At 56.3% G+C, this 57,158-nt stretch carries 53 protein-coding genes (1 of these 53 running past the window's edge); 29 read left to right on the forward strand and 24 right to left on the reverse strand.

The window, feature by feature from the left end:
- Positions 1–213 precede the first annotated feature (213 nt).
- The gene (gene rdgC, locus NR201_RS03065) at positions 214–1,125 is read right to left on the reverse strand and encodes a recombination-associated protein RdgC (RefSeq protein ID WP_022625153.1); all 912 of its coding nucleotides are present in this window, start codon (positions 1,123–1,125) and stop codon (positions 214–216) included.
- Positions 1,126–1,271: 146 nt separating this feature from the next.
- Here rdgC and mak point away from each other — a divergent pair, with 146 nt between their 5' ends.
- Complete coding sequence (mak, locus tag NR201_RS03070) at positions 1,272–2,183, forward strand: fructokinase (RefSeq protein ID WP_010255298.1); 912 nt, start codon at positions 1,272–1,274, stop codon at positions 2,181–2,183.
- 83 nt (positions 2,184–2,266) lie between these two features.
- Here mak and eat read toward each other — a convergent pair whose 3' ends face one another.
- Positions 2,267–3,631, reverse strand: a complete 1,365-nt coding sequence (gene eat / locus NR201_RS03075) for an ethanolamine permease (protein ID WP_010671181.1) — start codon at positions 3,629–3,631, stop codon at positions 2,267–2,269.
- Positions 3,632–3,880: 249 nt separating this feature from the next.
- Here eat and NR201_RS03080 point away from each other — a divergent pair, with 249 nt between their 5' ends.
- On the forward strand, positions 3,881–4,885 hold the full coding sequence (locus tag NR201_RS03080) for a phosphotransferase enzyme family protein (protein WP_187491558.1): 1,005 nt from the start codon (positions 3,881–3,883) through the stop codon (positions 4,883–4,885).
- A 162-nt stretch (positions 4,886–5,047) separates the two neighbouring features.
- The gene (locus NR201_RS03085; RefSeq protein ID WP_033766619.1) at positions 5,048–6,115 is read left to right on the forward strand and encodes an AraC family transcriptional regulator; all 1,068 of its coding nucleotides are present in this window, start codon (positions 5,048–5,050) and stop codon (positions 6,113–6,115) included.
- On the opposite strand, the gene NR201_RS03090 is transcribed toward NR201_RS03085, so the two are convergent.
- Positions 6,112–6,342, reverse strand: a complete 231-nt coding sequence (locus NR201_RS03090) for a cell envelope integrity TolA C-terminal domain-containing protein (protein ID WP_010255303.1) — start codon at positions 6,340–6,342, stop codon at positions 6,112–6,114. The two genes, NR201_RS03085 and NR201_RS03090, sit on opposite strands and share 4 nt — an antisense overlap.
- 315 nt (positions 6,343–6,657) lie before the next feature.
- Between NR201_RS03090 and NR201_RS03095 the strand changes: the two genes are divergently transcribed.
- From NR201_RS03095 to NR201_RS03105, 3 genes are read left to right on the forward strand one after another with little or no spacing between them, the layout of a single operon-like run.
- Positions 6,658–7,335 carry a CsgG/HfaB family protein gene (locus tag NR201_RS03095; RefSeq protein ID WP_033756751.1) on the forward strand — a complete coding sequence of 226 codons (678 nt, stop codon included), beginning with the start codon at positions 6,658–6,660 and terminating at the stop codon, positions 7,333–7,335.
- A gap of 11 nt (positions 7,336–7,346) precedes the next feature.
- On the forward strand, positions 7,347–7,706 hold the full coding sequence (locus tag NR201_RS03100) for a DUF4810 domain-containing protein (protein WP_033766621.1): 360 nt from the start codon (positions 7,347–7,349) through the stop codon (positions 7,704–7,706).
- Positions 7,703–8,356, forward strand: a complete 654-nt coding sequence (locus tag NR201_RS03105; protein ID WP_080701256.1) for a DUF799 domain-containing protein — start codon at positions 7,703–7,705, stop codon at positions 8,354–8,356. The genes NR201_RS03100 and NR201_RS03105 overlap by 4 nt, the downstream gene beginning before the upstream one ends.
- A 29-nt stretch (positions 8,357–8,385) precedes the next feature.
- Here the strand turns inward: NR201_RS03105 and NR201_RS03110 are convergent, their stop codons facing one another.
- Together NR201_RS03110 and sbcD are read right to left on the reverse strand one after the other, a co-directional pair.
- Complete coding sequence (locus tag NR201_RS03110; protein ID WP_256849372.1) at positions 8,386–12,060, reverse strand: AAA family ATPase; 3,675 nt, start codon at positions 12,058–12,060, stop codon at positions 8,386–8,388.
- Positions 12,057–13,256: an exonuclease subunit SbcD gene (sbcD, locus tag NR201_RS03115; protein ID WP_010255305.1), complete on the reverse strand. Its 1,200-nt coding sequence runs from the start codon at positions 13,254–13,256 to the stop codon at positions 12,057–12,059. Before sbcD ends, NR201_RS03110 begins: the two co-directional genes overlap by 4 nt.
- 197 nt (positions 13,257–13,453) lie before the next feature.
- Between sbcD and phoB the strand changes: the two genes are divergently transcribed.
- The 6 genes from phoB (at position 13,454) to proY (ending at position 20,817) form a co-directional block, all read left to right on the forward strand.
- Complete coding sequence (gene phoB / locus NR201_RS03120; RefSeq protein ID WP_003852491.1) at positions 13,454–14,143, forward strand: phosphate response regulator transcription factor PhoB; 690 nt, start codon at positions 13,454–13,456, stop codon at positions 14,141–14,143.
- Positions 14,144–14,157: 14 nt separating this feature from the next.
- A complete protein-coding gene (gene phoR, locus NR201_RS03125; protein ID WP_010255313.1) occupies positions 14,158–15,471 on the forward strand; it encodes a phosphate regulon sensor histidine kinase PhoR in 1,314 nt (437 codons plus the stop codon).
- 19 nt (positions 15,472–15,490) lie between these two features.
- A complete protein-coding gene (locus tag NR201_RS03130; RefSeq protein ID WP_256849373.1) occupies positions 15,491–16,411 on the forward strand; it encodes a PstS family phosphate ABC transporter substrate-binding protein in 921 nt (306 codons plus the stop codon).
- A gap of 165 nt (positions 16,412–16,576) precedes the next feature.
- Complete coding sequence (locus tag NR201_RS03135) at positions 16,577–17,683, forward strand: cobalamin-independent methionine synthase II family protein (RefSeq protein WP_033766623.1); 1,107 nt, start codon at positions 16,577–16,579, stop codon at positions 17,681–17,683.
- A 391-nt stretch (positions 17,684–18,074) separates the two neighbouring features.
- Positions 18,075–19,394, forward strand: coding sequence for a branched-chain amino acid transporter carrier protein BrnQ (brnQ, locus tag NR201_RS03140; protein ID WP_154209617.1), 1,320 nt, complete (start codon positions 18,075–18,077; stop codon positions 19,392–19,394).
- 70 nt (positions 19,395–19,464) lie between these two features.
- Positions 19,465–20,817, forward strand: coding sequence for a proline-specific permease ProY (proY, locus tag NR201_RS03145; protein ID WP_031593969.1), 1,353 nt, complete (start codon positions 19,465–19,467; stop codon positions 20,815–20,817).
- A gap of 513 nt (positions 20,818–21,330) precedes the next feature.
- Here the strand turns inward: proY and NR201_RS03150 are convergent.
- The 3 genes from NR201_RS03150 to NR201_RS03160 form a co-directional block, all read right to left on the reverse strand.
- Positions 21,331–22,587, reverse strand: coding sequence for a histidine-type phosphatase (locus tag NR201_RS03150; RefSeq protein WP_256849374.1), 1,257 nt, complete (start codon positions 22,585–22,587; stop codon positions 21,331–21,333).
- Positions 22,588–23,400 (reverse strand): inositol monophosphatase, encoded by an 813-nt coding sequence (locus tag NR201_RS03155; RefSeq protein ID WP_022626128.1) that lies wholly within the window; start codon positions 23,398–23,400, stop codon positions 22,588–22,590.
- Positions 23,401–23,606: 206 nt separating this feature from the next.
- Entirely contained in the window at positions 23,607–24,188 is a 582-nt protein-coding gene (locus NR201_RS03160) for an ACP phosphodiesterase (protein WP_022626127.1), read from the reverse strand.
- A gap of 103 nt (positions 24,189–24,291) precedes the next feature.
- Between NR201_RS03160 and queA the strand changes: the two genes are divergently transcribed.
- The 5 genes from queA (at position 24,292) to secF (ending at position 29,773) form a co-directional block, all read left to right on the forward strand.
- Complete coding sequence (gene queA / locus NR201_RS03165) at positions 24,292–25,362, forward strand: tRNA preQ1(34) S-adenosylmethionine ribosyltransferase-isomerase QueA (RefSeq protein WP_010671194.1); 1,071 nt, start codon at positions 24,292–24,294, stop codon at positions 25,360–25,362.
- A 78-nt stretch (positions 25,363–25,440) separates the two neighbouring features.
- On the forward strand, positions 25,441–26,589 hold the full coding sequence (gene tgt / locus NR201_RS03170) for a tRNA guanosine(34) transglycosylase Tgt (protein WP_010255351.1): 1,149 nt from the start codon (positions 25,441–25,443) through the stop codon (positions 26,587–26,589).
- Positions 26,589–26,921: a preprotein translocase subunit YajC gene (gene yajC, locus NR201_RS03175; protein WP_010255353.1), complete on the forward strand. Its 333-nt coding sequence runs from the start codon at positions 26,589–26,591 to the stop codon at positions 26,919–26,921. The genes tgt and yajC overlap by 1 nt, the downstream gene beginning before the upstream one ends.
- 25 nt (positions 26,922–26,946) lie before the next feature.
- A complete protein-coding gene (gene secD, locus NR201_RS03180) occupies positions 26,947–28,794 on the forward strand; it encodes a protein translocase subunit SecD (RefSeq protein WP_071997994.1) in 1,848 nt (615 codons plus the stop codon).
- Positions 28,795–28,804: 10 nt separating this feature from the next.
- The gene (secF, locus tag NR201_RS03185) at positions 28,805–29,773 is read left to right on the forward strand and encodes a protein translocase subunit SecF (protein WP_010255357.1); all 969 of its coding nucleotides are present in this window, start codon (positions 28,805–28,807) and stop codon (positions 29,771–29,773) included.
- Positions 29,774–29,835: 62 nt separating this feature from the next.
- On the opposite strand, the gene NR201_RS03190 is transcribed toward secF, so the two are convergent.
- On the reverse strand, positions 29,836–30,405 hold the full coding sequence (locus tag NR201_RS03190; protein WP_022626125.1) for a DUF3251 domain-containing protein: 570 nt from the start codon (positions 30,403–30,405) through the stop codon (positions 29,836–29,838).
- A gap of 16 nt (positions 30,406–30,421) precedes the next feature.
- Positions 30,422–30,859: a peptidoglycan-binding protein LysM gene (gene lysM / locus NR201_RS03195; protein ID WP_010255362.1), complete on the reverse strand. Its 438-nt coding sequence runs from the start codon at positions 30,857–30,859 to the stop codon at positions 30,422–30,424.
- Between the two features lie 188 nt (positions 30,860–31,047).
- On the opposite strand from lysM, the gene nrdR reads away from it, so the two are divergent.
- The 6 genes from nrdR to pgpA all read left to right on the forward strand — a co-directional run bounded on the left by nrdR (position 31,048) and on the right by pgpA (position 35,118).
- The gene (gene nrdR / locus NR201_RS03200) at positions 31,048–31,497 is read left to right on the forward strand and encodes a transcriptional regulator NrdR (protein ID WP_009091750.1); all 450 of its coding nucleotides are present in this window, start codon (positions 31,048–31,050) and stop codon (positions 31,495–31,497) included.
- 3 nt (positions 31,498–31,500) lie between these two features.
- Complete coding sequence (ribD, locus tag NR201_RS03205; protein WP_157351639.1) at positions 31,501–32,601, forward strand: bifunctional diaminohydroxyphosphoribosylaminopyrimidine deaminase/5-amino-6-(5-phosphoribosylamino)uracil reductase RibD; 1,101 nt, start codon at positions 31,501–31,503, stop codon at positions 32,599–32,601.
- Positions 32,602–32,691: 90 nt separating this feature from the next.
- Entirely contained in the window at positions 32,692–33,162 is a 471-nt protein-coding gene (ribE, locus tag NR201_RS03210; RefSeq protein ID WP_010255369.1) for a 6,7-dimethyl-8-ribityllumazine synthase, read from the forward strand.
- 19 nt (positions 33,163–33,181) lie between these two features.
- Positions 33,182–33,601: a transcription antitermination factor NusB gene (gene nusB, locus NR201_RS03215; protein WP_010255372.1), complete on the forward strand. Its 420-nt coding sequence runs from the start codon at positions 33,182–33,184 to the stop codon at positions 33,599–33,601.
- 55 nt (positions 33,602–33,656) lie between these two features.
- Positions 33,657–34,634 carry a thiamine-phosphate kinase gene (gene thiL, locus NR201_RS03220; RefSeq protein WP_010255374.1) on the forward strand — a complete coding sequence of 326 codons (978 nt, stop codon included), beginning with the start codon at positions 33,657–33,659 and terminating at the stop codon, positions 34,632–34,634.
- Positions 34,624–35,118, forward strand: coding sequence for a phosphatidylglycerophosphatase A (pgpA, locus tag NR201_RS03225; RefSeq protein ID WP_031293112.1), 495 nt, complete (start codon positions 34,624–34,626; stop codon positions 35,116–35,118). Before thiL ends, pgpA begins: the two co-directional genes overlap by 11 nt.
- 66 nt (positions 35,119–35,184) lie before the next feature.
- On the opposite strand, the gene NR201_RS03230 is transcribed toward pgpA, so the two are convergent.
- From NR201_RS03230 to xseB, 4 genes are all read right to left on the reverse strand, one after another.
- Complete coding sequence (locus tag NR201_RS03230) at positions 35,185–36,159, reverse strand: aldo/keto reductase (RefSeq protein WP_033766634.1); 975 nt, start codon at positions 36,157–36,159, stop codon at positions 35,185–35,187.
- An 82-nt stretch (positions 36,160–36,241) separates the two neighbouring features.
- A complete protein-coding gene (gene dxs, locus NR201_RS03235) occupies positions 36,242–38,107 on the reverse strand; it encodes a 1-deoxy-D-xylulose-5-phosphate synthase (RefSeq protein ID WP_010671199.1) in 1,866 nt (621 codons plus the stop codon).
- A 19-nt stretch (positions 38,108–38,126) separates the two neighbouring features.
- A complete protein-coding gene (ispA, locus tag NR201_RS03240; protein ID WP_010255381.1) occupies positions 38,127–39,026 on the reverse strand; it encodes a (2E,6E)-farnesyl diphosphate synthase in 900 nt (299 codons plus the stop codon).
- Positions 39,026–39,268, reverse strand: coding sequence for an exodeoxyribonuclease VII small subunit (xseB, locus tag NR201_RS03245; protein ID WP_010255382.1), 243 nt, complete (start codon positions 39,266–39,268; stop codon positions 39,026–39,028). The genes ispA and xseB overlap by 1 nt, the downstream gene beginning before the upstream one ends.
- Before the next feature lie 235 nt (positions 39,269–39,503).
- Here xseB and thiI point away from each other — a divergent pair, with 235 nt between their 5' ends.
- Positions 39,504–40,952, forward strand: a complete 1,449-nt coding sequence (gene thiI, locus NR201_RS03250) for a tRNA uracil 4-sulfurtransferase ThiI (RefSeq protein ID WP_256844793.1) — start codon at positions 39,504–39,506, stop codon at positions 40,950–40,952.
- Positions 40,953–41,032: 80 nt separating this feature from the next.
- Here thiI and yajL read toward each other — a convergent pair whose 3' ends face one another.
- Positions 41,033–41,629 carry a protein deglycase YajL gene (gene yajL, locus NR201_RS03255; protein WP_010671202.1) on the reverse strand — a complete coding sequence of 199 codons (597 nt, stop codon included), beginning with the start codon at positions 41,627–41,629 and terminating at the stop codon, positions 41,033–41,035.
- On the reverse strand, positions 41,583–42,503 hold the full coding sequence (panE, locus tag NR201_RS03260) for a 2-dehydropantoate 2-reductase (protein ID WP_033756769.1): 921 nt from the start codon (positions 42,501–42,503) through the stop codon (positions 41,583–41,585). The genes yajL and panE overlap by 47 nt, the downstream gene beginning before the upstream one ends.
- Positions 42,504–42,638: 135 nt before the next feature.
- Here panE and NR201_RS03265 point away from each other — a divergent pair, with 135 nt between their 5' ends.
- Positions 42,639–43,130 (forward strand): YajQ family cyclic di-GMP-binding protein, encoded by a 492-nt coding sequence (locus NR201_RS03265; protein ID WP_003852530.1) that lies wholly within the window; start codon positions 42,639–42,641, stop codon positions 43,128–43,130.
- A gap of 684 nt (positions 43,131–43,814) precedes the next feature.
- Here NR201_RS03265 and NR201_RS03270 read toward each other — a convergent pair.
- The 8 genes from NR201_RS03270 to NR201_RS03305 form a co-directional block, all read right to left on the reverse strand.
- Complete coding sequence (locus NR201_RS03270) at positions 43,815–45,179, reverse strand: MFS transporter (RefSeq protein ID WP_010255391.1); 1,365 nt, start codon at positions 45,177–45,179, stop codon at positions 43,815–43,817.
- A gap of 132 nt (positions 45,180–45,311) precedes the next feature.
- Positions 45,312–46,199 carry a heme o synthase gene (cyoE, locus tag NR201_RS03275; RefSeq protein ID WP_010255394.1) on the reverse strand — a complete coding sequence of 296 codons (888 nt, stop codon included), beginning with the start codon at positions 46,197–46,199 and terminating at the stop codon, positions 45,312–45,314.
- Positions 46,200–46,212: 13 nt separating this feature from the next.
- Positions 46,213–46,542 carry a cytochrome o ubiquinol oxidase subunit IV gene (locus NR201_RS03280; RefSeq protein ID WP_008924889.1) on the reverse strand — a complete coding sequence of 110 codons (330 nt, stop codon included), beginning with the start codon at positions 46,540–46,542 and terminating at the stop codon, positions 46,213–46,215.
- Complete coding sequence (locus NR201_RS03285; protein ID WP_009091720.1) at positions 46,542–47,159, reverse strand: cytochrome o ubiquinol oxidase subunit III; 618 nt, start codon at positions 47,157–47,159, stop codon at positions 46,542–46,544. Before NR201_RS03285 ends, NR201_RS03280 begins: the two co-directional genes overlap by 1 nt.
- The gene (gene cyoB / locus NR201_RS03290; protein ID WP_010255400.1) at positions 47,159–49,141 is read right to left on the reverse strand and encodes a cytochrome o ubiquinol oxidase subunit I; all 1,983 of its coding nucleotides are present in this window, start codon (positions 49,139–49,141) and stop codon (positions 47,159–47,161) included. The genes NR201_RS03285 and cyoB overlap by 1 nt, the downstream gene beginning before the upstream one ends.
- A gap of 4 nt (positions 49,142–49,145) precedes the next feature.
- Positions 49,146–50,072 carry a cytochrome o ubiquinol oxidase subunit II gene (gene cyoA, locus NR201_RS03295; protein WP_010255402.1) on the reverse strand — a complete coding sequence of 309 codons (927 nt, stop codon included), beginning with the start codon at positions 50,070–50,072 and terminating at the stop codon, positions 49,146–49,148.
- A 444-nt stretch (positions 50,073–50,516) separates the two neighbouring features.
- Positions 50,517–52,007, reverse strand: a complete 1,491-nt coding sequence (gene ampG / locus NR201_RS03300) for a muropeptide MFS transporter AmpG (RefSeq protein WP_010255404.1) — start codon at positions 52,005–52,007, stop codon at positions 50,517–50,519.
- Between the two features lie 57 nt (positions 52,008–52,064).
- Entirely contained in the window at positions 52,065–52,643 is a 579-nt protein-coding gene (locus tag NR201_RS03305; RefSeq protein ID WP_256849375.1) for a lipoprotein, read from the reverse strand.
- Between the two features lie 286 nt (positions 52,644–52,929).
- Between NR201_RS03305 and bolA the strand changes: the two genes are divergently transcribed.
- The 4 genes from bolA to clpX all read left to right on the forward strand — a co-directional run.
- Positions 52,930–53,244 carry a transcriptional regulator BolA gene (gene bolA, locus NR201_RS03310; protein ID WP_256849376.1) on the forward strand — a complete coding sequence of 105 codons (315 nt, stop codon included), beginning with the start codon at positions 52,930–52,932 and terminating at the stop codon, positions 53,242–53,244.
- Positions 53,245–53,537: 293 nt separating this feature from the next.
- Complete coding sequence (tig, locus tag NR201_RS03315; protein WP_010255408.1) at positions 53,538–54,842, forward strand: trigger factor; 1,305 nt, start codon at positions 53,538–53,540, stop codon at positions 54,840–54,842.
- A 336-nt stretch (positions 54,843–55,178) separates the two neighbouring features.
- Positions 55,179–55,802, forward strand: coding sequence for an ATP-dependent Clp endopeptidase proteolytic subunit ClpP (gene clpP / locus NR201_RS03320; RefSeq protein WP_010255410.1), 624 nt, complete (start codon positions 55,179–55,181; stop codon positions 55,800–55,802).
- 134 nt (positions 55,803–55,936) lie between these two features.
- Positions 55,937–57,158 carry the 5' portion of an ATP-dependent protease ATP-binding subunit ClpX gene (gene clpX / locus NR201_RS03325; RefSeq protein WP_010671205.1) on the forward strand. It continues 50 nt past the right edge of the window, so the window shows 1,222 of its 1,272 coding nt (coding positions 1–1,222); it begins with the start codon at positions 55,937–55,939; its stop codon lies beyond the right edge, outside the window.

Raw genomic sequence — 57,158 nt, forward strand, 5'->3', positions numbered from 1 at the left:
GGGCGAAAGGCGGGGCGGCACAGGATGTGCCATCCCCGGCGGTCCGTCAGGCAGGCGAATGAAGTGAAGGAACCGCGAAGCGGCGCGAGGACCGCCAGCCCCTGCCCGGCACCAGACTGCGGTATCACCTGTCGCTTAACTGACTGACATTACCGCTTAGCGGCCATTTTTTTGGCGAATATCGTCTGTCAGGATGATTCTGCCGGTGACTGATTAACGCTGGGCTTCGCCGCCCAACGCTTCAACCAGATTGCTGGTCAGTGCGGCCAGTTCGCTGGTCATCAGAATAAAGTCCGCATCAAAGCGCTGTGCAAAATCTTCGCGGTCAATATCGTCGTTCTGGTCGCGCAGGGTGTCGCTGAACTTCAGACGCTTCACTGAACCATCATCGGCCAGCACGAACTGAATGCGCTCCTGCCAGTCGAGCGCCAGTTTGGTTACCAGCTTACCCGCTTCGATGTGGTTGGCGATCTCATCGCACACCAGATCCTGTTTCTTGCAGCGGATAACGCCGCCATCTTCCAGCAGCGCTTTCAGCTCCGCTTCATCCATCAGGGCGAATCCGGCAGGCAGCTCGCCTGAACGTACCCATTCTGTCAGGGTCAGTTCAATCGGGCTTTCCAGCGTCAGCGGCACCACCGGCAGTGAGCCCAGGCTTTTGCGCAGTAGCGCCAGGGTATCTTCCGCTTTTTTTGCGCTGGCACAGTCAACCATAATCAGGTTGTTGACCGTGTCGATCCACAGGTAGGTCTGGCTGAAACGGCTGAAGGCGCGCGGCAGCAGGCTGTGCAGCACTTCATCTTTCAGCGAATCTTTTTCGGTCTTTTTGAGCTTGCGGCTCTGCTCAGATTCCAGCTTGTCGATTTTCGCTTCCAGCGCCTGTTTCACCACCGGCGAAGGCAGGATTTTCTCTTCTTTGCGGGCGCAAATCACAATCTGGCCTTTGTTTTCATGGGTCAGCGCATCGCTGCGGTTGCCCATCGGCGAGACCCAGCCGGTCTTGCTCATATCCTGACTGCCACACGGTGAAAACGTGAAGGCGTCGAGCTGCTTTTCCATCTCATCTGCGGACAGCGGAATGTCACGATTCAGACGATAAACCATCATATTTTTAAACCACAACATCGGGATTCCTTACCGTGGCGCGATCGGGCGCACAAGTCTGCGAGAGTCAGCGCGCATGATAGCGAAACATCGGAGTGGTTTCATTGCCTTTCCGGCAGACGCCTTTTACTGTATCTCTCACCTGAACGAATAACGAGGACGTAATCTTGCGCATAGGCATAGATCTGGGTGGCACCAAGACAGAAGTGATCGCATTGTCGGATAAGGGAGAGGAGCTGTTCCGCCACCGGGTGAATACCCCGCGTGATGACTATCAGGCAACGGTACAGGCGATTGTCGATCTGGTCACGCTGGCGGAGCAGAAAACCGGCGAAACCGGCACGGTCGGCCTCGGTATTCCCGGCACGCTTTCGCCTTACAGTAAGCGGGTAAAAAATGCCAACTCCACCTGGCTCAACGGTCAGCCGCTGGATAAAGATCTGGCGCAGGCGCTGAACCGGGAAGTGCGTATCGCCAACGACGCCAACTGCCTGGCGGTGTCGGAAGCGATCGACGGTGCCGGTGCCGGACAGTCGCTGGTGTTTGCCGTGATCATCGGCACCGGATCGGGCGCCGGTGTGGCGATCAACGGTGAGTCGCGTATCGGGGGCAACGGCAATGCCGGTGAGTGGGGCCACAATCCGCTGCCGTGGATGGATGAGGATGAGCTGCGCTACCGTCAGGAAGTGCCCTGTTATTGCGGGCAGCAGGGCTGCATTGAGACCTTTGTTTCAGGCACCGGTTTTGGTATCGACTATCAGCGGCTGAGCGGCGTGCATCGCAAAGGTGCGGAGATCGTCTCGCTGCTGGCGCAGCAGGATCCGATCGCCGAACTGGCGATGAGCCGCTATGAGCTGCGGCTGGCAAAATCGCTGGCGCAGGTGGTGAACCTGATCGATCCCGATGTGATTGTGCTGGGCGGTGGGATGAGCAATGTGGATCGTCTCTATCAGACCGTGCCGGTGCTGATGAAGAAGTGGGTATTTGGCGGGGAGTGTGAAACGCCGGTGCTGAAGGCGCAGCATGGCGACTCCAGCGGCGTACGCGGTGCGGCGTGGCTCTGGCCGCTTAACGGCTGAGTCACCTGAGCATCCGCTGACGATTCAGCGCCAGCGATACCCGGCGCTGAATCGTTAATCCACGGCACTCACAAGTGCCGGTTTTATTCGCCGACCAGCATACTGTCCTGCGGCGCCCGATCGCGCTGTGCTTTGGTGGCGAGGAAGTAAAGATAGCCTGCCAGCATGATGGCGAAAAACAGCGCGCCAATCACCGGATTAAACCACAGCATCGCCAGCAGACAGACCACCGACAGCAGCAGGGCGATGCCCGGAACAATCGGATAGCCCGGCGCGCGGAAACTGCGGACCATCTCCGGCGCGCTGCGGCGCAATTTAAACAGACTTAGCATACTCATGATGTACATCACAATCGCGCCAAATACCGCCATGGTGATCATCGCCGCCGTCAGCGTCATCCCCTGCAGATTAATCACGCCATCGCTGTAAATTGCCGCGATACCCAGCACGCCGCCGAGAATAATCGCCCGATGCGGGGTCTGGAAACGCGACAGTTTGGCCAGAGAAGGCGGCAGATAGCCCGCGCGTGCCAGGGCAAAAAACTGCCGTGAATAACCGAGGATGATGCCGTGGAAGCTGGCAATCAGGCCAAACAGTCCAATCCACACCAGCATATGCATCCAGTTAGAGTGTTCGCCGACAATCATTTTCATCGCCTGCGGCAGCGGATCGTTAATATCGGCAAGTTTGCGCCAGTCGCCCGCGCCGCCCGCCATCAGCATCACACCTATCGCCAGCACCACCAGCGTCAGAATTCCGCTGATGTAGGCGCGGGGAATGGTCCGGGTCGGATCTTTCGCCTCTTCGGCCGCCATCGCCGCGCCTTCAATGGCCAGGAAAAACCAGATGGCAAAAGGAATGGCGGCGAAAATGCCGGAGAAGGCGGGCAGTCCGAAGCTGTCACTGCCTGCCCAGCCGTGTGCGGCGAAGTTCGCCAGGCTGAAGCCGGGTGAAACCACACCCATAAACACCAGCAGTTCAATCACCGCCAGCACCGTCACAACCAGTTCAAACATCGCCGCCAGTTTTACGCCGAGAATATTCAGCGTCATAAACAGCAGATAGGCGCCGACCGCCGCAGTCTTCGGGTTCAGTTCGGGATACTGCACGTTGAGATAAGCCCCAATCGCCATGGCAATCGCCGGTGGCGCAAAGACAAACTCAATCAGCGTCGCCAGACCGGCAATCAGTCCGCCGGTTTCGCCAAAGGCGCGGCGACTATAGGCAAATGGCCCGCCTGCATGGGGGATCGCGGTGGTCAGTTCGGTGAAGCTAAAAATAAAGCAGGTATAGAGCGTGGCGATTAACGCGGTGGTGACCAGAAATCCCAGCGTGCCCGCCACGGCCCAGCCGTAACTCCAGCCAAAATATTCGCCTGAAATGACCAGGCCAACCGCAATCCCCCACAGATGCAGGGTGCCCAGAGTGGGCTTGAGTCTGTTTGTCATACTGTTATCCCCGTCGTTGTTGGTCTCACGCGGCGTTACACCGCCATTACGCTACAGTAAGGGGATAATGCCGTTGCATTACTCGCCACGACTTGACGCGGGCGCAGTGACTTCTGTCCTCCACGGTCAACTCACAGGCAACAACCGGGCCAGCTGCACGCTGCGGTCAACTTTGTCTCTTCCGGAGTCAAGCAGCTCACCTTCTGGCAACGCATGCTGAGATAAAGCAAGTGACAAGGAGCCGGACTGATGAGCGCTAAACAATATGACAACCTGACTGATTCCCAACTCACCCTGATGGCGCAGCAGGCGCTGGCCTGTTATCCCGCCGCGCTGCAGGGCCAGCTCAGCCTGCTGTGCCGCTCAGAGAACGCCACGTTTCTGCTGCAGGCGGCAGGCCGGCGTTATGCGCTGCGGCTGCATCGCGGCGATTACCATCAAAAAGCCGACATCGTCAGCGAACTGCTGTGGCTCGATGCACTGCGCGAAACCGGCATTATGGTGCCGGAAGCGGTGCCGGACAGAGAGGGCGAAACCGTGCTGACGCTGCGGCTGCCGGAGGGCGGTGAACGCTACGTGGTGCTGTTTCACTGGATCGACGGAGAGATGCCGACCACCGACGTCGATCCCCGCGCCTTTCAGCAGCTCGGCCAGATCACCGCGCGGCTGCATCAGCACAGTAAACAGTGGCAGCCGCCTGCGGGTTTCCAGCGCATCATCTGGGATCACCACACCATGACCAGCGCAGAGAGTCACTGGGGACGCTGGCAGGATGCGCCGAATCTGCATCCTGCCGATCACGGCGTGGTAGAGCAGGCGATAAGCCAGGTCGGCGCGGCGATGACGCAGTTCGGTAAAGGATCGGATCGCTATGGCCTGATCCACGCCGATCTGCGGCTGACCAATCTGCTGCTGCACAAGGGCGAAACGCGGGTGATCGATTTCGATGACTGCGGGCTCGGCTGGTATCTGCACGATCTGGCGGCGGCGATCAGTTTTGTTGAGCATCATCCGCGCGCGCCAGAGTGGATCGATCACTGGATCCGCGGCTATGAGCAGGTGGCGCATATCAGCGATGCGGAGATGGCCATGCTGCCCGCGCTGTTAATCCAGCGTCGTATCCAGCTCACCGCGTGGGTGGGATCACATGCCGAAACCGAAATGGCGCGCAGCCTGGGATCGGCGTGGGCCAGCCACTCGGTCCGCCTCTGCCGCCGTTATCTGGAAGGTGAGCAGCTGCCGGTCGGCGTCTGATGCACCAGCGGCGGGCGTCGCTGCGCCGCCGCAGTGCCCTGCGCGTAGCCCGCACGCCGCCCGGAATGCCCGCAGGCGGCGCGTCGGGCATCAGGGACCTGGTATGGAAATTGCTCGGATAGAAGTGACGGGTGATCCACCTGAATTCTGACTGAGGCGACCATGAATCCGACACTGATAAAGCCCGATGCGTTTGCGGCCTGCTCGGCAGCGGCGGGGGCAGGCAATCACGGCGTGCTGGCAGCCGCGGCGACTGGCTTAGGCGACTTTATTCATACCCAGGGCGGCGATGTTGATCGTATCTTCGGCATCAGCGGCATCGATCCGGAGCGCCTGGCCAGTCCGACGCTCAGCCTGGGGCTGGTTAACTACTGTCGGGTGCTGGAAGAGGCGGCGCGTCACTCCGGTTTTGATAACTTCGGTTTGCACTACGGCAGGCAGTTTAAACCGCAGTCATTAGGCCTGATCGGCTACATCGGTTTGTGCTCCGCCACGCTGGAACAGGCGCTGCATAATGTGGTCAACGCGTTTCCCTGGCATCAGCACGACACCTTAACCCGGCTGGTGGATAAGGGAGAGTGCTGGCGGCTGGATTATCAGGTGCGACATGGCGCGATCCTGTCGCGCCGACAGGATGCAGAGCTGACGCTGGGGATGTTTATGAATCTGATCCGCCACGTGGCAGGCAGACACTGGGCACCGCGCGAAGTCCACTTTGAACATCCGCGTCCCGGCCAGTGGCACGATCACTGCAAAGTGTTTGATGCGCCGGTCTGGTTCGATCAGCCGTTTAACTCACTGGTGATCCCCAAGCGCGATCTGCTGCGCGCCATGCCGGAGAGCGATCCGATCCTGTTGATGGTGATGCAGGATGCGATCCGGCGGCTTAACCGTGGGACGTCGCAGCAGAGCATGATTGAGCAGGCGCGTTCGCAGGTTAATTTATCGCTGATGCAGGGTGAGCCGGTGCTGGAAGAGGTGGCGGATAAGCTCGGACTGTCGAGCTGGTCACTGCAGCGGCGGCTGCGCGAAGAGGGCAGCAGCTTTACCGCGCTGGTCGATCAGGTGCGCTGCGAAATGGCGACACACTATCTGCAGCAGAAGCAGCTGCCCATCTCTGAGATGGCGCTGCTGCTGGGCTACTCGGAAGTCAGCGCGTTTTCACGCGCGTTTCGTCGCTGGTTTGGCATCAGTCCGCGCCAGTGGCGTCAGGAAGGTCTGGCCAGCTAACCGCGCGGCGCAAAGCCGAACCACGCCGGTTGTCCAGGCTCCGGCGGCGGCGGCAGATCGCGGGTCTGCGCGACCAGTTGCCAGGCGCGCAGGCAGAGCGCTTCATCACCCTGCGTCTGGGTCACCGCATAATGTCTGCTGTGTGGTTGCCACTCCATCCGTACCAGGCATTGCTGACCGGCGTAACGCGCCGCATCGCTGAACTGCCGGTTCAGTACTGGCTGCATTTGATTAGTCCAGTGACAGGATTGGCTGTCTGGATCTTTCGACGGCTGACAAAGGTTTGCCACGCTATCCCGTTGCTTTGTCACAGGTTGCTGACAGGCGCTGAGCGACATTGCAATAATCACCCCCGGCAACATTCTCATCGTTATATTAATTAAATTCATTTAACTGGCCAACTTTCCTTAAAGATCTTCCGGTCTGCTGCCGACAGTCTACAGACCGGCATCATGAATGCTATGGCATTACTCCGACTGTCGTCAGAACCAGAATTTACCGCCCTGGCGCGGGTTACATCTCTTTCACTTCATGGATTAGAAATGCAGAAAAAATATGCCTTTGCGGCACTCTCCCTGTTAACGGCCTCGCTCATCAGCGGCTGCGCCACTGAATCTTCCCGCGCTATTCAGGCCCCGCAGGTTCGCGCGGCCAGCCAGCCGGTTTATCAGGGCGTGCGCAGCCCGATTGCGGTGGGTCAGTTTGATAACCGCTCCTCCTATATGAACGGCATTTTCTCTGATGGTGTCGATCGGCTGGGCAATCAGTCAAAAACCATTCTGATTACCCATCTGCAGCAGACCAACCGGTTCAGCGTGCTGGATCGCAGCAACCTGAAAGAGCTGCAGCAGGAGTCGGACTTCAAACGCAGCCAGCAGAATATCAAAGGCGCGAACTTCATCATCACCGGTGATATCACCGAGTTTGGCCGCAAAGAAGTGGGCGATCAGCAGCTGTGGGGCATTCTGGGCCGCGGCAAAACGCAGATCGCCTATGCCAAAGTGAATCTGAACGTAGTGGATGTCACCACCTCAGAGGTGGTCTACAGCACCCAGGGCGCGGGCGAGTATCAGCTCTCCGCACGTGAGGTCATCGGCTTTGGTGGCACCAGCAGCTATGACTCAACGCTGAACGGCAAAGTGATGGATCTGGCGATTCGCGAAGCGGTCGATCATTTAGTGGATGGAATCAACAACGGCGCATGGCGTCCGGCTAAATAAGGAAGCAGTAAATGAAGATGATGACACTGAGCAGCCTGCTGATTGCAGCGGCGTTGCTGGCAGGCTGTGCGCCAAAAGCGCCGAAAACGATCTATTACTGGGGCGATTATCAGCAGCAGGTTTACAGTTACTATCAGCCGGGCAGCGATCCGCTGAAGCAGATCGATGCGCTGAATCTGGACATTGAAAAAGCCCGTGCCGTTAACCAGCCGGTTGCGCCTGGCCTGCACGCCCAGCTTGGTCTGCTCTATGCCAAAACCGGCGATACCAATAAAGCCTTTGGTCAGTTTGCCACCGAGAAGCAGCTGTTTCCCGAATCGGCACCTTACATGGATTTTCTGATGAGTAAAAAACAAGGAGTGGTACGGTGAAAAAACTGATTGCCCTCGGCGGCGTGCTGATGATGCTGCTGCTGACCGGTTGTGCGACGAAAAAACCGTATGACTACAGTGCGTTCCGTGCCAGCAAGCCCGCCTCGATTCTGGTGCTGCCGGCCGATAACACCTCGCCGGATATCAATGCCGCGCACAGTCTGACCTCGCTGGTGACGCGCCCGCTGGCCGAAGCCGGTTACTACGTCTTCCCGGTGGCAGTGGTTGAAGAGACCTTTCAGCAGAATGGCCTGACCAGTGCCAGTGACGCCCAGGCCGTCAGCGCGAAGCGTCTGAATGAGATTTTCCACGCCGACAGCGCGCTCTATATCTCGATCAGCGAATATGGCAGCAGCTATCGGGTCATTGACAGCGTGACGATCGTGACCGCCAAAGCACGGCTGGTGGATCTGCGCAGCGGCAAAGAGATCTGGCAGGGTAAGGCCAGTGCCAGCGACAGTGAAAATGGCAACAACAACAACGGTGGACTGGTCGGCATGCTGGTCAGTGCGGCGATCAAACAGATTGCCAGCAACGTGACTGATAAAGCGCACACCGTGGCCGGACTGACCAGCAATCGTCTGCTGGCACAGAACGAGCAGGGCGGGTTACTCACCGGCCCTCGCTACAAGCTCGTCAGCGCCCGCTGATTGCACGTAAACGGGCGCTGCGGCGCCCGTTATCCCTGCGGCAGTTCCAGCTGGCTGTAACCCAGCCCATTCATCTTGCGTACTTTAATCTGTACCGGAATGCGCTCCTTCATCGCTTCCACATGGCTGATCACCCCAATGGTTTTGCCGCTGGCGTTGAGTGCATCGAGTGCGTCCAGCGCGGTGTCGAGCGTCTGCGCATCCAGCGTGCCAAATCCCTCATCCAGAAACAGCGATTCGATGCGCGTTTTGTGGCTGACCAGATCCGACAACGCCAGCGCCAGCGCCAGACTCACCAGGAAGCTCTCACCACCCGACAGCGTGCGGGTATCGCGCGCCGCATCGGCTTGCCAGGTATCGACCACATCCAGCTCCAGCAGATCCTGCGCCCGTCGCTGCAGCAGATAGCGGCCATGCAGCCGATCGAGCTGACGGTTAGCCAGGGCCACCAGGTGATCCAGCGTTAAGCCCTGGGCGAAGCGCCGGAATTTATCGCCGCTGGCGGAGCCAATCAGATCGTTGAGCAGGCTCCACTGCGCCAGCGTCACACCATCCTGTTCAATCTGTGTCATCAGGCTCTGCTGGCGCACACGAAGGCTGGCATCGCTCTGTAGCTGCTGCTGAATCTGACCCTGCTGGCTGGCGTTGTCGCGCAGTGCCAGCCGTAACTGCTCCAGCTGTTGCGCCAGCGCCTCGGCGGATTCCGGCATCGCAGCGGGTTTCGTCTGCTGATGGAGACTGAGCCGCTGACGCAGATCCGCCAGTCGCGCCTGCTGCTGCTGGCATTGCTGATCGAGCTGCTGCAACTGCTGACGCAGTTGCACTGCGGTCTGCTCATCCAGCAGCGCCGCGCGCAGGCTGGCTTCATCCGCAAATCCGGCGCTCTCCAGTGCCTGCTGCAGCGCGCTTTCCGCCTCTGCCAGTTTGCTATTGAGCGTCTGCCGCTGATTTTCCAGCCCCGAAAGCTCACCCTGCAGGCGACTGACCTCGGCCTGCGCCTGTTGCAGGGCAGTGAGTTGCTGTGCCAGTTGTTCATCAGCCTGATGAACGCGGGCCTGTATCTGCTGACGGGCGTGGGTGACCTCGCGGTCGCCAAACAGCGCCTGACGGGCACGGCGCATCTCGCTGAGCTGCGTCTGGCGCTGGTTTTGCTGCTGCTGACGAGTGGTGAGCTGCTGCTGCTCCAGTTCTGCCTGCTGTTGCAGGGCAGTGAGCTGGGTTTCCCCCTTTAACAGCTGCGGTTGCAGGTTTGCTAGCAACCGCTCACTTTCCTGCCAGCGCTCCCAGCGCCGCTGCTGTTCTGTCAGCCACGCATCGCGATGGGCGGCGTCGGGCAGGGCAAGGTTGTGTGCACTGAACTGCTGCTCCAGACGACTCTGCAATTGCGCCATGGCCTGCTGTTCCTGCTGCTGACGCTGTTGCAGCGCATCCAGCGCCTGTTGCAGGCTGGACAGCGACTGCTGCGCCAGCTGTTCTGCCTGCAAATGCTGCTGCCAGGCCTGTGACTGCTGAAGATAGTAATCTTTTGCGGCCTGACGCGCCTGTTCTGCGGCTTCCTGCGCCTGTCGCTGTTGCTCAAGCTGGCTTTCACGCTCGCTTTGCTGCTGCTCCCACGCGGTTAAGGCATCCCGATCGGCGAGCGGGAAGGTAAGTGCCAGCTCACTGCTCAGCGCCTGCCATTGCTGCTCAAGCCGATCGAGCTGTTGCTGCATCTCCGCGATTTCATCGCGCAGGGTCTGCTGCTGCACGGCTGACTGTTTCAGCTGTTCGCTTTTTGCCGTGCCCGCTTCGCGCAATGCCTCGGTTTGTTGTTGCAGTGCAGCCCGGCGCTGCTGGTTAGCACTTACTTCCAGCGTGCTGTAGGCCTCAACGGCGGGATGCGTGCAGGAGCCGCACAGCGGACAGGGCTGATCAGCGGCGAGCCGGGCGCGGTAATCGCTGAGATCGACAATCTGCTGCTCCAGCGCGCAGATTTTTTCGACATCATCCAGCTGCTGTTTTTCGCGTTTCCACGTCTCGCGCAGGGCCTGGAGTTCCGCTTCACTCTGCTGATGCGCTTTTGCGAGCGCGATAAGCCGCTGCTGGCGCTGGCCCAGCTGCTGGTGCAGCGGCTGCCACTGGGTTGAAAGCAGCAGCAGTTGCTGACGAGCCGGACGGCTGTTCTGCAACTGGCTTAATGCCTGACGCAGTGCGGCAGGCGGATGCTGTTCCTGTAGCGAAGTTAGTACTTGCTCCGCTTGCGAGAGCGCCTGGCGGGCCTGTTGCTCCGCCTGCTGGCGCGGAAGCGCCTGTTCTGCCTGCTGCTGCTGTTCCGCCTGCTGGGTAGCGATCTGTCGCTGCTGCTGCTCGCGCTGTTGCGCCAGTCCGGCCAGGGTCGCTTCACGCTGCGCCAGCAGGGCAAAGTTCTCCTGCCACACCGGCAGCGAAGCGCCCCATTGGGCGAGATCGGCAAGCTGCTGGCGTAACTGATGCTGTTCGGCAATCGCCTGCTGCCATGTCTCAACCTGGCGCTTCTGCTCTGCCAGGCTGGCCTGTGTCTGATCAGCATGCTGCTGCTGTCGGGCGTTTTCCTGCTGCTGCTCCGCAAGCTGCTGCTGCAGTGTACTGATCCGCTGATCCAGCGGCAGCACCTGTTCTGTCAGCAGACTTTCCTGCTGCTGCTGTTCCTGCAGCGCCTGCTGGCGGGCACTCTGGGTCGTCGCGTAGTGCTGTTGATGCTGCTGCTGTTGGCTCTGCGCCTGCTGCTGCGCCGACGTGAGTTGCTGACAGCGGCTCACGACCTGCTGCTGTTCGGTGCGTAACGCGTCGCGCTGCTGCAGTTTTACCCGCAGCTTTTCAGCCGGTTCGCTGCGTGCAAGACGCTGACGATCGGCCTCTGCCGCCTGGGATGCAGCCTGGGCCTGCTGCAGCGCGACGTCAGCCTGCGCATCTTCCTGCTGTAACTGCTGCGCCTGCTGTTGCCACTGCTGCTGTTGCTGCGCCTGCTGATAGTGCGCGCTGAGTTGATGTTCCGCATCGGTCAGATCGGTGAGCTGCTGTTGCAGCGCGGCGCGTGCGTCGCTATCCAGCAGCGCCATCGCTCCCGCCTGGCTGCGCAGCAGATCCAGCTGGGTTTTTGCCTCTTTGTGGCGCTCGTAGATGGCGGCGGAAATCAGACCGTAAATTTCGGTGCCGGTCAGCTCCTCAAGCAGTTCCGCGCGCTCACTGGCTTTCGCGTTGAGAAAGGCGGCGAACTGGCCTTGTGACAGCATCATCGAGCGGGTAAACCTTTCGAAATCGAGCCCGGAGAGGGTTTCGATCAGCTTCAGCTTGTCACCGACTTTATCGGCAACAATAGTGTTGTCAGCGCAGCGTGCCAGCTCAACGCGCGGCGCCTGAAGTTTGCCGTCGGCAGTGCCGCGCGCGCGGTTCTGGCTCCAGAAGGCGCGCCAGGCTTCTCCTTTGATCTCAAACTCCACCTCGGCCAGACATTCGGCACAGTCGCGGGTCATCAGCGCATTCTGGCTCTGTGAAATCGCGCCCAGGCGCGGTGTCTGGTGATAGAGCGCCAGGCAGATGGCGTCCAGCAGGGTGGTTTTACCGGCGCCGGTGGCACCGGTAATGGCGAACAGGCCGTTGCTGGCGAAAGGTTCGGCGCGGAAGTCGATGAACCATTCACCGCGCAGGGCATTGAGGTTTTTGAACCGTAGCGTGAGGATCTTCATTGGGTCTCTTCCATGGCGGCCAGCGTCTGGCGGAACAGGGTGGTCATCTCGGCGATTTGCTCTGGTTGCAGCTCCTCATCCAGCGCCAGCCGGCGGGCAAAGACCTCCTCCACCTTCAGCTCACTCAGGGTTTCGTTGTCGAGCCGCGCCAGGCTCTGTTGCCGCTGTTCACGGCTGCGGCGGAGCAACAGGACTTCGACCGGCAGCGTGGCGGTCAGGGTTTCTACCTGACGCTGCAGATCGCTGAGGTACTCCTGGGTGGTGACTTCGATGTCGAGCCAGGTCGGCTTCTCCTGCTCTGCTGTGCTGAAGGCATTTAACTGTTCTGCAATCTGCGCCAGGGATCCTTTCAGAACCTGCATCGGCTGCGCCTGTGGCACCACCAGCGGCGTGACTGATTGCAGGCCGCTGGTGGTGAGTTCCAGCAGGAAGACGCTTTTTTCTGTGCCCAGCTCGTCAAAGCTCAGCGGAATCGGTGAGCCGCTGTAGCGGATATGCTCGCTGCCCGCGACGCGCTGAGCGCGATGAATATGCCCCAGTGCGATATAGTCAGCCGCGGGAAACGCGCTGGCCGGGAAGGCATCCAGCGTCCCGATATAGATGTCGCGCACTGAATCGCTCTGGCTGACGCCGACGGTGGTGAGATGGCCGGTGGCGATAATCGGCAGTGCATGGCCCAGCGCCTGGGCGGCGGTGAATCGCTGCTGATAGTGGTGGGCGATCGCTTCCAGCAGCGAGGTCTGCTTGTCGCGTCCCGACTGACCTGCCCGGCTGCGCAGGATATCGCGCGGCCGCAGATAGGGAATCGCACACAGCAGCGCGCCTGGCTCGCCCTGGCGGGTGTTGAGCAGCAGCACATCATCCTTCTCCTGCGGGGTGGCGATCACCCGGGTATTGAGGCAGGCGAGCAGCTCACGCGACTCATTCAGCGTGGCAACGGAATCGTGGTTGCCCGCCAGCACAATCAGCTGACAGCCGCTGGGCTGCAGCGCCACCACAAAGCGGTTGAACATCTCGCGGGCGTAGCTGGGCGGTGTACCGGTATCAAACAGATCGCCTGCGATGATCAACGCATCCACCTGATGCTGTTCAATCTGGATCAACAGCCAGTCGAGAAATGCCTGATGTTCGGCTGCCCGACTTTTGTTGTAGAAGAACTGCCCCAGATGCCAGTCCGCAGTATGAATGATGCGCATGATAAGTCCCTGCCGTTGTGATTCGCCCGGCGATTATACTGGCTCTGCGGCCAAAGCAAAAAATTGTCGCTGCGCTGTCATAAATGATTACCAGTGAGGTTACAGGCAGGTTATGTTTTTCATAAAAGTGTCACAAATCTGACGCATAATGGCGCCGCGAATCTCAGTGACATCCGTCATAATCAGCAGGAGTAATAATGGCTAAGCGCATTTTGGTTGTGGAGGATGAAGCCCCCATCCGTGAAATGTTGTGTTTTGTTCTGGAGCAGAACGACTATCAGCCAATCGAGGCGGAAGATTATGACAGCGCCGTTGGCAAGCTGATTGAACCCTGGCCCGATCTGATTTTGCTGGACTGGATGTTACCCGGTGGCAGCGGTATTCAGTTTATCAAACATCTGAAACGCGAGGCGATGACACGCGATATCCCGGTGATGATGCTCACCGCGCGCGGCGAAGAGGAAGATCGGGTGCGCGGCCTGGAAGTGGGTGCCGATGATTACATTACTAAACCCTTTTCACCTAAAGAGCTGATGGCGAGAATCAAAGCGGTGATGCGCCGTATTTCGCCGATGGCCGTGGAAGAGGTGATTGAGATGCAGGGGCTGAGTCTGGATCCCTCCTCACATCGCGTGATGTCCGAAACCACGCCGCTGGAGATGGGCCCTACCGAATATAAGCTGCTGCACTTCTTTATGACCCACCCGGAACGCGTTTACAGCCGCGAACAGTTGCTGAACCACGTCTGGGGCACCAATGTGTATGTGGAAGATCGTACTGTCGATGTTCACATCCGTCGTTTACGTAAAGCGCTGGAAGTGTCCGGCCACGATCGCATGGTACAAACCGTTCGCGGAACAGGGTATCGTTTCTCTGCCCGCTACTAAACGGAGCCTTTACCGTGCTGGAACGCCTCTCCTGGAAGAGATTACTGACAGAACTGCTGCTGGTCTGTCTGCCCGCAGTGCTGCTGGGCCTGCTGTTCGGCGGTCTGCCCTGGTGGCTGCTGCTGAGCGTGCTGACGGTGCTGTTGTGGCATTTTCACAATCTGATGCGGCTGTCGCACTGGCTGTGGCTGGACCGCACCATGACGCCACCGGCCGGGCGTGCCAGCTGGGAACCGCTGTTTTATGGTCTTTACCAGATGCAGCTCCGCAACCGGCGGCGGCGGCGTGAACTGGGCAATCTGATTAAGCGTTTCCGTAGCGGTGCCGAGTCGCTGCCGGATGCGGTGATCCTGACCACCGAAGAGGGCACCATTTTCTGGTGTAATGGCCTGGCGCAGCAGCACCTGGGTCTGCGCTGGCCGGAAGATAATGGCCAGAACATCCTCAATCTGCTCCGTTATCCGGAGTTCTCGCGCTATCTTCGCCAGCGCGATTTCGACAAGCCGCTGACGCTGGTGCTGAACAACAAACTTCACATGGAGTTCCGCGTCATGCCCTACAGCGAAGGGCAGTGGCTGCTGGTGGCGCGTGATGTCACGCAGATGCATCAGCTGGAAGGGGCGCGCCGCAACTTCTTTGCCAACGTCAGCCATGAATTGCGCACACCGCTCACGGTGCTGCAGGGCTATCTGGAGATGATGAACGACTCGGTGATGAGCGAGCCTTCGCGCAGCAAAGCGCTGCACACCATGTCGGAGCAGACGCGCCGCATGGACAGCCTTGTCAAACAGCTGCTGACGCTGTCGCGCATTGAAGCCGCGCCCGCAATCGATCTGAAAGAGAAGGTCGATGTGCCGGTGATGCTGAAACTGCTGCAGCATGAGGCGGCAACGCTGAGTGGCGGCCGTCACGATATCCATTTCCATACCGATCCCCATCTGAAAGTGTTCGGCAACGATGAACAGCTGCGCAGCGCCATCTCCAATCTGGTTTACAACGCGGTAAACCACACACCGGATGGCACGCGAATTGATATCAGCTGGCTGCGCGGCAAACAGGGGGCTATCTTCCGGGTGTGTGATAACGGGCCGGGCATCGCCTCAGAACATATTCCGCGTCTTACCGAGCGTTTCTACCGGGTCGATAAAGCGCGTTCGCGTGCGACCGGCGGCAGCGGGCTGGGGCTGGCGATAGTGAAACATGCTCTGAGCCACCATAACGCGCGGCTCGATATCACCAGCGTGCCGCACAAGGAGACCTGTTTTACCTTTACGCTGCCAGCGAGGTTGATTGTCAGCAGCGTGATGCAGGAGAATGCCGTTCATTAATCGCTGCCGGATCTCCCTGATGCGCATCCTTCTTTTGTTGATCGTTACTCTGCTGCCGGGCCTGGCACTGGCCCAGCCCGGCGCGCTCTCCGGCAATCTCAGCAGCGTCGGATCCGATACGCTGGGTTATCTGATGACGCTGTGGGGCGAAGATTTCAGTCGCCAGGCGCCGGGCGTCAATGTCCAGGTTCAGGCCTCCGGCTCTTCTACTGCGCCGACCGCGCTGGCGGCGGGTGCAGCACAACTCGGTCCGATGAGCCGCCCGATGCAGGCAGATGAACGCCAGGCCTTTGAGGCGCGCTACGGCTATCCGCCGCTGGCGGTTCCGGTGGCTATGGATGCGCTGGTGGTAGTGGTGAATCAGCGCAATCCGCTACAGCAGATTGAACCGCGACAGCTCGATGCCATCTTCTCGATTACCCGTCTGTGTGGCGCACACAGCGTGCCGCTGCGCTGGGGCGATCTCGGCTTAACCGGCGCGCAGTGGAGCAAACGGCCGATTCAGCGCTATGGACGTAACTCCGCCTCCGGCACATGGGGTTTCTTCAAGCAGCAGGCGCTGTGCAAAGGTGATTTTCGCAGCGACGTGGCGGAGTTTCCCGGCTCGGCCGCAGTGGTGCAGGCGGTGGCCGGTAATTTACGCAGCATCGGCTACGCCAGTTTTGGCTTTCATCTCAGCGGCGTAAAAATGCTGGCGGTGATGAATGATCAGGGGCAGGCGATTACCCCGGATGCCGAGGCCATCCGCAGTGGCCGTTATCCCTGGGCGCGCCCGCTCTATCTCTATGTGAATAAAGCGCCCGGCAAACCTTTGCCGCCGCTGGTGGCCGCGTTTCTGCAGCAGGTACTTTCGGCGCAGGGACAGCGGCGGGTCAGTGAAGCGGGCTATCTGCCGCTCTCTGACAGTCAGATGACGCAGGCGCGCGCCGCGCTGCGTTAATCTCCCACACGTGAATTTTTTTCATCATCACTGAATTTTCTTCAGTTGCAGAAGAAAGCCGCCCATGCCACTCTGTGTTCAGACATGTAGCCATCCAGATGGCTATTTATATCAGGATGCAACTATTTCCTGCCGTTATTACCGGCAGGAGAGACAGGAGTGATCATGCAAAGAGAAACCGCCCCGTTCCGTGCCGATACCGTTGGCAGCTTTCTGCGTCCCGCCGCCATTAAGCAGGCGCGCGAACAGTTTGCAGCCGGAGAGATCGATGCGGCTGCCCTGCGCCAGGTTGAAGATGAGGCGATTCGCGATGTGGTGGCGAAACAGCGGGAAAATGGCCTGAAAGTGGTCACTGATGGCGAGTTTCGTCGCGGCTGGTGGCACTTCGACTTTTTCTATGGCCTGAATGGCGTAGAGCGCTATGAAGCGGAGCAGGGCATTCAGTTTAATGGCGTGCAGACCAAAGCGCATGGCGTGAAAGTGGTGAGCAAACTCGGTTTCCCGGCGGATCACCCGATGCTGGCGCATTTCCGCTTCCTGCAGAGTATTGCCGGTGATGCGGTGCCGAAGATGACCATTCCCAGCCCCAGCGTGCTGCACTTCCGTGGTGGCCGTAAGGTGATCGACGCGGAAGTCTATCCCGATCTGGCAGACTACTTCGACGATCTGGCGCAGACCTACAAAGCGGCTATTCAGGCGTTTTATGACGCGGGCTGCCGCTATCTGCAACTGGATGATACCGTCTGGGCTTACCTCTGTTCTGAAGATCAGAAGCGTGATATCCGTGCGCGTGGCGACGATCCTGACCAGCTGGCACAGACTTATGCTCAGGTGTTGAATAAAGCGCTGGAAGGTAAACCTGCCGATCTGACCGTGGGTCTGCATGTCTGTCGCGGCAACTTCCGCTCAACCTGGATCTCTGAAGGCGGCTATGGGCCGGTCGCAGAAATCCTGTTCGGCAGCGTCAACGTGGATGCCTTCTTCCTGGAGTATGACAACGCCCGTTCCGGCGGTTTTGAACCACTGCGTTACATTAAGCCAGGTCATCAGCAGGTGGTGCTGGGTCTGATTACGACCAAAGTGGGAGAACTGGAGGATCCGGCGCAGGTGAAAAACCGGCTGGAAGAGGCGGCGCAGTATGTCAGCCTGGATCAAATCTGCCTCAGTCCGCAGTGTGGTTTTGCCTCAACCGAAGAGGGCAACAGCCTGACCGAAGCGCAGCAGTGGCAGAAGATTCGCTTAGTGGTCGATATCGCGAATCAGGTCTGGTAGTGCTGTAACGTTGTGCAGACAGGCGCGTAAAACGCGCCTTTTGTGTATCTTCAGGCCCGTTTATGCGGGGATTTCTCGCGCTCTGTCTATTATTTAGGCACATCATCTTGTGTGCCTGCTGCAAAAATTAACGCTATCCACTGCCTTTTGAAAAAATGGCGGCATAACCTTCTGGTTTTCCGATCCCGTATTGCCTTTCACCGCTATAAACGTTTTACTTAGCGCCGTTGTCGATCCATCCCTCTGTGAACAGAATAAAAGCAGCTCAAATCACCTGTGCTTTACCCTGCGACGAGCATAATGCGCTGACATTGTCAGCCTGGTCGCGGTTTACACGCAGCGAGGTGACAACACTAACCCAACTTCCACCGCAACATCAGTGACAGGCCGTATGACACATCGTTTAACTTCGAAGGACATTCTCGCGCTGGGCTTTATGACATTCGCCCTGTTTGTTGGCGCGGGCAACATCATTTTCCCGCCCATGGTCGGTATTCAGTCTGGCGAACACGTCTGGACTGCCGCGATTGGTTTTCTGATTACCGCAGTCGGTCTGCCCGTGATGACCGTGATCGCGCTGGCCCGCGTCGGCGGCGGCGTGGATGCGCTCAGCACCCCGATTGGCAAGGTCGCTGGCATCGTGCTGGCCACCGTTTGCTATCTGGCTGTCGGGCCGCTGTTTGCCACACCGCGTACGGCAACGGTCTCGTTTGAGATGGGTATTGCCCCGCTGACCGGTGATGGCGCGCTGCCGCTGTTTATCTATAGCCTGATTTACTTCACGCTGGTGATTGGCGTATCGCTCTATCCCGGCAAGCTACTCGACACGGTAGGGCACTTCCTTGCGCCATTAAAAATTATTGCGCTGACCGTGCTGGGCGTTGCTGCCCTGGTGTGGCCTGCTGGCGGCACGGTTCCGGCTACCGCTGATTATCAGCGTGCGGCCTTCTCCAGCGGTTTCGTCAATGGCTATCTGACCATGGATACGCTGGGCGCGCTGGTATTTGGTATCGTAATTGTCAACGCCGCCCGTTCGCGTGGCGTCGATAATGCCGCGCTGCTGACCCGTTATACCGTGCTGGCGGGGTTAATCGCCGGTCTGGGCCTGACGCTGGTCTACCTCTGCCTGTTTAAGCTGGGCGCGGGCAGCGGTGCGCTGGTGGATCAAAACGCTAACGGCGCAGCGATTCTGCACGCGTATGTTCAGCACACCTTTGGCAACATGGGCAGCTTCTTCCTTGCTGCGCTGATCTTCGTCGCCTGTATGGTGACCGCCGTAGGCCTGACCTGTGCCTGTGCGGAATTTTTTGCGCAATACCTGCCGTTATCGTATAAAACGCTGGTGTTTATTCTGGGTCTGTTCTCCATGGTGGTGTCGAATCTCGGCCTGAGCCACCTGATTCAGATTTCCATCCCGGTACTGACGGCGATTTATCCGCCCTGTATCGTGCTGGTGGTGCTGAGTTTCACCCTCAACTGGTGGAATAAGAGCAGCCGGATTATCGCGCCAGCCATGCTGATTAGCCTGCTGTTTGGTATTGTTGATGCGATTAAAACCACCGGGTTTAAAGATTTGCTGCCCGCTTTCAGTCAGCATCTGCCGCTGGCCGATCAGGGTCTCGCCTGGTTGCCGCCGTCGCTGGTGATGCTGCTGATTGCCGCTGTTATTGATCGGGTGAAAGGGCCGGAACAGGTGACCGTTCACTCGTAGCAGAGAGCACTGATTTTTCTTTAACCACGGGCCTGCCCGTGGTTTTTTCATTTCACAGGTACAGGTTGTTATGCAAGAAACCAACAAGCTCAAACGCGGACTGAGCACGCGCCACATCCGCTTTATGGCGCTGGGATCGGCGATTGGCACCGGGCTATTCTACGGTTCCGCTGACGCGATAAAAATGGCCGGACCGAGCGTGCTGCTCGCCTATATCATCGGCGGGGCAGTGGCTTACATCATCATGCGCGCACTGGGTGAGATGTCCGTTAACAATCCTCAGGCCAGCTCCTTCTCACGTTACGCGCAGGACTATCTTGGGCCGATGGCAGGCTACATCACCGGCTGGACGTACTGTTTTGAAATCCTGATCGTGGCGATTGCGGATGTCACGGCGTTCGGCATCTATATGGGCGTCTGGTTCCCTGAGGTGCCTCACTGGATTTGGGTGCTGAGCGTGGTGCTGATCATCGGTGCCGTCAATCTGATGAGCGTGAAGGTGTTCGGCGAAGTGGAGTTCTGGTTCTCCTTCTTCAAAGTCGCCACCATTATCGTGATGATTCTGGCCGGTTTCGGCATGATCATCTGGGGGCTCGGCAACGGCGGCCAGCCGACCGGCATCCACAATCTCTGGACTAACGGCGGCTTCTTTGCGCACGGCGTAGTCGGTATGCTGCTGTCGCTGCAGATGGTGATGTTTGCCTATGGTGGCATCGAAATCATCGGTATCACTGCCGGTGAAGCGAAAGATCCGGAGAAGTCGATTCCGCGCGCCATCAACTCGGTGCCGTGGCGCATTCTGGTGTTCTACGTCGGCACGCTGTTTGTGATTATGTCGATCTACCCGTGGAATCAGGTGGGCACCTCGGGCAGCCCGTTTGTGCTGACCTTCCAGCATCTGGGCATTGCGGCGGCCGCCTCTATCCTCAATTTCGTGGTGCTGACCGCGTCACTCTCGGCGATTAACAGCGATGTGTTTGGCGTGGGCCGCATGCTACACGGGATGGCGCAGCAGGGACATGCGCCGAAGGTCTTTATGAAGGTCTCCTCGCGCGGGATTCCGTGGGTGACGGTGGTGGTGATGATGTTCGCCATGCTGATTGCGGTTTATCTCAACTACCTGATGCCGGAAAAAGTCTTCCTGGTGATCGCCTCGCTGGCGACCTTTGCAACGGTGTGGGTCTGGATCATGATTCTGCTGTCGCAGATCGCGTTCCGTCGCAAAATTGGTAAAGAGGCCGCCAGTAAGCTGCAGTTTGCGCTGCCAGGCGGCAGCTGGACTGCTGGCGTCGGCGTAGCCTTCCTCTGCTTTATTATCGGTCTGATTGGTTATTTCCCCGATACCCGCATTTCCCTCTATGTCGGTATGGTGTGGATAGTGGTGCTGCTACTGGGCTATAAGCTGGTTCGTAAACCCCGCTAATCTCCTGTTCTGCTCTCTCATTCGTGGGGGAGCAGAACACACTATTTCCCGCGCTTTTATATTCCTGCTCATCTGATTATTTATGTGACCCAATCCACAATATGGAATCCTGTTATCAGGAGCAAAACGCCTGCCTGCGAAATAAGTTTATGTCCCGGTTTATATCCATGAATGCGTATTTTAATTGGCAGTGAATGTGGCCGATAGTGATAACCGGGCAGGGGCGATAAGGGAGATTCAGAGGAGTGAGCGTGCAGTCACACAGGCGCTGGCGGGCAGCAGTAGCGGGGCGTGTAAGAAATAAAAAACGGCGAAACCAGTCGCCGAAATATTCAAGAATTACAGGAAAATAGTTAATAAAGGGATGATTGACGGGTCTATCGTAAAACAAAACGAGTGGCGCTGATAGTCAGGCGATTTAAATAAGAAAAGGTCGGAATGGCGTTAATTAACCGCGGTTAACATTATTCAGGCCGCGTTGATGCTGCGGCCTGAATTTGATTAGCCACAGACTCAGGGCAATATAACCGAAACCGGCAGCACAGCGCTGTCATCCAGCTTTTTCCGCAACTGAATCAGCGTGGATTGATAAGGGCAGAGCACGCCGACATCGGTGATTCTGCAGTCTTGCTGATGCCACTCCTGACGTAATAACGGATGTTTATCATCAATCGGTTGCAGCTGACGAATCCCATCCAGACTCTGCGCCTGGAAATAGAGCCGCAAAAAACGTTCGCCGCTGCGGGTGTCGCGCCAGCGCTCCAGCACCAGACTACTGCCCGGTGGAATGTTGCCGCGCGAATAGCCAGGCAACTGCCAGCTAAAGCCCATCAGGGTGCGCACCATCGCAATATTGGTGTCATGTGCCACCAGAATCAGCCAGCGGCCCGGCGCGCTATCGGAAGCAATCGCCTCCAGCAGGGCGTTGAGCAATATTGAGCCACGGCGCTGTGCCTGATAGAGCACGTCGTTGCTGAGATCGTAGTTTGCGGTCAGCAGCGGCAGCAGCGTGGTGATCTGCGCGGCCGACGTGATGTGTCCCCAGGCGAGCTGGTCCAACGGCAGGTTTTCGCTGTAGCCCAGTCGCAGCGTCTCCACCATGCTTGCCATCACACTCAGCCCGTAAACATATGTGTTGCCGTTACGGGTTTGCCGGAACGACCAGGGCGCATCAAAGAGGGGGCAGTCAGTAGCTGGCGGGCAGACGGCGGCTTTCAGCTGCTGAATGGCGGGTTGCAACTGCTGTTGCAGCCGCGCCAGATCGCCCGCTTTCTGCTGCTTAGCCGCCAGCTCCTGAGCAGGATCGCTCTGGGTGATCGTCAGCTTTTCACTCTGGAACAGGGGATCGACATCGCCCGCGACGTGATGCACCGGCACGCCGCAGCCGGGAAAGGCCCCGTCAGTCAGCGCTGCGGCCGTGGCACGGGTGCGCTGCAGCGGACTGGCGCGCACGTAGACCTGTGCCGCATCAGGACAGCCCGCGCCCAGCAGGCCGAGCTGGCGATAGTGCTCGCCTTGCCAGCGTCCTTTATTGACCACCGCGCTGTAGCCATGACCGGTCAGCTCGCCATCGGCGGTGGTCCACTGCGTCCAGGGTTGCTGGCTGGCGGCTTCAATCTCTTTACGATTGCCGGGGGTGGGCGGACGGACACCGTGACGGCTCAGTTCGACCACCTTCTCCAGCTGGTAATCCGCCGCCTGTGACGCCGGACTTAACAGCCAGAGAAAACTGAGGATCAGCGCGCAGCGGTACAGGCCGGGCAGCGTCATTTACTCCTCCAGCGCGCGATTACCGGTCAGCGCTTTGATTTTTGGATAAAGAGTCGCATTGGCCAGCAACACCGGGTTGCCGTTTTTGAGTCCTTCGTTGCGCAGATAATCATTAGTAACGCCGCCCGCTTCGCGCATCAGGACGATGCCCGGCAGACTATCCCAGGGATGCATATGCGCTTCATAGTAGCCAATCAGTCGCCCGGCGGCCGCCCAGGCGCTGGTCAGCGCGCCAGAACCGATGCGAATAAACATGCCACCCTGTTCAGTTAAGCCGCTAATCAGGCGCGAGACGCTTTCGGCAGGGGTGCGACTGGAGTTGCTGATGCCGAGCAAACCCTCGTTGAGATGCGTCGCGCCATGAACCTGGAGACGGCTCTCATTAACCCACGCACCCTGACCTGCTCGTGCGTGAAACAGCTCCTGATGATTGGGATCGCAGACCACGCCGATTACCGGTTCGCCGTCACAGACCACCGCCAGCGAGACGCACCAGTTAGGCAGGCCGTTGACGAAGCAGGCGGTGCCGTCGATGGGATCGACCACCCAGATAAAGGGCGCGCCCTGAACCTCACCACCGCTCTCTTCGCCATAGACAGCATCGTCAGGAAAGCGCTCAGCGATTAATGTCTTAATCAATGCCTCAACGTTACGATCAGCCTCGCTGACCACGTCCTGCAAATCCCTTTTGTGTTCCACCACCAGTGTCTGACGCTGCTGATACCACGAATAAGCCCGGCTGGCCGCCGCACGGGCGATGTCGCAGGCGTAACGGTAACGCGCGTCAATTTCAGAATGCGAAGCGGATGACATCTTTTCCTCTTATGTCTTTTGGTCAAAACGAACGGAAGGCACGCCTGAACAGGCGGTCTGGCTGTGATATTTACTTAACTATTGTTAAGAAAGGCTTCATTAAGCCGCAGATAGGCAGCAATGGCAAGATGGTGCAGGGCCGGGTGAGGCGCTTTCCCGGCGGGCGAAAGCTGGCGTCCGCCAGCCCGGCAGCAGAGGATCGGGTTTTACAGGGTTCTGCTGGTCGCCAGCGCCATTAAACGCGGATAAAAAACAAAAAACAGCGCTTCCAGCTGATCATAGTGTTGCGTGAAATCGTGGTAGGAGTCGCGCAGGGCTGCCAGGCGTGGACGGCGGCTGGCCATGCCGTGCAGCACCCGCTCCAGCCGCGCGGGCTGGGCATAATGCTCAAACCAGCGCTCGCGCCACATCACCGCGTTGAGTTCCTGAAACTCGATGGGGGTGTCTGCCAGTTGCGGCATGATCTCGCGCTCGGCGGCGGCAGAAAAGTGCACCAGCGTCTGGCCGGGCGTGAAGTGCTGCCAGTGCCGGGCCAGAAAATGGTCCCAGATGACGTCCAGCGTAATGGGTGCCACGCGATAGGTTTCGGCACGGAACAGCTGACGGGCGCTGCGCACTTCCGGCAGCGCATCGGTCATCACATCGAGACGACGGTGCATCAGAATGCCGTCCGCGACGGGCGCAGACCAGTGCTGGTGCGGGTTGCCACGCACAAAATCGGCCATTAAATTGCCGAGTAAGGAGCTGTCGGCCAGCTTAGCCAGATGGAGATGAGCAAGAAAGTTCATGCCGCATTATAGGCTGAACTGCCTTTGCGCAGCCAGTTGTTCAGAATTGGTCGATTTTCCGCTAAACTGTGCCGCCTGTTTTTGCCTGAGAAAGAACTCTTTCATGCGTGTCGCCGATTTTGCTTTTGAACTGCCCGAATCCCTGATTGCTCACTATCCCCAGGCGCAGCGCAGCGGCTGTCGTCTGCTGTCGCTCGATGGTCCCAGCGGGACGCTGTCGCACGGTGTGTTCACCGACGTGCTGGATAAGCTGAATCCGGGCGATCTGCTGGTGTTCAACAACACCCGTGTGATTCCGGCGCGCGTCTTTGGCCGCAAAGCCAGTGGCGGCAAAATCGAGATGCTGGTGGAGCGGATGCTTGACGACAAGCGTGTGCTGGCCCATGTGCGCGCCTCGAAAGCGCCGAAGCCGGGAGCAGAACTGCTGCTGGGCGAAGACGAGAGCGTCAAAGCGACGATGGTGGCGCGTCACGATGCGCTGTTTGAGATTGTGTTTGATGATGAGCGCGCGGTGCTCGACATCCTCAACAGCGTCGGCCATATGCCTCTGCCACCTTATATCGACCGTCCGGATGAAGAGGCGGATCGCGAGCTCTATCAGACGGTTTACAGTGCCCGACCGGGTGCCGTTGCGGCACCGACCGCCGGTCTGCATTTTGATGAACCGCTGCTGCAGGCGCTGAAAGAGAAGGGCATTGAGATGGCGTTTGTGACGCTGCATGTCGGTGCGGGAACCTTCCAGCCAGTGCGCGTCGACACCATCGAAGAGCATCACATGCATGCTGAATATGCCGAAGTGCCGCAGGAGGTTGTTGATGCGGTGCTGGCCTGTAAAGCACGCGGCAATAAGGTGGTCGCTGTCGGCACCACCTCTGTCCGTTCGCTGGAGAGCGCCGCCAAAGCGAGTCAGGATGCCCTGATTGCGCCGTTCTTCGATGATACCCAGATTTTTATCTATCCGGGCTATGAGTATCAGGTGATCGATGCGCTGATCACCAACTTCCATCTGCCCGAATCGACTCTGATTATGCTGGTCTCGGCGTTTGCCGGTTATCAGCACACCATGGCCGCGTACCGCGCAGCCGTGGCTGAGCAATATCGTTTCTTCAGTTATGGCGACGCGATGTTTATCAGCAAAAATCCGCAGGCGCCGCTGGAAAAAGTGGGCGACTGATTTATTAACCGATAGCCGGAATCGACTGAGAGCGACTGAAGGTTATCTGCATCGGACTGTTTCTCCGATGGAGGCTTTGTGAAATTTGAACTTGATACCACAGATGGGCGCGCACGCCGTGGCCGTCTGATTTTTGATCGCGGTGTGGTGGAAACCCCTGCGTTTATGCCTGTTGGCACCTATGGCACCGTTAAAGGCATGACGCCGGAAGAAGTGCAGGAGACCGGCGCGCAGATCATTCTGGGCAATACCTTCCACCTCTGGCTGCGTCCGGGTCAGGAGATCATGAAACTGCATGGCGATCTGCATGACTTTATGCAGTGGAAAGGGCCGATCCTGACCGACTCCGGCGGCTTCCAGGTCTTCAGCCTGGGCGACATCCGTAAAATCACCGAAGCGGGCGTGCATTTCCGTAACCCGATCAACGGCGACCCGATCTTCCTCGATCCGGAAAAATCGATGGAGATTCAGTATGACCTCGGTTCCGACATCGTGATGATTTTCGATGAATGTACGCCCTATCCGGCGGACTGGGACTACGCCAAACGCTCGATGGAGATGTCGCTGCGCTGGGCGCAACGCAGTCGTGACCGTTTTGACAGCCTGGGCAATAAAAATGCGCTATTTGGCATTATTCAGGGCTCGGTTTACGAAGATTTACGAGATGTCTCGGTGAAAGGTCTGGTAGAGATTGGCTTTGATGGGTACGCTGTGGGCGGCCTGGCGGTGGGTGAGCCTAAGCAGGACATGCACCGTATTCTTGAGCACGTCTGTCCGCAGCTTCCGCAGGATAAACCGCGTTATCTGATGGGTGTCGGCAAGCCAGAAGATCTGGTTGAGGGCGTCCGTCGCGGCGTCGATATGTTTGACTGCGTGATGCCGACCCGTAATGCCCGAAATGGTCATCTGTTTGTGACCGAGGGTGTGGTGAAAATCCGCAACGCCAGATACAAAGATGACACTGCGCCACTGGATGCGGAGTGTGATTGTTACACCTGTCGCAATTATAGCCGCGCCTACTTGTATCATCTCGACCGTTGTAACGAAATACTGGGCGCGCGTCTGAACACTATCCACAATTTGCGCTATTACCAGCGCCTGATGGCAGGTTTACGCCAGGCCATCGAAGAGGGTAAATTAGAGCGCTTTGTAAACGAGTTCTACCAACGGACGGGCAAAGAAGTTCCGCCTTTAACGTCTGATAATTCATCAATGAGGGAAATTTAATGAGCTTTTTCATTTCTGACGCCGTGGCCGCAGCAGGCGCACCGTCTCAGGGAAGTCCGTATTCTCTGGTGATCATGCTGGTGGTGTTTGGTCTGATTTTCTATTTCATGATCCTGCGTCCGCAGCAGAAACGTGCGAAAGAGCACAAGAAGCTGATGGATTCTATCTCTAAGGGTGATGAAGTGCTGACCAGCGGTGGCCTTGTAGGCCGCGTAACAAAAGTCTCTGACACGGGCTACGTAGCTATCGCGCTGAATGACACCAATGAAGTCGTCATTAAACGTGATTTCGTCGCCGCCGTGCTGCCTAAAGGCACTATCAAGGCGCTGTAATTCTTTCTTCCCTAAGGGAACTGCCGTGTTAAATCGTTATCCTTTGTGGAAGTACGTGATGCTGGTCGTCGTGATTCTCGTCGGCCTGCTCTATGCGCTTCCCAACCTGTATGGTGAGGATCCGGCCGTTCAAATCACTGGTGCGCGCGGAAGCGCCGCCAGTGAGCAGACGTTGGATCAAATTCAGTCCGCATTAAAACAAGACAATATCCAGAGCAAATCTGTTGCGCTGGAAAATGGTGCGATTACCGCGCGCTTCAATAATACGGATGTGCAGTTACGCGCCCGTGAAGCGATCATGAAAGCGTTGGGTGAAGACTACGTTGTTGCGCTGAACCTCGCGCCAGCCACGCCTCGCTGGCTGAGTATGCTGTCAGCAGAACCGATGAAACTCGGTCTCGATCTGCGTGGTGGTGTGCACTTCCTGATGGAAGTGGACATGGACACCGCACTCGGCAAACTGCAGGAGCAGAATGCTGACTCGCTGCGTAGCGACCTGCGCACCAAAAGTATCCCTTACACCACCGTCAACAAAATCGCGAACTACGGCGTGGAAATTCGTTTCCGTGACGCAGCCAGCCGCGATGCGGCGATCTCCTGGCTGACCTCGCGTCATCAGGATCTGGTGATCAACAGCAGCGGCAGCGATGCCCTGCGTGCCACCATGAGCGATGCTCGTCTCAGCGAAGCGCGTGAATATGCGGTTCAGCAGAACATTACTATTCTGCGTAACCGTGTGAACCAGCTGGGCGTGGCTGAACCGCTGGTACAGCGTCAGGGTTCCGATCGCATCGTAGTTGAGTTGCCGGGTATTCAGGATACGGCACGCGCTAAAGAGATTCTGGGTGCAACGGCGACGCTGGAGTTCCGTCTGGTAAACACCAGCGTGGATCCAACCGTAGCGGCCAGTGGTCGTGTACCGGGTGACTCTGAAGTTAAAGACATGCGTGATGGCCAGCCGGTGGTGCTCTACAAGCGGGTGATCCTGACCGGTGACCATATCACCGACTCGACTTCCAGCATGGATGAGTACAACCAGCCACAGGTGAACATTTCACTGGATGGCGCAGGCGGTAACATCATGTCGAACTTCACCAAGGACAACATCGGCAAGCCGATGGCGACCCTGTTTGTGGAGTACAAAGACAGCGGTAAGAAAGATGCCAACGGCCGTTCAATTCTGGTGAAACAGGAAGAGGTGATTAACGTCGCTAATATCCAGTCTCGTCTGGGGAACAGCTTCCGTATCACCGGTATCAATAACCCGAACGAAGCGCGTCAGCTCTCGCTGCTGCTGCGTGCCGGTGCGTTGATTGCGCCCATCCAGATTGTGGAAGAGCGTACTATCGGGCCGACCATGGGTCAGCAGAACATTACTCAGGGTCTGGAAGCCTGCCTGTGGGGTCTGCTTGCGTCGATCCTGTTTATGGTGGTGTTCTACAAGAAGTTTGGTCTGATTGCGACCAGCGCGCTGCTGGTTAACCTGGTGCTGATTGTCGGCATTATGTCGCTGTTGCCGGGCGCGACCCTGACCATGCCGGGTATTGCCGGTATCGTGTTAACGCTGGCGGTGGCGGTGGATGCCAACGTGCTGATTAACGAACGTATTAAAGAAGAGCTGCGTAACGGGCGCTCGGTTCAGCAGGCAATTCATGAGGGCTATAAAGGCGCCTTCTCCAGTATTGTCGATGCGAACGTGACCACCCTGATCAAAGTTATCATTCTTTATGCAGTCGGCACCGGTTCGATCAAAGGCTTTGCTATTACCACCGCAATTGGTATCGCAACCTCAATGTTCACCGCGATTGTCGGTACCCGTGCCATTGTTAACCTGGTTTACGGTGGCAAACGCATCAACAAGCTGTCTATCTGAGGAGTGCGTTGTGGCACAGGAATATAACATTGAGCAGTTGAACCACGGGCGTAAAGTCGTCGACTTTATGCGCTGGGATAAGCTGGCCTTCATCATTTCGGGACTGCTGATTCTCGCCGCGATTGCTATCGTGGGTGTGCGTGGTTTTAACTGGGGCCTCGATTTCACCGGTGGTACGGTGATTGAGATCGCGCTGGAAAAACCGGCCGATCTTGAAGTCCTGCGTGGTGATCTGGTGAAAGCGGGCTTTGACGAGCCGCTGGTGCAGAACTTTGGCAGCAGCCGTGACGTCATGGTGCGTATGGCACCGGTTACCGGCCCGGCGGGCACCGAGTTAGGCAATAAAGTGGTGTCGGTGATTAACCAGACCACCCAGCAGAATGCTACCGTTAAGCGCATTGAGTTCGTGGGTCCGAGTGTGGGCAGCGACCTTGCGCAGGCGGGTGCGATGGCGCTGTTGTCCGCGCTGATTGCGATTCTGATCTACATCGGTTTTCGCTTTGAGTGGCGTCTGGCGCTGGGTACCGTGCTGGCGCTGGCGCATGACGTGATCATCACCTGCGGCCTGCTGGCGCTGTTCCGCATTGAAATCGACCTGACGATTGTTGCCTCACTGATGTCGGTGATTGGCTACTCGCTTAACGATAAAATCGTGGTGTCGGACCGTATTCGTGAAAACTTCCGCAAGATCCGTCGCGGCAGCTCTTACGATATTACTAACGTGTCACTGACCCAGACGTTAAGCCGTACGCTGATTACCTCGCTGACCACGCTGGCGATGATCCTCATCCTCTTCGTGTTTGGTGGTGCGCTGCTGAAAGGCTTCTCACTGACCATGCTGATTGGTGTGACGATTGGTACGATTTCATCAATTTATGTCTCTTCGGCGCTGGCGCTGAAGCTGGGCATGAAGCGTGAACATATGCTGGTGCAGAAAGTCGAGAAAGAGGGCGCCGATCAGCCTTCTATCCTGCCTTAATCGCCGCAGAGAAATAAAAACGGGCAGCCATGTGGCTGCCCGTTTTTTTTTTGCACCTGTGATCAGGGTGCAGCAGGGGAGGTCTGGGCAGGTGCGTCGCCGGTGACGTTATGCACGCGGACATAACCTGATTGATCCGGCGTGAGGCCGCTGAGTTGCAGCGGTATGCTCACCGAATGCTGGGGCAACAGCGAGGCAGGGACCGCTATTGTCTGACTCAGACTGCCGTTACTCAGTGGTTTACCGGTTGCCGGATCGAGTTCGCCCCAGTTCACCGTAGCGTGCAGGGCGGGCAAAGGGCGATCGTCCATTGAGCGTACCGTCAGGGTTGCCCGCGAGCCGCTGGCTTCAGCGGTGACTGGCGAGAGCGTCAGTCGCAGCGTGCCGAGCTGGGTTTGCAGCGCCACCGGCGTGTTCGCCTGCGGGATCAGCCACGCGCCTTGCTGCGAATGGCTGTTTAGCTGCCCCTGAATCTCCAGCGCGCTGGCCTGCGTGGTCAGGTGCTGCATCTGCTGATTAAGCTGACTCACTTCCTGATGCAACTCTCTGACCTGCGGGTTGCTGGCGCTACTGCTGCAACCGCTCAGCATCACCAGAGAGAGCGCCACCGGAACCCAAACCATCCTGCTCATAAGTTATCCTTGTCCGTTATTTTGGAATACGTAAAACCTGGCCAGGATAGATCTTATCAGGATGAGAGAGCATTGGCTTATTCGCTTCGAAAATCTTGTTGTATTCGTTGGCATTTCCATAAACCTGTTTGGAAATTGCGCTCAGCGTGTCGCCTTTTTTCACGGTGTAAAGTTCTGACTCGGTCGCGCTATCTGTCACGGTCACCTTATCTTCCACTTTGGTGATGCCTGCAACGTTACCGGCTGCGATCAGAATCTTCTCTTTCAGCTCCTGGGAAAGGCCATCGCCCGTCACGGTCACGGTATCGCCATTGACCTTCACATCCACTTTGTCGCTGTCGGGTAAACCGAGCTTGTTGATGTGATCCTGCAGCTTTTTATTCTGGTCATCGCCGCCATTCACGGCATCCCATAATTTCTCACCGGCTTCTTTCACAAAATTAAACAGACCCATACAACCTCCAGTGTGTTAGTGGATATACGCCGTCTTTCGGCTCTATAAGCGTAGACCCTTTTGCCGTCGCTGATATTTAACATCATTTATGCTGTGCGTGGTGGCACAGGAAAGGCACGGAAGAGATTTTGTTGATTCGCAGTTCGCGCTACACTGTCTGGCCCATCTCTCTCGCGTCAGGAAACGTCATGCATTGCCCATTCTGCTCCGCTGTGGACACCAAAGTGATTGATTCTCGTCTGGTTAGTGAAGGCTCTTCGGTGCGCCGCCGCCGCCAGTGTCTGATGTGTCATGAGCGTTTTACCACCTTCGAGGTGGCGGAACTGGTGATGCCACGCGTGGTGAAAAGCAATGACGTGCGCGAACCGTTTAATGAAGACAAAATGGCCAGCGGGATGATGAAAGCGCTTGAGAAGCGTCCGGTCAGCGCCGATGCGGTTGAAAGCGCCGTAAACCATATTAAAACCCAGCTGCGTGCCACCGGTGAACGTGAGATTCCCAGTAAGCTGATCGGCAATCTGGTGATGGATGAGCTGAAGAAGCTCGATAAAGTCGCCTACATCCGCTTTGCCTCGGTTTACCGCAGCTTTGAAGACATTCGTGATTTTGGCGAAGAGATCGCCCGGTTACAGGATTAAACCATGGATGAACTTTACATGGCGCGTGCGCTGGAACTGGCGCGACGTGGCCGCTTTACGACGATGCCGAACCCCAATGTGGGCTGCGTGATTGTGCGCGATGGCGAGGTGGTCGGTGAGGGCTGGCATCAGCGCGCCGGTGAACCGCATGCTGAAGTCCACGCCCTGCGCATGGCGGGCGAGAAAGCGCGTGGCGCAACCGCCTATGTCACGCTGGAACCCTGCAGCCATCATGGCCGTACGCCACCCTGCTGTGATGCGCTGATCGCCGCTGGCGTTACCCGTGTCGTGGCCGCCATGCAGGATCCGAATCCGCAGGTGGCGGGGCGCGGACTGCACCGTCTGCATCAGGCGGGCATTGAGGTCAGCCACGGTCTGATGATGCCGGAAGCGGAGGCGCTGAATCGCGGTTTCCTCAAACGCATGCGCACTGGCTTCCCCTGGATCCAGCTCAAGCTGGGTGCCTCACTGGATGGCAGAACGGCAATGGCCAGCGGCGAAAGTCAGTGGATAACCTCGCCGGCTGCCCGTCGTGATGTGCAGCGCCTGCGTGCGCAGAGCGCCGCCATTCTCAGCAGCAGCGCCACGGTGCTGGCGGACGATCCTTCCCTGACGGTACGCTGGTCTGAACTCAATGCAGAGAGCCAGGCACTGCTTGATGAGCAGCAACTGCGTCAGCCGGTGCGGGTGGTTATCGACAGCCAGAATCGCGTGACGCCGCAGCATCGGCTCATTTCGCAGCCGGGTGAAACCTGGCTGATGCGTCATCAGCCCGATCAGCAGAGCTGGCCCGCTGACGTGACGCAAATCGCTGTTCCGCTGCGCGAACAGCAGCTGGACCTGGTGGCGATGATGATGCTGCTGGGACAGCGACAGATTAACAGCGTCTGGGTTGAAGCGGGCGCCACGCTGGCCGGTGCCCTGTTGCAGGCCGGACTGGTCGATGAACTGATTGTTTATCTGGCGCCTAAGCTGTTAGGTCATGAAGGACGCGGGCTGTGTAAGCTGCCGGGACTAAGCCAGCTGGCTGACGCACCTGCCTTCCGTTTCAGTGATGTCCGCCAGGTCGGTGACGATTTACGCCTGACCCTGACACCACAATAACACGGTCGGAAAAGCGAGAGCACGCCGCCCAAGAGTATGATAGAATCCGCCCCCCTGCGCGGGGCCAACCAAACCCCTGAAAGGATAAGTATGAAAGTTATCGAAGCTGCTGTTGCAACGCCTGAGGCCAATGTTGCCATCGTTATCGCGCGTTTTAACAACTTCATTAATGACAGCCTGCTGGATGGCGCAGTTGATGCCCTGAAACGTATCGGCCAGGTCAAAGATGACAATATCACCGTAGTCTGGGTGCCTGGTGCATACGAACTGCCTCTGGCAGCACGCGCGCTGGCCAACACCGGCAAATATGATGCGATTATCGCACTCGGTACGGTTATTCGTGGTGGCACTGCGCACTTCGAATATGTGGCGGGTGAAGCCAGCTCCGGTATCGCCAGCGTTGCCATGAACAGCGAGATTCCTGTCGCGTTTGGCGTGCTGACCACTGAAAGCATCGAGCAGGCCATTGAGCGTGCCGGCACCAAAGCGGGTAACAAAGGTGCTGAAGCGGCTCTGACTGCGCTCGAAATGATCAACGTATTGAAAGCCATTAAAGCCTGATTTTTGTAAGGGGAATTTTGTGAAACCTGCTGCTCGTCGTCGCGCCCGTGAGTGCGCTGTTCAGGCGCTTTACTCCTGGCAGTTGTCGAATAACGACATTGCCGATGTGGAATACCAGTTTCTGGCGGAACAGGACGTCAAAGACGTCGACATTACCTACTTCCGCGAACTGCTGTCCGGTGTGGCGACCAACAGTGCGTATCTGGATGGACTGATGAAGCCCTATCTGTCGCGTCAGCTCGAAGAGCTGGGCCAGGTAGAAAAAGCTATCCTGCGCATCTCGCTGTATGAGCTGAGCAAACGTAATGATGTGCCTTATAAAGTGGCCATCAACGAAGGGATTGAGCTGGCGAAAGTCTTCGGTGCCGAAGACAGTCATAAATTTGTTAACGGCGTGCTTGATAAAGCCGGTCCACAAATTCGACCCAATCGCAAATAAACAAAAAGGCCGGCTTGCCGGCCTTTTTTCATGAAGGGTTAAGCGGAACGCAATTATGTCTTGTGGTGAATTTGAACTCATCGCACGCTACTTCAACCGCAGAACACGCAGCCGCCGTGATGTCGAACTCGGCATCGGTGACGATTGTGCGTTACTTAGCGTGCCGGAAAAACAGACGCTGGCGATCAGCACCGATACCCTGGTCGCGGGTGTGCACTTCTTACGGGATATCCATCCTGCCGATCTGGGTTACAAAGCCCTGGCTGTGAATCTCAGCGACCTTGCTGCCATGGGCGCCGATCCCGCATGGCTGACGCTGGCCTTAACGCTGCCGCAGGTCGATGAGAGCTGGCTCTCTGCCTTCAGCGAAAGCCTGTTTGAACTGCTGGAATATTACGACATGCAGCTGGTCGGCGGCGACACCACCCGTGGCCCGCTGAGCCTGACGTTGGCGATTCACGGTCTGGTGCCGCAGGGCCGTGCCCTGAAACGTTCAGGCGCGAAGCCGGGTGACTGGATTTACGTGACCGGAACGCTGGGTGACAGCGCGGCGGGCCTGGCGCTGCTGCAGCATCACTGCCGCATCAGCGATCCGGCGGTGCATGAAGCGCTGATTAAACGTCATCTGCGTCCTATGCCGCGCATTCTGCAGGGCCAGGCGCTGCGTTCGCTGGCCTCCTCAGCGGTGGATCTTTCCGACGGCCTGATTTCCGATCTCGGCCACGTGCTGAAAGCCAGCGGCTGTGGCGCACGGCTTAATCTGGATGCGTTGCCCCTTTCGGCTGCGCTGCGCGATCATTTCGACCCTGAGCAGGTCCTGCGCTGGGCGCTGAGTGGCGGAGAAGATTACGAACTCTGCTTTACGGTGCCCGAGGTCAATCGCGGCGCGCTCGATGTAGCGCTGGGTCACCTGGGCGTGCCCTATACCTGCATCGGGCAGATGGCACCGGAGTCGGAAGGCTTAACGCTGCTGGATAATGGCAAGCCCGCCACATTCCGTCATAAAGGGTTTGATCACTTTGATGCTAAATAACGACGTGGCGAAGAGTCGCCTGCGGATGAGCAATCCCTGGCATCTGCTGGCGACCGGTTTCGGCAGCGGATTAAGCCCGGTCGTGCCTGGCACCATGGGATCGCTGGCGGCCATTCCGTTCTGGTGGCTGATGACCTATCTGCCGCAGGATCTCTATTCGCTGGTGGTGCTGGTCGGTATCTGCGTTGGCGTCTATCTCTGCCATCGCACCGCTAAAGATATGGGCGTACACGATCACGGCAGTATTGTCTGGGATGAGTTTATCGGCATGTGGATTACGCTGATGGCGATTCCGGTCAACAGCTGGCAATGGGTTCTGGGTGGCTTTGTGTTGTTCCGTATTCTTGATATGTGGAAGCCGTGGCCGATTCGCTGGTTTGACCGCAATGTGCATGGCGGCATGGGCATTATGGTGGATGACATTATTGCTGGCGTGATTTCCGCTGCCATGCTGTATGGCTTTGGGGTCTGGCTGGCGGGTTAACTGACAGGGCTTTTCACACCGCGACAGAAGGTGACGCCCGGGCAGGGCGTCACTTTGTTGCCAGCCTTATTCGAATCCTACCGGCTGATGCGGCTGATAGACCTCTTCCAGCAGTGCAACTTCCTCGTCACTCAGCGTGACATCCACCGCCTTCACCAGATCCTCAAACTGCTCAGCACGCGACGCACCAATAATCGGTGCCGTGACGGCAGGCTTGCTCAGCAGCCAGGCCAGAGCCACCTGCGCCCGCGTTACACCTTTATCTTCCGCCACCTGCGCCAGCCGCTCTGCAATCACGGCATCATTCTCTTCGGTATTGTCATAGAGCGACGCCATCACTTTGTCAGAAGCGGAACGCGCGGTATTTTCCCCCCACGGGCGGGTCAGCTTACCGCGCGCCAGCGGACTCCACGGCAGCACGGCAATCTGCTCTTGCAGGCAGAGCGGATGCATTTCACGCTCCTCTTCGCGCTGAATCAGGTTGTACTGATCCTGCATGCTGACAAAGCGATGCCAGCCCTGTTTCGACTGCATCTGCAACGCCTGGGCAAACTGACTGGCGTGCATCGAGGAGGCACCGATATAACGTGCTTTGCCAGACTGCACGACTTCATGCAGCGCTTCCAGCGTCTCTTCCAGCGGCGTCTCATAATCCCAGCGGTGAATCTGCAGCAGGTCGACATACTCCATGCCGAGGCGCTGCAGGCTGTCATCAATGGATTGCAGAATATTCTTGCGCGACAATCCCTGTGACAGATTGGTCAGCGGGAAATAGACTTTGGTGGCGACCACGATCTCTTCACGGCGGGCAAAGTCTTTCAGGGCCCGGCCCAGGATCTCTTCGCTGCTGCCATCTGAATAGCTGTTGGCGGTATCGAAAAAGTTGATCCCCGCGTTCAGCGCCTGCTGGATCAGCGGACGGCTGCTCGCTTCCGGCAGCGTCCAGGCATGGTTGCCGCGCGTGGGCTCGCCATAAGTCATGCAGCCAAGACAGAGACGCGACACCTGCAGATCGGTGGTACCCAGTTGAATCGTTTTCATGGTGGAGGCTCCTGCGAAAGTGCAAAGGTCTTAGCATAGCAGGATGTTGCGCTCCCCGAGGGGGGAGCGCAGCGAGAGGAGGTTACTGCGCCAGCCAGCGGGCGATCTGCTGCTGAATGCCCTCCGCGTCCAGCAGATAGTCATGACGCACTTCGTCCTGCGTCCCCTGCGGGATGAACTCATCAGGCAGACCGATGTTCAGCACCGGAACAGCCAGACGTTTCGCCATAACAAATTCATTGACGCCACTGCCGGCACCACCTTTGATGGCGCCTTCTTCCAGCGTAATCAGCGAGTCGTGCGTGGCGGCGAGCTCGGCGATCAGCGCCTCATCCAGCGGCTTCACAAAGCGCATGTCGACCAGAGTCGCATTCAGCGCTTCCGCCGTGGCGGCCGCTTCCGGCAACAGGGTGCCGAAATTCAGAATCGCCAGCTTTTCACCCTGACGTTTCACCACGGCTTTACCCAGCGGCAGGCTCTGCAGCGGAGCCAGTGGCGTACCGACACCAGTGCCGCGCGGATAGCGCACCGCACTTGGACCATCCTGATAGTGATAGCCGGTGTAGAGCATCTGCCGACACTCATTTTCATCGCTGGGGGTCATGATCACCATATCCGGCACGCAGCGCAGATAGGCGAGATCAAACGCGCCCTGGTGAGTCTGACCATCCGCGCCAACAATACCACCGCGATCGATAGCAAACAGGACCGGCAGTTTCTGGATGGCGACGTCATGGATCAGCTGATCGTAGGCGCGCTGCAGGAAGGTGGAGTAGATAGCAACAATCGGTTTATAGCCGCCAATTGCCATACCGGCAGCGAAGGTCACGGCGTGCTGCTCGGCAATCGCCACATCGAAATATTGTTTCGGAAATTCGCGTGAGAAGGCCACCATGCCGGAGCCTTCGCGCATTGCTGGCGTAATCGCCATCAGTTTCGGATCGTCGGCGGCCATTTCGCACAGCCAGTTACCGAAGATTTTAGAGTAGCTCGGCAGGCCTTCCGCGCTTTTTGGCAGTTCGCCAATCGCAGGATCAAATTTAGGCACGGCGTGCCAGGCAATTGGATCTTCCTCTGCCGGGGCGTAGCCTTTGCCTTTCTTCGTCATGATATGCAGGAACTGCGGCCCTTTCAGGCTGCGCATGTTGCTCAGTGTATTGACCAGCGTCAGCACATCGTGACCATCTACCGGGCCGATATAATTAAAGCCCAGCTCTTCAAACAACGTACCCGGCACGACCATGCCTTTGAGATGCTCTTCGGTGCGTCTTACCAGCTCTTTGATCGGTGGCAGGCTGGTCAGCACACGCTTGCTGCCTTCGCGCAGTCGCGCATAGGTTTTACCCGACAGGATCTGCGCCAGACGGTTATTCAGCGCGCCGACGTTTTCGGAGATCGACATCTCGTTGTCGTTGAGGATCACCAGCATGTCCGGCTTGATATCACCGGCGTGGTTCATCGCCTCAAACGCCATGCCAGCGGTAATTGCGCCATCGCCAATAATACAGGCGGTGCGACGACCCTGACCTTCACGTTCTGCCGCCGCGGCCATGCCGAGACCGGCACTGATGGAGGTTGACGAGTGACCGACGCTCAATACGTCATATTCACTTTCGCCGCGCCATGGAAACGGGTGTACGCCATTTTTCTGACGAATCGTACCGATGCGATCGCGGCGGCCGGTCAGAATTTTATGGGGATAAGCCTGATGACCCACATCCCATACCAGATGGTCGAAGGGGGTGTTATAGACATAATGCAGCGCAACCGTCAGTTCGACCACGCCCAGACCCGACGCAAAATGGCCGCTGGAGCGGCTTACACTGTCTAACAGATACTGACGCAGTTCATCACAGAGCGCAGGCAACTTCTCTTTCGGCAGGGCGCGCAGCTCCTGAACCGTGTTTGCCAGCGCCAGTGTCGGGTATTTAGCAATATCAAAACTCATCAGAGACTCATTATGGAAGTTATTTGTCGCGTTCAATTATGAAGCTCGCCAGCGCCTGCAGTGCTGTAGTGTTATAAGAGTGCGCAGCGAGCATTTCTAACGTATCAAGTGCTTCCTGATACAAATCCCGCGCTTTAGCTTGGGCATTTTCAAGGCCTAACAGTGAAGGATAGGTGCTTTTTCCCAGATGCTGATCGGCACCCTGGCGTTTTCCGATCACCGCTGTGTCACCGATCACATCCAGAATGTCGTCCTGCACCTGAAATGCGAGACCAATGGCCTCTGCATAGCGGTCGAGCAGCGGCAGGGCTTCCCGGCCAGCATCGCCCGCCGTTAAGGCGCCTAACCGTACCGCTGAACGGATCAGCGCGCCGGTTTTATGACGATGGATCTGCTCCAGCTGGTCCAGATCCACAGATTTACCTTCCGCCGCTAAGTCAAGCGCCTGTCCGCCACACATGCCGGCCACGCCGCTGGCTTTCGCCAGTTCAGAGAGCATCATCAGACGATATTCAGCGCTGACACCGGGCATCGCCTGGTCGGCCAGAATTGAAAAGGCCAGTGTCTGCAGGGCGTCGCCCGCCAGAATCGCGGTATCTTCGCCATATTTAATGTGACAGGTTGGCTGCCCGCGACGCAGTGCATCATCGTCCATTGCGGGGAGATCGTCATGAATCAGAGAGTACGCATGAATGCATTCAACCGCGGCGGCGGGGGCATCCAGACTCGCCGGGTCGGCGTGGAGCATTTCGCCGGTAGCGTAGACCAGAAAAGGACGCAGGCGTTTACCGCCTAATAATGCCCCATAATGCATGGCATTCACCAGAGGAGAACTCTGAAAAGGAAGTGGCTCTATAAAACGCGTCAGCGCGGCGTTAACCTGCTGCTGATACGCGTCGAGTAATCGGGCGAAATCCATTAGCTGTTTTCCGGCGTGAAAGCAGTGAGGTCGGCATCTTTATCATCGTTCAGCAGAATACGGACCCGCTGTTCAGCCTGCTGCAGCGTCTGCTGGCCAGTCCGCGCCAGCTGCACGCCGCGCTCAAATTCGTTCAGGGCTTCTTCCAGCGGCAGTTCACCACTTTCCAGACGGCTGACAATCTGCTCCAGCTGCTGCAATGACGTTTCAAAGCTGGCTGGCTGTTCGGCTTTTTTCGGCATATTTCGTGTCGACTCACGGTTGGGACATTATCTCGCAATCGGTCATGGTAGCTGAGACCCTATGATTAGCAAAATAATCAATGCGGCGGCTGATGAAGAAGCAGTCACCTGACAAAGGTGATATACTCCCGCGCCTCGGATGCGGTTGCGCCTTGCAGCCCGCAATTTTGTGATTTTACCAGCTAAGTGCTGCCTGTTTTAGCACTTATTTGCCCAACGAAGCTGTGTCGCCGCCATGAAGTTTATCATCAAGTTATTTCCTGAAATCACCATCAAGAGTCCGTCGGTGCGTTTGCGCTTTATCAAGATTCTTGCCAGCAATATCCGCAACGTCCTGAAAACCGTTAGCGACGAAATCGCCGTTGTGCGTCACTGGGATCACATTGAAGTGCGTTCGAAAAATCCGGTGCTGCGGGACATTATTCCCGATGAGCTGACGCGCATTCCGGGGATTCATCACGTTTTAGCGGTTGAAGATCGTGAGTACACCGATATTCATCACATCTTTGAACAGACTTTAGTGCAGTATCGCGACAGCCTTGAAGGGAAGAGCTTCTGCGTACGTGTTAAACGTCGTGGTAAGCATAGCTTCAGTTCACAGGATGTGGAGCGCTATGTTGGCGGTGGTCTGAATCAGCATATTGAAAGCGCCCGCGTACAGCTTAAAAACCCGGACGTGACGGTGAATCTTGAAGTTGAAGAGAATAGTCTGACGCTGGTGACTGCGCGCTACGAAGGTCTGGGCGGGTTCCCGATCGGCACGCAGGAAGATGTGCTGTCACTGATTTCCGGTGGCTTTGACTCCGGCGTATCCAGCTATATGCTGCTGCGTCGCGGCAGTCGCGTACATTACTGCTTCTTTAATCTTGGCGGTGCCGCCCATGAGATTGGCGTCCGTCAGGTTGCGCACTATCTGTGGAATCGTTTTGGTCGTTCACACCGCGTGCGATTCGTGGCGATCAACTTTGAGCCGGTAGTGGGGGAGATCCTCGAAAAAGTGGATGACGGTCAGATGGGTGTGGTGCTGAAGCGCATGATGGTGCGTGCCGCTTCGACGATTGCTGAGCGCTACGGCGTGCAGGCACTGGTTACCGGTGAAGCGGTGGGTCAGGTGTCGAGCCAGACGCTGACCAACCTGCGCCTGATTGATAACGCCTCTGATACGCTGATTCTGCGTCCCCTGATCTCTCATGACAAAGAGCACATCATCAGGATTGCCCGTGAGATTGGCACCGAAGATTTCGCCAGCACCATGCCGGAATATTGCGGTGTGATCTCAAAAAGCCCGACCGTGAAAGCGGTGAAAGAGAAGATCGAGGCTGAAGAGCAGAATTTCGACTTCACGATTCTGGATCGGGTCATTGAAGAGGCGACCAACGTCGATATCCGTACCATCGCTGAGCAGACAGAAGAGGAGGTGGTTGAAGTTGAGACCGTCGCCCTGCTGAGCGAGAACGACGTGGTGCTGGATATCCGCTCTATTGATGAGCAGGAAGAGAAGCCTCTGGCACTGAAAGCCACGGAAGTGAAATCGCTGCCGTTCTACAAACTCAGTACGCAGTTTGGCGATCTCGATCAGAACCGGACCTGGTTGCTCTACTGCGATCGTGGTGTGATGAGCCGTCTGCAGGCACTCTATCTGCATGAGCAGGGCTTTAAAAACGTCAAAGTCTACCGCCCGTAGTGACGCCCCAGAGCCAGTCAGCGCCTGTTCAGGTCTGACTGGCTGCATTGCCTTAAACAGAGCGTTTTAACTCAGCGTGTTTACGCCTGATAGTCATAAATGCCGGGAGCCAGCACCAGCTGTGCGGCCACCTCGCGCGCCATCTCTTTTCCCACCAGCAGATCGATCAGCTTTAGCGCAAAATCCATTGCCGTGCCTGGCCCCTGGCTGGTCAGCAGATTGACGCGCGGATCCCAGACCACACGCCGCTCCATCCACTTGTCTGACGGAATGGTCTCTTTTAAGCCGGGAAAGCCGGTCATGTTACCGACCGGAAAGAGATCGTGGGGGATGAGTACCGTGCCTGCCGCGGCGCAGATAGCGGCGACGATCCTTTCATTGAGGTGAAACTGGCGTACCGTTTCGACTAACAGCGGACTGTCACGGAAGGTTTCGGCGCCTTTCAGGCCGCCGGGCAGGACGATGGCGGCGAAATCATTGTCGGCGACTTCAACCAGCGTCACGTCAGCCAGCAGACGAACACCGCGTGAGCAGACGATCTCCCGGTTGCCGTCGCTTTCGACGCTGGCGGTGACAACGTTCAGCCCGGCGCGTACCAGCAGGTCGATGGTGGTGACAGCTTCGGTTTCTTCACTGCCATGTGCCAGGCAAACCAGCACTGATGCGTTCGCGGTCATAATGGGACTCCTTGCGTTTTACAATGTCATACAGACGGGTATTCTCCGTCAGCACCAGGCCGTGCGTCCGGGCGCGGCGCAGCAGAAAACCGCTGATATAGTCGATTTCGGTGAGACGCTGGGCGCGTATGTCCTGCAGCATCGAAGAGGTGTTGGCCGCGGTGCTTTCAATCACGTCGAAGATGATGTCCTGCAGGCTTTCGCTGGCAACGTTCTGACCTTCGCGCTCCATGACCCAGCTGATCTCTTCGCACAGTTGCGCGATCTGCTCCGGATAAGCGCGCAGGGCACCGTTCTGGCACTCATACTCCACGCTAAGCGGATTGATGATGCAGTTCACTGCCAGCTTGCGCCAGCAGGCCGCCCGGATGTTGTCATGCCAGGCGACATCAGGCAGGGCATGATGCAGGATGTCGGCGAGATCGCTGTAAGCGGCGCTTTTGCGGTTACCAGGGCCGATGTGGGTGATGCCACTGGCTATGTGTTTGATAACGGTGCCGTCGCGCATCGCCGCATGGGTGGTGACGCCTCGCAGCAGCGGCTGAGTCAGCCCTTTCAGCTCTTCCAGCGTCCCCATGCCGTTGTGCAGCAGCAGTACCGGGCAGTTTTCTGGCAGCACGCTTTCCAGGTTTTTCACCGCGGGCGAGACCTGCGGGGCTTTGAGCGTAACCAGCAGCAGCTGGCTTTCTGCCAGAAACAGCGGATCGTTGGCGATAAACGTGCGGTTCGAAATGTTACCCTGTGGATCAATCACATTGGCTGAACAGTAGGGCTGCGGCACCCGCAACCATCCCTGCACCTCATGTCCCTGGCGGGCAAGGGTTGTCATCCAGATCTGACCCAGAGCACCGCAACCTAACACGGTAATTTTCATGCTGCCTCCCGCTGGCGGGCTATCCATCTATTATTTACTGTCACACTGTCATTATAGCGTTGTGTGCAGCCTGATTTTATTTAGCACCTTAAGACGCGTATTATGCATGTCACTTTAGCGTCAGGAGAAGAAGAGATGCCATCTTTCGATATCGTTTCAGAAGTCGATCTGCAGGAAATTCGCAATGCGGTGGAAAATGCCAACCGTGAAGTGTCTACCCGCTTCGATTTCCGCAACGTGAGCGCCGAGTTTGAGCTCAACGAAAAGAATGAAACCATCAAAATCACCAGCGAGTCCGATTTTCAGGTTAAGCAGCTGGTGGATATTTTGCGTGAGAAGTTACTGAAGCGCGGGATTGAAGGCGGTGCTTTAGAGGTGCCGGAAGAGATTGAGCACAGCGGCAAAAGCTGGGCGGTCGATGCCAAACTGAAAAAAGGCATTGAAAGCGACGTGGCGAAGAAGCTGGTGAAGCTGATCAAAGACAGCAAGCTGAAAGTGCAGACCCAGATTCAGGGTGAAGCATTGCGTGTAACCGGCAAAGCGCGTGATGATTTGCAGGGTGCGATGGCAATCGTGCGCGGCAGCAATCTGGGGCAGCCCTTCCAGTTTAAAAACTTCCGCGATTAAGCGGGGGCCGGCTGAATTTCAGCATGAATGCAGTGATAAAAACCCGGCTAAAGCCGGGTTTTTTGTTGTTGAGTTTGGGTGGGCTTCTGTCGCTTTAAACAAGTCGAAATTCTGGAGAGAGTTGGGAGCTGTAGGGCGTCTGTGCGATCGCGCGCTTGCTCAGGGAGCCTGTGCCTTTCGCAAAGACGCAAAAGCGCCATCCATGGCGGCTCAGCGCGGGCGATTACGCACCTCATCCCTGAGGTGCGCCCGTAGCCGGGCAAACGCGTTGCGTTGTTCAAAAACGCTCCCGGCATTTTTGTCCCTGGCCCGCGATGCTTTGCTACAGGCACAGGCTCCCATCGCTTTGGATTTATGAGTCGTCTGTAAGAAGGCTTGTGCCGGGTTTGGCGCGGTTGAGCCTATGCTGGCCCCCTTGCTTTGAGTTTATAAGCTGTCTGAAACCAGGATTGAGTTGGATTTGAGTCTATTAACAGATTCAAATCCTGGGGGAACTTAGCAGCAACTCAAAAGCTCAGGGGCGCAGGGAACACGGTCAGAGGAGGAAAGCGTCCCGCGCCAGGGACGGCGCGGGCCGAGCGTGCCATGGATGGCGGCTTTTGCGACTTTCCGATCTGACCGTGTTCCCTGAGCCAGCTCGATCCTGAAGCGAAACGAGCTGACGTTATCACTAAACTTTTTAAGCTAACAACTACCCAGCAGAGCTTCCAGCTCAGGGCGGCTGGTAACCTTGCTATCAATTTTGATGTAGGCGCTTTTCTCTTCGGGCACGATAAACACAGAGTTAACGCCCGGCTGCGCTTTCAGGCGCTGCTCCAGATTCGGCACGGCCAGTGCGGCATCACTCAGCACGATGCGCAGGCTGCTGACATAAGGCGGCTCCTGCATTGTCATGCTGACAAACAGCCAGGCTGCGGCCACCATCGCGCCAACCAGGAATACGGTCTGCGCATCGAAATGACCAAATACCCAGCCACCCATGCTGCCGCCAACGGCCACGCCCAGGAACTGGCTGGTGGAGTAGATCCCCATCGCCGTGCCTTTGTAGCCTGCAGGCGACTCTTTACTGATCAGCGAAGGCAGAATCGCTTCCATCAGGTTAAAGGCGAAGAAGAAGAGCTGAACACCCACCACCAGCGTCCAGAAATGTCCTTCCGCGCCCCACAATACGATCTCAGCAATGACAATCATCCCGACACAGCCGACAAAGACACGCTTCATGCGGCGCTTCACTTCGGCATAAATGATGAAGGGGACTACGCCGGCAAAAGCGATCAGCATGGTGGAGAGATAGACTTTCCAGTGTTCGGGAGCCGGGAAGCCTGCCTGTTCAAACTGCCCCGGCAACGCGACAAAGCTCGACATCAGCAGGACGTGCAGGCAGAAAATACCGATATTGAGCTTCACCAGACGTGGGTTAGCCAGCACTTTGCGGAAGCTGCCTTTAACCATGCCTGATTCACGGTTCAGAACATGATGGGAGGCCGATGGCACCACCAGCAGAGTGATCACGATACCCAGCGACGCGAGAATCGCAATCATCCAGAACAGCGCATGCAGGCCCAGTGCGTGAGTAACAATCGGGCCGACCACCATGGCGATCGCGAAGGTAACGCCAAAACTGATGCCGATAAACGCCATCGCTTTGGTGCGGTTCTGCTCACGGGTTAAATCGGATAACAGCGCCATCACGGCAGCGGCTATCGCGCCTGAGCCCTGAAGTGCACGGCCCAGAATAATGCCCCAGATGGAGTCGGTGCAGGCAGCAATAATACTGCCCAGGACAAACAGCAACAGTCCGCCAACGATCAGCGGCTTACGCCCGATGCGATCGGAGAGCAGACCAAAAGGAATCTGAAATATCGCCTGGGCAAGGCCATAAATGCCGATTGCCAGGCCAATTAAGGTTTCACTCGCGCCCTGTAATGCCATGCCATAAGTGGTCAGTACCGGCAGGACCATAAACATTCCCAGCATGCGCAGGGAAAAGACCGTACCGAGGCCCCATGTGGCGCGCAGCTCCACCGGAGTCATTTTATTATCGTTCATTCCAACCTCTGTTAATGTGCTGCATTTATTCTAGGGGGCGGGGCAGGGCGGGTAAAACAATAGTTTTTAAGCAGTGGTAACAAAAAGAAAGGGCGCGAAAATCGCGCCCTTTTCATGCTGTATCGGTGCCGGTTACCAGACGTAAGTCAGCAGGTCCTTCGAGGCCGGAGCCATCGAATCCACCGACATCATCACGCTCAGTGCGGTGATGGTCACGATAGAGAAGACAAACAGTTTACGCGCCCAGACACGGTCATCAGCGGTTTTATAACCCGATAACGCCATGCCCAGCCACCAGACGCTGACCGCAGCAGCCACCACCAGATATTTGTAGCCCGCGTAGCCTCCCAGCGTCAGCATCAGCGTGGCAATCATAAACGCCAGGATATAGAGCGTAATATGATTTTTAGCCACGGAAATGCCTTTCACCACCGGCAGAACCGGGATGTTCGCTGCCTGGTAATCTTTAAAGCGGAAGATGGCAATCGCGTACGAATGCGGCATCTGCCACAGGCTAAAGATCGCCAGCAGGATTAATGCGCCAGCATCAAACTGGTTAGAGACCGCGCAGTAGCCGATAACCGGCGGCGCAGCACCCGACAGACTGCCAATCAGCGTACCGTAAACGGAATTACGCTTCATGTAGAGACTGTAGATGCCCACGTACACCACGAAGCCCATCACCGCCAGCCACATGGCCAGCGGATTAGCACCGAAGTAGAGCAACGCAAAGCCAGCAATACCCAGCACAGTGGCATAAACCAGGCTTACTTTCGCGGAGATGAGGCCTTTTACCAGCACCCGATTCCTGGTTCTCTCCATCTTGATGTCAATGTCGCGGTCGATCACGTTGTTAAACACACAACCCGATGCAACCACCAGTGACACGCCCACCAGGGTGATGAGAAACAGGGCGTAATCCGTGTTGCCTTTGGAAGCCAACAGAAATCCGCCGATCACAGAAATTAAATTCCCGAAAATAATTCCTGGTTTTGTAACTTGCAGGTATTGCTTAAACATTACGCGTGACTCTTTAGTGAGGCATCATGTTGTAGTTGAGGTTCCACATGATCCACAGTGAGCCTACTACGACAATCAGGATGATGATGGCCGAGAAGACAATGGCTACCATGTTCCAGCCACCCTCAGATTTGCTGTCTAAGTGCAGGAAGTAGACCAGGTGAACCAGCACCTGAATCACTGCACATACCAGAACAACACCAAGGATAGTACCGTGAGATGCACTGCCATCCATTACCATCCAGAACGGGATCGCCGTCAGGATGATAGAGAGGATGAAGCCGATCATGTAGGACTTCACGCTACCGTGTGAAGCGCCATGTTCGTTAACAGAATGACTCATTACATGGCTCCCATCAGGTAAACAACGGTGAAGACGCAAATCCAGACCACGTCCAGGAAGTGCCAGAACAGGCTCAGACACATGATACGGGTGCGGTTAGTCGCGTTCAGGCCACGTTTGGAAATCTGGAACATCAGAACCAGCATCCAGATCAGACCTGAGGTCACGTGCAGACCGTGGGTACCGACCAGCGTAAAGAAGCCAGACAGGAAGCCACTGCGATCCGGACCAAAGCCTTCAGCAATCAGGTGATGGAATTCATAGATTTCCATTCCGATGAAGCCCAGACCGAACAGGAAGGTCAGCGCCAGCCAGCCGATAACGGCACCTTTTTGCTCCTTGTTCATGGAGATAACAGCCATGCCGTAAGTGATCGAACTCAACAGCAGCAGGGCGGTTTCTACCAGAACAAACGGCAGCTCAAAGATATCTTTACCTGCCGGGCCACCGGCAGTGTTGTTGACCATGACAGCATAGGTCGCAAACAGGGTTGCGAAGATAATGCAGTCACTCATCAGGTAGATCCAGAAGCCAAAGACTTTATTGGCTCCTGCATCGTGATGCCCATGCTCCGCATGGGCGTCGTGGTGATGTTTAATCAGAGTTTCAGTTGACATTATTTCAGACCTGCTTTGCTGATTTCGTCAAAGTGCTGGTTCTCAATCTTCTGAACTTCGGCAACCGGAACGTAGTAATCCACGTCTTCGTCGAAGCTCTTCACGATCCAGGAAACGATCATGCCGAGGAATGAAACACCCGCCAGCCACCAGATATGCCAGATCAGCGCGAAACCCATTACCGTTGCAAATGCGCAGATGATAATTGCGGCACCGCTGTTTTTCGGCATATGAATCTCTTCATAAGATTCCGGCTGTTTGTACGCTTCGCCTTTCTCTTTCATTTCCCAGAAAGCGTCACGCTCATGCACATGCGGGATGACAGCAAAGTTATAGAACGGTGGTGGTGAAGAGGTTGCCCACTCCAGCGTACGACCGCCCCATGGGTCACCCGTCACATCACGGTTCTGATCGCGGTCACGTACCGAGACGTAGAACATGGTCAGCTGACACAGAATACCCAGCGCAATCAGACCGGCACCGCCCGCAGCTACCACCAGTAAGGTGTGGAACTGTGGATCGATATCCTGGCTCAGACGACGTGTCATACCCATGAAGCCCAGTGCGTACAGCGGCATAAAGGCAACGAAGAAGCCAATGATCCAGAACCAGAATGCGCGCTTACCCCAGGTTTCGTTCAGGGTGAAGCCAAATGCTTTCGGGAACCAGTAGGTCACGCCCGCCATACAACCGAACACCACACCACCGATGATAACGTTATGGAAGTGTGCAATCAGGAACAGGCTGTTGTGCAGAATAAAGTCAGCACCCGGAACGGCCAGCAGTACGCCGGTCATACCCCCTACAGAGAAGGTTACCAGGAAGCCAACGGTCCACAGCATGGCAGAGTGCATCTGAATGCGGCCCTGATACATGGTGAACAGCCAGTTAAAGATTTTAACCCCGGTCGGAATCGCGATGATCATCGTCATGATACCGAAGAAGGCGTTAACGTTGGCACCTGCACCCATGGTGAAGAAGTGGTGCAACCAGACGATAAACGACAACACGGTAATGGCGATGGTCGCCCACACCAGTGAGGTATAACCAAACAGACGTTTTTTGGAGAAGGTCGCGGTAATTTCTGCGAACACACCAAACACCGGCAGTACCAGGATATACACTTCCGGATGGCCCCAGACCCAGATCAGGTTGACGTACATCATCATGTTCCCGCCCATTTCATTGGTGAAGAAATGGAAGCCGAGATAACGATCAAGGGTCAACAGCGCCAGGGTCACGGTCAGAACCGGGAACGCAGCGATGATCAGGACGTTGGTGCACAGCGCGGTCCAGGTAAATACCGGCATTTTGAACAGGCTCATGCCCGGTGCACGCATCTTCAGGATGGTCACGAAGAAGTTAATACCGGTTAAGGTCGTACCAATACCTGAAAGCTGAAGGCTCCAGATCCAGTAATCGACCCCGACCCCGGGACTGTACTCCGCGCCGGAAAGCGGCGGATAAGCCAGCCAGCCGGTCTGTGCGAACTCGCCCACACCCAGAGACAGGTTAACCAGGATCACACCGACCGCAGTAAACCAGAAGCTCAGGTTGTTCAGGAACGGGAACGCAACGTCACGTGCACCAATCTGCAACGGAACCGCGATGTTCATCAGGCCAACCACGAACGGCATCGCCACGAAGAAGATCATAATCACGCCATGCGCGGTAAAGATCTGGTCGTAGTGGTGCGGTGGCAGAATGCCCGCTTCACCGGCCGAAGCCATAACCTGCTGGGTACGCATCATAATGGCATCAGCGAAACCACGAATCAGCATGACGAACGCCATGATGATGTACATGATACCCAGGCGTTTGTGGTCGACTGACGTCAGCCATTCAGACCACAGATATTTCCACTTACCAAAATAGGTGAGCGCAGCAACCAGCGCTGCACCACCTATCAGGATAGCGGCAACCGTAACCATGATAATCGGCTCATGGTACGGCACTGCATCAAGTGTTAATTTTCCGAACATCGTATTATTCCTCGGCTCCCGCGGAAGCGGCGTGACTCATGTCCATACCTTCATGTTTTGGCATGTCCATTTTCCCGTGGCTCATCTTGAACTTGTCGATGACTTGCATGAACAGTTTCGGATCAGCTGAAGAGAAATATTCCACCGGGTGATTTTCGCTTGGCACAGCCACTTTCTCGAAATCATCCATAGTGTTCAGCGTGTTAGGGGCTGCTTTAACTTTAGCCACCCACTGCTGGAATTCCGCATCGTCTTTGGTTGCAATGGCTTTAAACTTCATGCCAGAGAAACCACGACCACTGAAGTTCGCAGAGATACCGTCGAAAATTCCCGGCTCATTTGCAATCAGATGCAGCTTGGTCTGCATACCAGCCATCGCATAAATCTGGCTGCCGAGCGTTGGGATGAAGAAAGAGTTCATGACGGAGTTAGACGTGATTTTGAAGTTCACCGGAGTATTTGCCGGGAAGGCAATCTGGTTCACGGTCGCAATACCCTGTTCCGGGTAAATGAACAACCATTTCCAGTCCAGTGCAACCACATCGATCTCAACCGGTTTCACATCAGATTGCAGCGGTTTGCTGGGCTCCAGTGCGTGGGTTGATTTCCAGGTCAGCACGCTGAGGAAGAGAATGATCAGGATCGGAATGGTCCAGACCACGGCTTCCACTTTGTTAGAGTGTGACCAGTTAGGGCTGTACTTCGCATTCGTGTTGGACGCCCGATATTTCCAGGCAAACACCACGGCCATCAGGACTGCGGGGATGACGACGATCAACATCAGGCCAAAGGCAGTCAGTATCAGCGAACGTTGCTCCAGTGCAATCTGTCCTTTGGGATTTAACAATGCACTATCGCAGCCACTCATTAATAAAGTGCCTGCAATTAATGACAAAATCCCCAAACTTTTATTGTATTTACTGAGTCTCATTTAACGACCTCAATGACAAAGGGCTCTATTGTCGTTTAAGTGTGCGCGCATTTTACGGGAAGGTTTATGCAGTGTAAACCAGCTTAAGGATGTGTCAGATACGTGTTGACACCTTTTGCTAAGGGTGTCACAGATGTTGCGCCAGGTGACAAATAATTAACGCAGACAAGCAGTTGGCATCAATATAACAAAAACCAATGGAAGTAACCGTAAAAAAATCAGGGAAAGGAATAACCCTTACTTTTAACTCCCAAATATTTAACAAGTCTGCATCATTTGCGCGATGAAATTTAACTAAAGTAATTGCTCACCGGTTTTTAGTATTTCCGCTACGCCTCCTCAGGTCATATTGTTATTTTTAAAAAATAACACGCGATGATAAATGGCGGCGACTTATCGGGGTGTCATAAAATAAGCCGCAGCCCGTAAACCTATCGATTTCACTTAAGCATCTGATGCAGGCAACGCAGGGGTTCTCTTCAGCGCCCGATAGTCCAGCAACACTCCCGAAAGCACCGCCAGCAGGGAGAGTGTCATACCCAGCTCAAACAGGCGGGTAAGCAGCGGTGTCAGCGCCGTCACGCCCAACGCATTCAGTGCCAGAGCCACCAGCCAGAGCGCCAGTACGCCGCATCCGGCTGCAAACAGACGATTAGTCCAGCGATAGCCATGAGGATAGTAGCTACGTGTCAGAAAATTGCCACTTTGCTCGACCTGATTCAATGTTTGTCGGCAAAAAGCCAGCAGCACCAGGCCCGGCAGACCCGCCATCACCGTGAATGCATAAAAGGTCGGCCAGCCCCAGAGTTCCACCAGCCAGCCCGCCGCCGGGCCGACATAGACCCGACCCACCGCTGAGAGCGCCGACAACAGGGCGAACTGGGTAGCGGAGAACGACTTATTGCACAGCGTCATTAACAGCGCCACAAAGGCCGCGGTGCCCATGCCGCCACAGAGATTTTCAACAAAGACCGCGCTGGCCATGCTCCACAACTGTTTGTCGGTCACCGCCAGCAGCCAGTAACCAAAGTTCGAGACAGCCTGCAGCAGACCGAAAATCATTAGCGCCCGGAACAGGCTCAGACGCTGCATCAGTACGCCGCCATAGAGCGCGCCGATAATGGTCGCCAGCAGACCCAGCGTCTTGTTGACCAGACCGACGTCACCGGCGTTGAAGCCCACGCCGCGAATCAAAAAAGTGGTAGTCAGCGAGGCGGCAAACGCATCGCCCAGCTTGTAAAGAATAATCAGGGTAATCAGCAGCCAGGCGTTGTTGCGCTGAAAGAAATCTTTTAGTGGATCGACCACCGCCTGACGCAGTGAATGGGGTGTGGAGATACGGGTATCTGGCTCGCTCGCCACCAGCGTGGCGATAATGCCCGGCACCATCATCAGCGCCATCAGCCAGTAGGTTGCCTGCCAGCCGAGGTAGCGGTCAGCCAGCCACAACGCCAGCCCGCCGGAAATCAGCATTGCCAGTCGATACCCCAGCACGGTAATCGCCGCGCCGCTGCCACGCTCTTCAGGCGGCAGGATGTCCGTTTTCCATGCGTCAAAAACGATGTCCTGTGAGGCGGAGCAGAAGGCAATCAGCACGGCCAGCGCGGCCATCAGGGTAAGATCGCGTCCCGGTTGCAGAAATCCCATCGCGATTATCCCGCCAACCAGCGCCAGCTGACTGACCAGTAACCAGCCGCGACGCCGGCCCAGAAACGGCGGCGTATAGCGGTCCATCATCGGTGACCAGAGAAACTTAAAGACATAGGCCTGGCCGACCAGCGAAAAGAAGCCGATGGTTTTCAGGTCGACATTTTCCACCGTCATCCACGCCTGCAACGTGCCCGATGTCAGGGCCAGCGGCAGTCCGGAAGCAAAACCAAGAAGCAGCAATACGGCGGCGTTTTTCTGGCTGAAGAGGCGAAGATAGTGGTTCATGCGGATCCTGCAGATAACAAAAAGCCCTGCGCAAGGCAGGGCAGAGGAGAGACTGAATTAACGGGCGTTCTGCTTGATGAAGTCGTTGACGCTGGTGTCCTGAGCCATATCCGCGATCACATCGCTCATAGTGGCGTTCACCGCGTTGGTAATCTTCTGGTTATTGGCGTTGAACGCGCCTTCTACGCTGTAAGTCTGGCGGTAGTTTTTAACCTGTTTGTTGCCGTTTTTCGCTGTTGCGATAATAGAGATGTCCGCTTTGGTGGTGATGCTGTAGCGCACATTGCCCTGAGTGACGTCGGCATAGAGGTTGTTCACCACAATCTGCAGATCGACCGCGCCATTAGGACCAATCATATAGCCGCGTGCTGTCATCTGCTTCTCCAGCACTTCCTGCAGCAGGAAGCGCAGGTCACGCGATGACGTTAAGGTCACTAACTGACCATCACGGTTTACTTTTGCCAGCGCCTGATCTTTACGCTGGTCGGCACCGTTGATGCTGACAGTCACGCCCATCAGGCCTGGGTCCTGCTGCGGTAACTGAATTTTAGGCTGGATAGTCAGGGTATTATTGCTGGTTGCACAGCCGGATAAAATGAACGCAGCCAACAGTGGGAATAACAGTTTTTTCAACATACTTTTTCTCGTTGGTGTCAGGGGGTTGGTTTGCAAAAACTGCGGTCATCATAGCATTGCCCGGCAGTGAAAAAAGCCCTGTTGCCGGGGAAATTGTGTCTGAAACCGTTTTAAGCCCCTTCTCTGACAGGCCGGTTTGCTGTTCGTTTCAGCTGCGTTATTATGCGTGCCGGAAGCGGCCTGACATAAAATGCAATATTTAGCGTCGGCTGACGGGTAAGCGCACTAAAAGCGACTAAGATTGAATGAGATGGGGCACTGCGCTCGCCATTGAGGAGTAATAGCCATGATCCGCGAACAAATAGAAGAAAAGCTGCGTGTGGCGTTTCAGCCAGCTCATCTGGAAGTGCACGACGAAAGTTACCGGCACAACGTTCCTGCCGGATCGGAAAGTCACTTCAAAGTGGTCATCGTGAGCGACTGCTTTGCAGGCCAGCGCTTTCTGGCGCGTCATCGCCTGATTTATGGCGAACTGGCCGCTGAGTTAGCGGTCAGCGTACACGCCTTAGCCCTGCATACTTATACCCTGAAAGAGTGGGAAGGATTGCAGGATACCGTACTGGCTTCGCCTAACTGTCGTGGTGCCGGAACACTCGCCTGATCTCCCTTCTCTGAAACGGCCTGCGGGCCGTTTTTTCTGTTATTTAGCGAAAAACGCGATCCCTGGCTCAAAAAAGCAGCAAACCTGCTGAAAAGTGGTGAGTTAGCATCCTCGACTCATTCCAGCGATGCCGCTATAATGCTGCGTCTATTTTTCCGGAATGTCTTCGGGACGCTTCTGGTAACAGGGATCAGGTTCTCTTCACGGAAGCCGTCCCGGTTGTTGGATACGGCGCATTTCACTATGTGTGGTGTCTGAAGTTGACCGAGCACGTGATTTTTTGAGGTAACAAGATGCAAGTTTCTGTAGAAACCACTCAGGGCCTGGGCCGTCGCATTACGATTACTGTCGCTGCTGACAGCATCGAAAGCGCTGTAAAAAAAGAACTGGTTGACGTTGCCAGGAAAGTTCGCATCGATGGTTTCCGTAAAGGCAAAGTGCCGATGAACATCGTGGCACAGCGTTACGGCGCTTCTGTCCGTCAGGACGTGCTGGGCGAGCTGATGACGCGCAACTTTGTTGACGCCATCATCAAAGAAAAAATTAATCCGGCTGGCGCACCGAACTACGTGCCAGGCGAATACAAAGAAGGTCAGGATTTCACCTACGCGGTTGAATTCGAAGTCTATCCGGAAGTTGAGCTGAAAGGCCTGGAAAACATCGAAGTCGAAAAACCTGTCGTTGAAGTAACTGATGCTGACGTTGATACCATGCTGGACACTCTGCGCAAGCAGCAGGCCAACTGGATCGAAAGCGACGCTGCAGCAGGTCCGGAAGATCGTGCCACTATCGATTTCAACGGTTCTGTGGACGGTGAAGAGTTCGAAGGCGGCAAAGCCTCTGATTTCGTTCTGGCCATGGGCCAGGGCCGCATGATCCCAGGCTTTGAAGAAGGCGTTGTGGGTCACAAAGCGGGCGAAACTTTCACTATCGACGTGAAATTCCCGGACGACTACCACGCAGAAAACCTGAAAGGGAAAGATGCGAAGTTCGAGATCGTGCTGAAGAAAGTTGAAACGCGCGAACTGCCAGAGCTGACTGAAGAGTTCATCAAACGTTTCGGCGTTGAAGATGGTTCAGTTGCCGGTCTGCGTACTGAAGTGCGTAAGAACATGGATCGCGAGCTGAAAGGCGCTATCCGTAATCGCATCAAAACTCAGGCAATCGACGGTCTGGTTGAAGCGAACGAAATCGACGTGCCAGCTGCGCTGGTTGACAGCGAAATCGACGTTCTGCGTCGTCAGGCTGCACAGCGTTTCGGTGGCAACGAACAGCAGGCGCTGGAACTGCCACGCGAACTGTTCGAAGAGCAGGCTAAACGCCGTGTGGTTGTCGGTCTGCTGCTGGGCGAAGTGATTCGTACCCACGAGCTGAAAGCTGATGAAGCACGCGTAAGCACCATGATCGAAGAGATGGCTTCTGCGTATGAAGATCCGCAGGAAGTGATCGAGTTCTACAGCAAGAATAACGAGCTGATGAACAATATGCGCAACGTTGCGCTGGAAGAGCAAGCGGTTGAAGCGGTCCTGGCGAAAGCTAAAGTGACCGAGAAAGAGACCAACTTCCAGGATCTGATGAATCAGACCGCTCAGGCCTGATCACGCATTTAACCGTCTGTGCTAAGCCCGTGACTGCAAAGTCGCGGGCTTTTTTGTGTTTTGCGTCCGGATAGCCACTCTTCGCCGCTATTTGTTTAATAAACAGGCGAATTATTCACGCATCGCTTTTTCCGGGTTAGCGAACAGGGAAAAGATTGTTATGCTTGAAACATGCGTGCAGCATCCCCAGATACAGGGAGTATGCAGAAATAAGAGTGAGGCTGGCTGATTAACCGTCCTGAAGGTGTCGGAAAAAGGCGCGGCGTGGAGTTTCCCGCGCGTCTTACGTAGAATCGGTACAGAATGTTGCCAATGAAATTTATCCAGGAGACGGTAATGTCATACAGTGGCGATCGTGAATATACAGCACCGCACAATGCGCTGGTGCCAATGGTGGTTGAACAAACTTCGCGTGGTGAGCGTTCTTACGACATCTACTCCCGTCTGCTTAAAGAGCGCGTCATTTTTCTGACTGGCCAGGTCGAAGACCACATGGCTAATCTGATTGTGGCGCAGATGCTGTTTCTGGAAGCTGAAAACCCGGAAAAAGATATCTATCTCTACATTAACTCGCCAGGCGGTGTCATCACGGCCGGTATGTCGATCTACGACACCATGAAATTTATCAAACCGGATGTCAGCACTATCTGTATGGGTCAGGCCTGTTCTATGGGCGCTTTCCTGCTGACGGCGGGGACCAAAGGCAAACGTTTCTGTCTGCCAAACTCACGTGTGATGATCCACCAGCCGCTGGGCGGTTATCAGGGTCAGGCGTCAGACATCGAGATCCATGCGCGCGAAATCCTTAAAGTTAAGCAGCGTATGAATGAGCTGATGGCTGAGCACACCGGTAAAACGCTGGAAGAAATTGAGCGTGACACCGAGCGTGACCGTTTCCTCTCTGCAAATGAAGCGGTAGAGTATGGATTAGTCGATTCAATTCTGACGCATCGCCAATAAGACCCGACTTACCGTTGTCCCTGGTCTATAGTTAACAGGACAACGGTACTATTATGGGTTGAATGAATTTCGGCCGTCTCCGCACGGCCTGAGCCGTACGCGGGTATGGCCTGAGAACAAGAAGAGGTTAACTGATGACAGATAAGCGCAAAGACGGTTCAGGAAAGTTGCTGTACTGCTCTTTTTGCGGCAAAAGCCAGCATGAAGTGCGAAAGCTGATTGCCGGGCCGTCAGTGTATATCTGCGATGAGTGTGTTGACCTGTGCAACGACATCATTCGCGAAGAGATTAAGGAAGTTGCCCCGCATCGTGAACGTAGTGCGTTGCCAACCCCACATGAAATTCGCCATCACCTCGATGATTATGTCATCGGTCAGGAAAGAGCGAAGAAAGTGCTGGCGGTTGCGGTTTACAACCACTACAAGCGTCTGCGCAACGGCGATACCAGCAATGGTATCGAGCTGGGCAAAAGCAACATTCTGCTGATTGGCCCGACCGGTAGTGGTAAAACGCTGCTGGCAGAAACGCTGGCACGCCTGCTGGATGTGCCGTTTACCATGGCTGATGCCACCACGCTGACTGAAGCCGGTTACGTGGGTGAAGATGTTGAAAACATCATCCAGAAACTGCTGCAGAAATGCGACTACGACGTACAGAAAGCACAGCGCGGCATCGTTTACATCGATGAAATCGACAAAATCTCACGTAAGTCTGATAACCCGTCGATTACCCGTGACGTGTCAGGCGAAGGCGTACAGCAGGCACTGCTTAAACTGATTGAAGGCACCGTGGCTGCCGTTCCCCCGCAGGGTGGACGTAAGCATCCGCAGCAGGAATTTTTGCAGGTTGATACCTCTAAAATTCTGTTTATCTGCGGCGGCGCATTTGCCGGCCTGGACAAAGTGATCGCCCAGCGTGTTGAAACCGGATCCGGTATCGGCTTCGGCGCGACCGTGAAAGGGAAATCGCAGAAAGCCAGCGAAGGCGAACTGCTTGCGCAGTGTGAACCAGAAGATTTGATCAAATTTGGTCTGATCCCTGAGTTCATCGGTCGTCTGCCTGTTGTTGCGACCCTGAGCGAGCTGAGCGAAGAAGCGCTGATTCAGATTCTGCGTGAGCCTAAGAACGCCCTGACCAAACAGTACCAGGCGCTGTTTAACCTGGAAGGCGTTGAGCTGGAGTTCCGTGACGAGGCGTTAACCGCCATTGCTAAGAAAGCGATGTCACGTAAAACCGGTGCACGTGGTCTGCGTTCAATTGTAGAAGGCGCGTTACTGGAAACGATGTATGACCTGCCTTCCATGGACGACGTGGAAAAAGTAGTGATTGATGAATCAGTTATTGAAGGTCAGTCTG

The organism is Pantoea sp. Fr-CA_6, from assembly GCF_024520895.1.
Taxonomy (GTDB): Bacteria; Pseudomonadota; Gammaproteobacteria; order Enterobacterales; family Enterobacteriaceae; genus Pantoea; species Pantoea agglomerans.

Excerpts from the sequence above, each read along its gene's own strand:
- rdgC (WP_022625153.1), bottom strand. The coding sequence starts at position 1,125 with ATGTTGTGGTTTAAAAATATGATGGTTTATCGTCTGAATCGTGACATT.
- eat (WP_010671181.1), bottom strand. The coding sequence starts at position 3,631 with ATGACAAACAGACTCAAGCCCACTCTGGGCACCCTGCATCTGTGGGGG.
- NR201_RS03080 (WP_187491558.1), top strand. The coding sequence starts at position 3,881 with ATGAGCGCTAAACAATATGACAACCTGACTGATTCCCAACTCACCCTG.
- NR201_RS03085 (WP_033766619.1), top strand. The coding sequence starts at position 5,048 with ATGAATCCGACACTGATAAAGCCCGATGCGTTTGCGGCCTGCTCGGCA.
- NR201_RS03090 (WP_010255303.1), bottom strand. The coding sequence starts at position 6,342 with ATGCAGCCAGTACTGAACCGGCAGTTCAGCGATGCGGCGCGTTACGCC.
- NR201_RS03095 (WP_033756751.1), top strand. The coding sequence starts at position 6,658 with ATGCAGAAAAAATATGCCTTTGCGGCACTCTCCCTGTTAACGGCCTCG.
- NR201_RS03100 (WP_033766621.1), top strand. The coding sequence starts at position 7,347 with ATGAAGATGATGACACTGAGCAGCCTGCTGATTGCAGCGGCGTTGCTG.
- NR201_RS03110 (WP_256849372.1), bottom strand. The coding sequence starts at position 12,060 with ATGAAGATCCTCACGCTACGGTTCAAAAACCTCAATGCCCTGCGCGGT.
- sbcD (WP_010255305.1), bottom strand. The coding sequence starts at position 13,256 with ATGCGCATCATTCATACTGCGGACTGGCATCTGGGGCAGTTCTTCTAC.
- phoB (WP_003852491.1), top strand. The coding sequence starts at position 13,454 with ATGGCTAAGCGCATTTTGGTTGTGGAGGATGAAGCCCCCATCCGTGAA.
- NR201_RS03130 (WP_256849373.1), top strand. The coding sequence starts at position 15,491 with ATGCGCATCCTTCTTTTGTTGATCGTTACTCTGCTGCCGGGCCTGGCA.
- NR201_RS03135 (WP_033766623.1), top strand. The coding sequence starts at position 16,577 with ATGCAAAGAGAAACCGCCCCGTTCCGTGCCGATACCGTTGGCAGCTTT.
- brnQ (WP_154209617.1), top strand. The coding sequence starts at position 18,075 with ATGACACATCGTTTAACTTCGAAGGACATTCTCGCGCTGGGCTTTATG.
- proY (WP_031593969.1), top strand. The coding sequence starts at position 19,465 with ATGCAAGAAACCAACAAGCTCAAACGCGGACTGAGCACGCGCCACATC.
- NR201_RS03150 (WP_256849374.1), bottom strand. The coding sequence starts at position 22,587 with ATGACGCTGCCCGGCCTGTACCGCTGCGCGCTGATCCTCAGTTTTCTC.
- NR201_RS03155 (WP_022626128.1), bottom strand. The coding sequence starts at position 23,400 with ATGTCATCCGCTTCGCATTCTGAAATTGACGCGCGTTACCGTTACGCC.
- NR201_RS03160 (WP_022626127.1), bottom strand. The coding sequence starts at position 24,188 with ATGAACTTTCTTGCTCATCTCCATCTGGCTAAGCTGGCCGACAGCTCC.
- queA (WP_010671194.1), top strand. The coding sequence starts at position 24,292 with ATGCGTGTCGCCGATTTTGCTTTTGAACTGCCCGAATCCCTGATTGCT.
- yajC (WP_010255353.1), top strand. The coding sequence starts at position 26,589 with ATGAGCTTTTTCATTTCTGACGCCGTGGCCGCAGCAGGCGCACCGTCT.
- NR201_RS03190 (WP_022626125.1), bottom strand. The coding sequence starts at position 30,405 with ATGAGCAGGATGGTTTGGGTTCCGGTGGCGCTCTCTCTGGTGATGCTG.
- lysM (WP_010255362.1), bottom strand. The coding sequence starts at position 30,859 with ATGGGTCTGTTTAATTTTGTGAAAGAAGCCGGTGAGAAATTATGGGAT.
- nrdR (WP_009091750.1), top strand. The coding sequence starts at position 31,048 with ATGCATTGCCCATTCTGCTCCGCTGTGGACACCAAAGTGATTGATTCT.
- ribD (WP_157351639.1), top strand. The coding sequence starts at position 31,501 with ATGGATGAACTTTACATGGCGCGTGCGCTGGAACTGGCGCGACGTGGC.
- ribE (WP_010255369.1), top strand. The coding sequence starts at position 32,692 with ATGAAAGTTATCGAAGCTGCTGTTGCAACGCCTGAGGCCAATGTTGCC.
- thiL (WP_010255374.1), top strand. The coding sequence starts at position 33,657 with ATGTCTTGTGGTGAATTTGAACTCATCGCACGCTACTTCAACCGCAGA.
- pgpA (WP_031293112.1), top strand. The coding sequence starts at position 34,624 with ATGCTAAATAACGACGTGGCGAAGAGTCGCCTGCGGATGAGCAATCCC.
- NR201_RS03230 (WP_033766634.1), bottom strand. The coding sequence starts at position 36,159 with ATGAAAACGATTCAACTGGGTACCACCGATCTGCAGGTGTCGCGTCTC.
- dxs (WP_010671199.1), bottom strand. The coding sequence starts at position 38,107 with ATGAGTTTTGATATTGCTAAATACCCGACACTGGCGCTGGCAAACACG.
- ispA (WP_010255381.1), bottom strand. The coding sequence starts at position 39,026 with ATGGATTTCGCCCGATTACTCGACGCGTATCAGCAGCAGGTTAACGCC.
- xseB (WP_010255382.1), bottom strand. The coding sequence starts at position 39,268 with ATGCCGAAAAAAGCCGAACAGCCAGCCAGCTTTGAAACGTCATTGCAG.
- thiI (WP_256844793.1), top strand. The coding sequence starts at position 39,504 with ATGAAGTTTATCATCAAGTTATTTCCTGAAATCACCATCAAGAGTCCG.
- yajL (WP_010671202.1), bottom strand. The coding sequence starts at position 41,629 with ATGACCGCGAACGCATCAGTGCTGGTTTGCCTGGCACATGGCAGTGAA.
- panE (WP_033756769.1), bottom strand. The coding sequence starts at position 42,503 with ATGAAAATTACCGTGTTAGGTTGCGGTGCTCTGGGTCAGATCTGGATG.
- NR201_RS03265 (WP_003852530.1), top strand. The coding sequence starts at position 42,639 with ATGCCATCTTTCGATATCGTTTCAGAAGTCGATCTGCAGGAAATTCGC.
- NR201_RS03270 (WP_010255391.1), bottom strand. The coding sequence starts at position 45,179 with ATGAACGATAATAAAATGACTCCGGTGGAGCTGCGCGCCACATGGGGC.
- cyoE (WP_010255394.1), bottom strand. The coding sequence starts at position 46,199 with ATGTTTAAGCAATACCTGCAAGTTACAAAACCAGGAATTATTTTCGGG.
- NR201_RS03280 (WP_008924889.1), bottom strand. The coding sequence starts at position 46,542 with ATGAGTCATTCTGTTAACGAACATGGCGCTTCACACGGTAGCGTGAAG.
- NR201_RS03285 (WP_009091720.1), bottom strand. The coding sequence starts at position 47,159 with ATGTCAACTGAAACTCTGATTAAACATCACCACGACGCCCATGCGGAG.
- cyoB (WP_010255400.1), bottom strand. The coding sequence starts at position 49,141 with ATGTTCGGAAAATTAACACTTGATGCAGTGCCGTACCATGAGCCGATT.
- cyoA (WP_010255402.1), bottom strand. The coding sequence starts at position 50,072 with ATGAGACTCAGTAAATACAATAAAAGTTTGGGGATTTTGTCATTAATT.
- ampG (WP_010255404.1), bottom strand. The coding sequence starts at position 52,007 with ATGAACCACTATCTTCGCCTCTTCAGCCAGAAAAACGCCGCCGTATTG.
- NR201_RS03305 (WP_256849375.1), bottom strand. The coding sequence starts at position 52,643 with ATGTTGAAAAAACTGTTATTCCCACTGTTGGCTGCGTTCATTTTATCC.
- bolA (WP_256849376.1), top strand. The coding sequence starts at position 52,930 with ATGATCCGCGAACAAATAGAAGAAAAGCTGCGTGTGGCGTTTCAGCCA.
- tig (WP_010255408.1), top strand. The coding sequence starts at position 53,538 with ATGCAAGTTTCTGTAGAAACCACTCAGGGCCTGGGCCGTCGCATTACG.
- clpP (WP_010255410.1), top strand. The coding sequence starts at position 55,179 with ATGTCATACAGTGGCGATCGTGAATATACAGCACCGCACAATGCGCTG.